The 42,521-nt window shown below is 74.3% G+C and carries 43 protein-coding genes; 16 read left to right on the top strand and 27 right to left on the bottom strand.

Annotated elements, in window-relative coordinates; genetic code table 11:
• Nucleotides 1–1,996: glycosyl hydrolase family 28-related protein (locus ACFV2S_RS02435; protein ID WP_385553473.1), on the top strand; the 1,996-nt coding region annotated here is incomplete at its 5' end.
• A gap of 39 nt (nt 1,997–2,035) precedes the next feature.
• Here ACFV2S_RS02435 and ACFV2S_RS02430 read toward each other — a convergent pair.
• Both ACFV2S_RS02430 and ACFV2S_RS02425 read right to left on the bottom strand, forming a co-directional pair.
• On the bottom strand, nt 2,036–2,287 hold the full coding sequence (locus ACFV2S_RS02430) for an EF-hand domain-containing protein (protein WP_329852811.1): 252 nt from the start codon (nt 2,285–2,287) through the stop codon (nt 2,036–2,038).
• A 45-nt stretch (nt 2,288–2,332) separates the two neighbouring features.
• Nucleotides 2,333–2,770 carry a winged helix-turn-helix transcriptional regulator gene (locus ACFV2S_RS02425; protein ID WP_383801883.1) on the bottom strand — a complete coding sequence of 146 codons (438 nt, stop codon included), beginning with the start codon at nt 2,768–2,770 and terminating at the stop codon, nt 2,333–2,335.
• 135 nt (nt 2,771–2,905) lie between these two features.
• Between ACFV2S_RS02425 and ACFV2S_RS02420 the strand changes: the two genes are divergently transcribed.
• Nucleotides 2,906–3,439: an SRPBCC domain-containing protein gene (locus ACFV2S_RS02420; protein ID WP_385553470.1), complete on the top strand. Its 534-nt coding sequence runs from the start codon at nt 2,906–2,908 to the stop codon at nt 3,437–3,439.
• On the opposite strand, the gene ACFV2S_RS02415 is transcribed toward ACFV2S_RS02420, so the two are convergent.
• Both ACFV2S_RS02415 and ACFV2S_RS02410 read right to left on the bottom strand, forming a co-directional pair.
• Nucleotides 3,429–4,001, bottom strand: a complete 573-nt coding sequence (locus ACFV2S_RS02415) for an antibiotic biosynthesis monooxygenase (RefSeq protein WP_385553468.1) — start codon at nt 3,999–4,001, stop codon at nt 3,429–3,431. The genes ACFV2S_RS02420 and ACFV2S_RS02415 overlap by 11 nt on opposite strands.
• A gap of 97 nt (nt 4,002–4,098) precedes the next feature.
• The gene (locus ACFV2S_RS02410; protein WP_385553466.1) at nt 4,099–4,620 is read right to left on the bottom strand and encodes a hypothetical protein; all 522 of its coding nucleotides are present in this window, start codon (nt 4,618–4,620) and stop codon (nt 4,099–4,101) included.
• A 297-nt stretch (nt 4,621–4,917) separates the two neighbouring features.
• On the opposite strand from ACFV2S_RS02410, the gene ACFV2S_RS02405 reads away from it, so the two are divergent.
• Both ACFV2S_RS02405 and ACFV2S_RS02400 read left to right on the top strand, forming a co-directional pair.
• A complete protein-coding gene (locus ACFV2S_RS02405) occupies nt 4,918–5,283 on the top strand; it encodes an SAV_915 family protein (protein ID WP_385553464.1) in 366 nt (121 codons plus the stop codon).
• A 147-nt stretch (nt 5,284–5,430) separates the two neighbouring features.
• A complete protein-coding gene (locus ACFV2S_RS02400; protein ID WP_385553462.1) occupies nt 5,431–5,895 on the top strand; it encodes a VOC family protein in 465 nt (154 codons plus the stop codon).
• Between the two features lie 77 nt (nt 5,896–5,972).
• Here the strand turns inward: ACFV2S_RS02400 and ACFV2S_RS02395 are convergent, their stop codons facing one another.
• Nucleotides 5,973–7,361 carry an FAD-binding oxidoreductase gene (locus tag ACFV2S_RS02395; protein WP_385553460.1) on the bottom strand — a complete coding sequence of 463 codons (1,389 nt, stop codon included), beginning with the start codon at nt 7,359–7,361 and terminating at the stop codon, nt 5,973–5,975.
• A gap of 190 nt (nt 7,362–7,551) precedes the next feature.
• On the opposite strand from ACFV2S_RS02395, the gene ACFV2S_RS02390 reads away from it, so the two are divergent.
• Both ACFV2S_RS02390 and ACFV2S_RS02385 read left to right on the top strand, forming a co-directional pair.
• Nucleotides 7,552–7,998, top strand: coding sequence for an SRPBCC domain-containing protein (locus tag ACFV2S_RS02390; RefSeq protein WP_385553458.1), 447 nt, complete (start codon nt 7,552–7,554; stop codon nt 7,996–7,998).
• A gap of 11 nt (nt 7,999–8,009) precedes the next feature.
• Nucleotides 8,010–8,327 carry an ArsR/SmtB family transcription factor gene (locus ACFV2S_RS02385; protein WP_385553456.1) on the top strand — a complete coding sequence of 106 codons (318 nt, stop codon included), beginning with the start codon at nt 8,010–8,012 and terminating at the stop codon, nt 8,325–8,327.
• Between the two features lie 33 nt (nt 8,328–8,360).
• Here the strand turns inward: ACFV2S_RS02385 and ACFV2S_RS02380 are convergent, their stop codons facing one another.
• The 3 genes from ACFV2S_RS02380 to ACFV2S_RS02370 form a co-directional block, all read right to left on the bottom strand.
• Nucleotides 8,361–9,665: a multicopper oxidase family protein gene (locus tag ACFV2S_RS02380; protein ID WP_385553454.1), complete on the bottom strand. Its 1,305-nt coding sequence runs from the start codon at nt 9,663–9,665 to the stop codon at nt 8,361–8,363.
• Between the two features lie 712 nt (nt 9,666–10,377).
• Nucleotides 10,378–10,740 carry a DUF952 domain-containing protein gene (locus tag ACFV2S_RS02375; protein ID WP_385553452.1) on the bottom strand — a complete coding sequence of 121 codons (363 nt, stop codon included), beginning with the start codon at nt 10,738–10,740 and terminating at the stop codon, nt 10,378–10,380.
• 52 nt (nt 10,741–10,792) lie between these two features.
• Complete coding sequence (locus ACFV2S_RS02370) at nt 10,793–11,734, bottom strand: LysR family transcriptional regulator (protein WP_385553450.1); 942 nt, start codon at nt 11,732–11,734, stop codon at nt 10,793–10,795.
• Between the two features lie 172 nt (nt 11,735–11,906).
• On the opposite strand from ACFV2S_RS02370, the gene ACFV2S_RS02365 reads away from it, so the two are divergent.
• Entirely contained in the window at nt 11,907–12,752 is an 846-nt protein-coding gene (locus ACFV2S_RS02365) for a maleylpyruvate isomerase family mycothiol-dependent enzyme (protein ID WP_385553448.1), read from the top strand.
• A gap of 135 nt (nt 12,753–12,887) precedes the next feature.
• On the top strand, nt 12,888–13,187 hold the full coding sequence (locus ACFV2S_RS02360; protein ID WP_383800922.1) for a DUF1876 domain-containing protein: 300 nt from the start codon (nt 12,888–12,890) through the stop codon (nt 13,185–13,187).
• A gap of 160 nt (nt 13,188–13,347) precedes the next feature.
• On the opposite strand, the gene ACFV2S_RS02355 is transcribed toward ACFV2S_RS02360, so the two are convergent.
• Entirely contained in the window at nt 13,348–13,950 is a 603-nt protein-coding gene (locus ACFV2S_RS02355; protein WP_385553445.1) for a CBS domain-containing protein, read from the bottom strand.
• A 152-nt stretch (nt 13,951–14,102) separates the two neighbouring features.
• Between ACFV2S_RS02355 and ACFV2S_RS02350 the strand changes: the two genes are divergently transcribed.
• Nucleotides 14,103–15,353 (top strand): YncE family protein, encoded by a 1,251-nt coding sequence (locus ACFV2S_RS02350; RefSeq protein ID WP_385553443.1) that lies wholly within the window; start codon nt 14,103–14,105, stop codon nt 15,351–15,353.
• 116 nt (nt 15,354–15,469) lie between these two features.
• On the opposite strand, the gene ACFV2S_RS02345 is transcribed toward ACFV2S_RS02350, so the two are convergent.
• The 9 genes from ACFV2S_RS02345 to ACFV2S_RS02305 form a co-directional block, all read right to left on the bottom strand.
• Nucleotides 15,470–17,539 (bottom strand): discoidin domain-containing protein, encoded by a 2,070-nt coding sequence (locus ACFV2S_RS02345; RefSeq protein ID WP_385553441.1) that lies wholly within the window; start codon nt 17,537–17,539, stop codon nt 15,470–15,472.
• A gap of 119 nt (nt 17,540–17,658) precedes the next feature.
• Complete coding sequence (locus ACFV2S_RS02340) at nt 17,659–18,249, bottom strand: TetR/AcrR family transcriptional regulator (protein WP_385553439.1); 591 nt, start codon at nt 18,247–18,249, stop codon at nt 17,659–17,661.
• A 126-nt stretch (nt 18,250–18,375) separates the two neighbouring features.
• On the bottom strand, nt 18,376–19,206 hold the full coding sequence (locus tag ACFV2S_RS02335) for an ABC transporter ATP-binding protein (protein ID WP_385553438.1): 831 nt from the start codon (nt 19,204–19,206) through the stop codon (nt 18,376–18,378).
• The gene (locus tag ACFV2S_RS02330; protein ID WP_385553437.1) at nt 19,193–20,236 is read right to left on the bottom strand and encodes a glycine betaine ABC transporter substrate-binding protein; all 1,044 of its coding nucleotides are present in this window, start codon (nt 20,234–20,236) and stop codon (nt 19,193–19,195) included. Before ACFV2S_RS02330 ends, ACFV2S_RS02335 begins: the two co-directional genes overlap by 14 nt.
• A gap of 76 nt (nt 20,237–20,312) precedes the next feature.
• A complete protein-coding gene (locus ACFV2S_RS02325) occupies nt 20,313–21,098 on the bottom strand; it encodes an ABC transporter permease (protein ID WP_383796775.1) in 786 nt (261 codons plus the stop codon).
• A 173-nt stretch (nt 21,099–21,271) separates the two neighbouring features.
• Nucleotides 21,272–22,408: an LLM class flavin-dependent oxidoreductase gene (locus ACFV2S_RS02320; RefSeq protein WP_385553436.1), complete on the bottom strand. Its 1,137-nt coding sequence runs from the start codon at nt 22,406–22,408 to the stop codon at nt 21,272–21,274.
• Nucleotides 22,409–22,586: 178 nt separating this feature from the next.
• Nucleotides 22,587–22,715 carry a putative leader peptide gene (locus ACFV2S_RS02315; protein WP_385553435.1) on the bottom strand — a complete coding sequence of 43 codons (129 nt, stop codon included), beginning with the start codon at nt 22,713–22,715 and terminating at the stop codon, nt 22,587–22,589.
• A gap of 206 nt (nt 22,716–22,921) precedes the next feature.
• Nucleotides 22,922–23,596: a GntR family transcriptional regulator gene (locus tag ACFV2S_RS02310; protein WP_385553434.1), complete on the bottom strand. Its 675-nt coding sequence runs from the start codon at nt 23,594–23,596 to the stop codon at nt 22,922–22,924.
• 66 nt (nt 23,597–23,662) lie between these two features.
• Complete coding sequence (locus tag ACFV2S_RS02305) at nt 23,663–24,874, bottom strand: CaiB/BaiF CoA transferase family protein (protein WP_385553433.1); 1,212 nt, start codon at nt 24,872–24,874, stop codon at nt 23,663–23,665.
• A 198-nt stretch (nt 24,875–25,072) separates the two neighbouring features.
• Here ACFV2S_RS02305 and ACFV2S_RS02300 point away from each other — a divergent pair, with 198 nt between their 5' ends.
• A complete protein-coding gene (locus ACFV2S_RS02300) occupies nt 25,073–26,254 on the top strand; it encodes an acyl-CoA dehydrogenase family protein (protein WP_385553432.1) in 1,182 nt (393 codons plus the stop codon).
• A 10-nt stretch (nt 26,255–26,264) separates the two neighbouring features.
• Here the strand turns inward: ACFV2S_RS02300 and ACFV2S_RS02295 are convergent, their stop codons facing one another.
• The gene (locus ACFV2S_RS02295; RefSeq protein WP_385553430.1) at nt 26,265–26,768 is read right to left on the bottom strand and encodes an FBP domain-containing protein; all 504 of its coding nucleotides are present in this window, start codon (nt 26,766–26,768) and stop codon (nt 26,265–26,267) included.
• Between the two features lie 64 nt (nt 26,769–26,832).
• Complete coding sequence (locus ACFV2S_RS02290) at nt 26,833–28,302, bottom strand: PLP-dependent aminotransferase family protein (protein WP_385553428.1); 1,470 nt, start codon at nt 28,300–28,302, stop codon at nt 26,833–26,835.
• 100 nt (nt 28,303–28,402) lie between these two features.
• On the opposite strand from ACFV2S_RS02290, the gene ACFV2S_RS02285 reads away from it, so the two are divergent.
• Complete coding sequence (locus tag ACFV2S_RS02285) at nt 28,403–28,585, top strand: hypothetical protein (RefSeq protein ID WP_385553426.1); 183 nt, start codon at nt 28,403–28,405, stop codon at nt 28,583–28,585.
• Nucleotides 28,582–29,172 (top strand): universal stress protein, encoded by a 591-nt coding sequence (locus tag ACFV2S_RS02280; RefSeq protein ID WP_385553424.1) that lies wholly within the window; start codon nt 28,582–28,584, stop codon nt 29,170–29,172. The genes ACFV2S_RS02285 and ACFV2S_RS02280 overlap by 4 nt, the downstream gene beginning before the upstream one ends.
• A gap of 44 nt (nt 29,173–29,216) precedes the next feature.
• Here the strand turns inward: ACFV2S_RS02280 and ACFV2S_RS02275 are convergent, their stop codons facing one another.
• The gene (locus ACFV2S_RS02275) at nt 29,217–30,371 is read right to left on the bottom strand and encodes a DUF6777 domain-containing protein (protein ID WP_385553422.1); all 1,155 of its coding nucleotides are present in this window, start codon (nt 30,369–30,371) and stop codon (nt 29,217–29,219) included.
• 441 nt (nt 30,372–30,812) lie between these two features.
• On the opposite strand from ACFV2S_RS02275, the gene ACFV2S_RS02270 reads away from it, so the two are divergent.
• Entirely contained in the window at nt 30,813–32,147 is a 1,335-nt protein-coding gene (locus tag ACFV2S_RS02270; protein WP_385553420.1) for a streptophobe family protein, read from the top strand.
• Between the two features lie 43 nt (nt 32,148–32,190).
• Here ACFV2S_RS02270 and ACFV2S_RS02265 read toward each other — a convergent pair whose 3' ends face one another.
• The 3 genes from ACFV2S_RS02265 to ACFV2S_RS02255 are packed head-to-tail and all read right to left on the bottom strand — an operon-like array spanning nt 32,191 to nt 36,542.
• Nucleotides 32,191–33,177, bottom strand: a complete 987-nt coding sequence (locus ACFV2S_RS02265; protein ID WP_385553418.1) for a serine/threonine-protein kinase — start codon at nt 33,175–33,177, stop codon at nt 32,191–32,193.
• Nucleotides 33,174–33,827 (bottom strand): hypothetical protein, encoded by a 654-nt coding sequence (locus tag ACFV2S_RS02260; protein ID WP_385553415.1) that lies wholly within the window; start codon nt 33,825–33,827, stop codon nt 33,174–33,176. The genes ACFV2S_RS02265 and ACFV2S_RS02260 overlap by 4 nt, the downstream gene beginning before the upstream one ends.
• Nucleotides 33,828–33,872: 45 nt before the next feature.
• The gene (locus ACFV2S_RS02255; protein WP_385553413.1) at nt 33,873–36,542 is read right to left on the bottom strand and encodes an FHA domain-containing protein; all 2,670 of its coding nucleotides are present in this window, start codon (nt 36,540–36,542) and stop codon (nt 33,873–33,875) included.
• Nucleotides 36,543–36,643: 101 nt separating this feature from the next.
• On the opposite strand from ACFV2S_RS02255, the gene ACFV2S_RS02250 reads away from it, so the two are divergent.
• A complete protein-coding gene (locus tag ACFV2S_RS02250) occupies nt 36,644–37,306 on the top strand; it encodes a TetR/AcrR family transcriptional regulator (RefSeq protein WP_383796888.1) in 663 nt (220 codons plus the stop codon).
• Here the strand turns inward: ACFV2S_RS02250 and ACFV2S_RS02245 are convergent.
• Together ACFV2S_RS02245 and ACFV2S_RS02240 are read right to left on the bottom strand one after the other, a co-directional pair.
• The gene (locus tag ACFV2S_RS02245) at nt 37,270–38,076 is read right to left on the bottom strand and encodes a class II aldolase/adducin family protein (protein WP_383796887.1); all 807 of its coding nucleotides are present in this window, start codon (nt 38,074–38,076) and stop codon (nt 37,270–37,272) included. The genes ACFV2S_RS02250 and ACFV2S_RS02245 overlap by 37 nt on opposite strands.
• A 240-nt stretch (nt 38,077–38,316) precedes the next feature.
• The gene (locus tag ACFV2S_RS02240) at nt 38,317–39,132 is read right to left on the bottom strand and encodes a DUF3626 domain-containing protein (protein WP_385553411.1); all 816 of its coding nucleotides are present in this window, start codon (nt 39,130–39,132) and stop codon (nt 38,317–38,319) included.
• Between the two features lie 148 nt (nt 39,133–39,280).
• On the opposite strand from ACFV2S_RS02240, the gene ACFV2S_RS02235 reads away from it, so the two are divergent.
• Together ACFV2S_RS02235 and ACFV2S_RS02230 are read left to right on the top strand one after the other, a co-directional pair.
• A complete protein-coding gene (locus tag ACFV2S_RS02235; RefSeq protein ID WP_385553409.1) occupies nt 39,281–39,958 on the top strand; it encodes a ThuA domain-containing protein in 678 nt (225 codons plus the stop codon).
• 99 nt (nt 39,959–40,057) lie between these two features.
• Nucleotides 40,058–41,455, top strand: a complete 1,398-nt coding sequence (locus ACFV2S_RS02230) for an NADP-dependent succinic semialdehyde dehydrogenase (protein WP_385553407.1) — start codon at nt 40,058–40,060, stop codon at nt 41,453–41,455.
• 16 nt (nt 41,456–41,471) lie between these two features.
• Here the strand turns inward: ACFV2S_RS02230 and ACFV2S_RS02225 are convergent, their stop codons facing one another.
• Complete coding sequence (locus ACFV2S_RS02225) at nt 41,472–42,512, bottom strand: PHP domain-containing protein (protein ID WP_385553406.1); 1,041 nt, start codon at nt 42,510–42,512, stop codon at nt 41,472–41,474.
• Between the last annotated feature and the right edge of the window lie 9 nt (nt 42,513–42,521).

The raw sequence follows: 42,521 nt of genomic DNA, 5'->3' as shown, positions 1-42,521 counted from the left end.
GGCCCCCCAAACCCGCGGGGCGTGCCGCTCGCGCGCCGGTGCGGGGGGGGGGGGGCCCGCCCCCGCCCCGCCCGCCACCGGGACGACCGTCACCGGGCCCGTCGTCACCCGCGCCGGACTCGACCCGGCCCTGGTCACCGGGCGCGGCGCCACCGTCGCCTTCGACGAGCAGGAGGCGGAGAACGCCCGCACGAACGGCACCGTCATCGGCCCGGACCGCACCCCGTACACCCTCCCCTCGGAGGCGTCCGGCCGGAAGGCGGTCCGGCTCGTCCCGGGGCAGTACGTGGAGTTCGTCCTGCCCCGCGCGGCCAACGCCCTGACCGTCCGCTACAGCATCCCGGACGCGACCGGAGGCGGCGGCATCACCGCGCCCCTGGACGTCGGCGTCGACGGACGGCACCACCGCACGATGACACTGACGTCCCAGTACTCCTGGCTCTACAACCAGTACCCGTTCACGAACGACCCCGGCGCCGAGCCGCTCCACCCGGACTGGTGGCTCACCGAGTGCTCCTGCGTCCCCGCCGCCACCACGCCCGCGCCCACCTTCGGCAAGCCCTTCCGGCCCACCCGCTTCTACGACGAGCAGCGCCTCCTCCTCGGCGCCACCCACCGGGCGGGCGACCGGATCCGCCTCACCGTCCCGGCCGGCAGTCCCGCCGCCTGGACGGTCATCGACCTCCTCGACACCGAACTCGTCGCCGCCCCGCACGTGGAGCGCGGCGGCGTCGACGTGCGCCTCTTCGGCGCCGACCCCACCGGCCACCGCGACGCCGCCCCCGCCATCGAACGCGCCATCGCCCTCGCCCGCCGCACCGACCGGCCCGTCTACCTGCCCCCGGGGACCTTCCGGGTCGACCGGCACATCGTCGTCGACGACGTCACGATCGTCGGCGCGGGCCATTGGCACACCGTCCTCAAGGGCCGCCAGGTGGCCCTGGCCGAGCCCGCCCCCGACGGCTCCCGGCACACCGGCGTCGGCCTCTACGGCCGGCCGGCCTCCGAGGGGGGCAGCCGGAACGTGCACCTGTCCGGCTTCGCGATCGAGGGAGACGTCCGCGAGCGGATCGACACCGACCAGGTCAACGCGATCGGCGGGGCCCTCGACGACTCCACGATCGACGGCCTCCACCTGCACCACACCAAGGTCGGCCTCTGGTTCGACGGCCCCCTGCGGAACCTGAAGGTCACGAACAACGTGATCACCGACCAGATCGCCGACGCCCTCAACCTCCACACCGGCGTCACCGACTCGCTCGTCCGGAACAACTTCGTCCGCAACACCGGCGACGACGGCATCGCCCTCTGGTCGGAGAAGACCGCGGACGCCCGCAACACCGTCGCCCGCAACACCGTCCAGTCACCCACGCTCGCCAACGGCATCGCCGTCTACGGGGGAGCGGACACCACCGTCGCCGGCAACCTCGTCGCCGATCCCGTACGCGAGGGCAGCGGGCTCCACGCGGGCGCCCGGTTCGGCGCCGAACCGTTCACCGGCGCCCTCCGCTTCACCGACAACACCACGGTCCGCGCGGGCACCCTCGACCTCAACTGGAAGATCGGCCTCGGCGCCCTCTGGCTCTACGCCCTGGACGGCTCGATCGACGCGGACGTCCGGGTCACCGGGGACCACTACCTCGACTCCACCCACAACGCGATCATGCTGGTCAGCGAGTACGGGGTGAAGGACCGGTACGGCATCCCGTCCGTCCACTTCAAGGACGTCCGCGTCGACGGCACCGGCAACTCCGTGGTCAGCGCCCGCACCGCCGGCTCCGCCACCTTCGAGAACGTCGACGCCCGGAACGTCGGCGCCGTCGGCGTCAACAACTGCGGATCGTTCCACTTCCCCGCCACCGGCTCGGAGTTCACCCTCACCGACCTCGGCGGGAACGACGGCGGCTGGCTCGCCCCCTGGCTGCTGCCGAACACCCTCACCTGCGACGACCGTCCGCCGGTCGTCGCACCCCCGGCACCCGCGCCCTGGTCCTGACGCCGGGGCGCGGGGCCCCACGGGGACGGCCCGCTGTGGTCACCAGCCGAAGCGGCGGTCGACCACCGCGGCGAACTCCTCCGGGCTCAGGACGCGGTCGCCGTTCTGGTCGGCCGCGTCGAAGAGCGCCGCGGAGTCGTCGACGTCCCCGACGCCCCAGAAGGGGATCACGCCCCGCGCCGCCAGGGTGGGCCCCTTCTCCCGCAGGGCACGGATGACCTCGGTACGGGTCAGTGTGCCGTCCTGGTCGAGGTCGAGCGCGTCGAAGAGGATGCGGGCCTTGTCACTCATGGCGTGTCCTGTCGGATGGGGCCGGGCGAGGCTGCGCCCGGCACGTCATGTGAAGGAGGACGCACCGGCCGCCCCGCGGGTTGCCTCGTCGTCCGGCCCGTCGAACACCTCGCGGTTCCGGACGATCTCGCCCTGGTGCTCCCGCACCCACCCCACGACGTGGGCGACGGTGCCGGTGAGCGAGCGGCCCAGCGGGGTGAGCGCGTACTCGACGCGCGGCGGCATCTCGGCGTACGCGGTCCGGGTGACCAGGCCGTCCCGGGCGAGCGCGCGCAGGGTCCGGCTCAGCATCCGCTGGGAGATCCCCTCGATCCGGTCGTGGAGCGCCTTGAAGCGCAGCGGTCCGTCGGCGAGCGCGGTGACGACCAGGACGGTCCACCGGTCCCCGACGCGGGCGAGCACGTCGCGCACGAGCGTGATCGTCGCCGCGCACTCCGGGGAGGGCCCGGCGGCCGGGGGACCGGACCGGGGCGGGGAGTCCAAGGTGCCGTTCCCTTCCTGTGCGTTGCTGACTTCGAAGTGCGTATCGGCGGGCTCTTGATCGAGGCCCGCGCACCCCGTTGCATACGGAGTGCAACCACGGGGCCAGCCCCGATACTCCCATCGCACGAGGTGAACATGTCCGTCCCCGGATCCCCCGCGTCGGCCCCGCCGGAGGCGCGGCACGAGACGTTCACGGTCGAGTCCCGGCAGGCCGCCTCCCCGGGCGCGGTGTTCGGGGCGTTCGCCGACGACGCGGTCCGGCGCCGGTGGTTCCGGATGCCGGGACGCCGCGCCGCGTACCGGCACGACTTCACCGTGGGCGGCGGCGAGGTCGCCTCCAGCGAGTTCCCCGTGCCGGACGCGGAGCCGGAGCGACTCGCCTACGCCTCCACGTACCTCGCCATCACGCCGGACGCCAGGATCGTCTTCGCGTACACCTCCACGGTGGACGACGTGCCGCGGTGGTCGTCGCTCGTGACCGTCGAGCTGCACCCGGAGGGCGACGGCACCCGGCTGCGGTGGACCGAGCAGGCGGTCTTCCTGACCCCTTCCGCCGAACCGGCCCACGACCTGCCGCATCTGCGCGGCGCCACCCGCCTGCGGCTGAACGGCCTCCCCGCGGCCCTGGCGGCGGCGGCGGGGGCACCTCCGGGCGCCGCTACGGGGTGAGCCAGCCGCGCAGGAGCCTGCTCACGGCCGGCATGGCCACGTACGTCATCAGGACGTTGAAGACGCAGGCGACGACGGCGCTGCTGAGCAGTACGGGAAGGGCGGTGAGGTGGGGGACGAGGAAGAGGGTGCCGAGCACCGAGATCGGGTAGATCGCGAGCGTCGCGCTGATCGCCATCTTCCAGCGGGGCGGCGCCGGTCGGGTCGAACCCGGCTTGGCGAACCAGGTCTCCATCCCGGTGAGCTTGCGCCGCGCGATCTCCGTGTGGTGGTGCCCCCGGCAGTCGGCGAACCAGGCGGCCCGCTCGGGGGACTCCTGCCAGGCGCGACAGGCCTCCGCGTTCCGGAAGCGGTGCACGAGGAACCAGGGGGCGTCGCCGCCGGAGGACCGGAAGAGCCCGTACCCGAGGTGGCCGGGGAAGGCGGCCGCGGTGTCGAGGATGCCCTTGGCCCACCGCTCGAAGGTGTCCTCGTGGCCGGGCTCCACCCGGCGGGCAATCAGCAGCGTCACCTCGCCGGTGTCGGCGGGGACGGTGGTGTGCTCAAGGCTGACCGCGGTCACTGATACTCCTCGTGATCACGTCGCGCCCGCGCCCACTGTACGCGGCTCGTGGCCGACCGGGGCCGCGCCGGCCCCCCGCCGGCCGCCCGGCGGGGTGTCAGGCGGCGCGGCAGAGCGCGGCGGGGTCGGCCGGGGACGGGGCGCGGGACACGGTCGCCGGCAGGGGGCGGGCGGCGCGGGCGACAGCGGTCCGCGAGCGGGTCCGTGCGAAGACGACGAGACGCAGCACCGCGAAGCGCGCGGCCCCGGTGAGCGCGGAGGCCGAGAGGTACACCACCTGCTCCAGGACCGCACCGGGCTCCGCCACCAGCAGGCGCAGCGCGAGCATCGCCAGACAGGTCACCGCGTACCCGGCCGCCGCGGATCCGGCCGACTGCGTGTGCTGGCGCCAGGTCGCGCGCCCGCCCGCGCCGAAGGTGAAGCGGGCGTGCAGCTCGGTGGCGAGGAGCGTCGAGACCACGGTGACCAGGGCGTTGGCGAGGGCCCAGGGGATCAGGCCGGCCAGTGCCGTGACGGCGAAGCTCGACGCGATGCCGACGCCCCCGCCGCAGAGCGCGAAGCGGGCGAAGGCGGTGAGGGCGCCGGGCGCCGCCCGGTCCGGTTTCCGCGCCGTGTCCATGATCTGTCCGCCCCCGTCGACGACTCGTGCCGTGAAGGGCGCCCCCGGCCGATGAAGCCATGCGTGCGCCGCTTGTGGTGCCATCATGGCGCATGAATGGCGCCACCGCGACCCCTTTGCGGTGTCACCCTTGCCGGCGGGCCGCGTCAGGGGTCCGCAAGGAGCGCGCCGCTCCTCGTCAAGGTCGCGTCAGGGGAGGCCGGACGGGCCCAGGACGGGGCATAGCTTCGGTGCCGCCCCCGGATCGCCTCCCCGCTTCCGGGGGCCGACCGCCTTCCCCGCACCGAGGAGCACCCCATGTGCCTGTTCCGCTACGACGACGATCCCGAGCCCGAGGAACGGGACCCGGCCGGACCCCTGTACGTCCCGGTCCGGCCGGGCGCACCCGCCGTGACGGTACGGCTGTTCCGCACCCCGCTGGGTGCCCGTACCGCCGTCGGCTTCACCGCCAGGGAACGGCTGACCGCCACCCTCGGAGCGGGACAACCGTGGGTCCGCCTGTCCGGGCCGGTCCTCCGCTCGCTGACCGAGCCGCTCGGAGTCGGGCTGCTGACGGTCGATCCGACCCTGACCGCGCCCCCGGTGACCGCGCCCCCGCCCGCCGCACGCCGGACCGGGCCGCCGGTGACGCGGCGGGCCGGGCTCGCCCCGCGCGCGGGCTGACCGGACCGGGCGGCGCCCGCACCCTCCGTCAGGGCGATTCGGCCCCGGGCCGCCGCGCGGCGCCGGATCGCCGCCCGGGGCTCGGGATATCAGTGGTCGCACACGGCGGTCGGCGTCGGCCGCCTCTGTCCGGAAGGCGGAAGACCGGTGACCGTCCCACCCATCCCCGAGGGATATCCGCGCGTCACGCCGTACCTCTGCGTCGACGGGGCCGCGGCCGCGATCGACTTCTACGTCGCCGTGCTCGGCGCGACCGAGCGCATGAGGATGCCCGCGCCCGACGGCACCATCGGCCATGCGGAACTGGAGCTCGGGAACTCCCTCGTCATGCTCGCGGACGAGTTCCCGGACATGAACTTCCGCTCCCCGAAGGCCGTGGGCGGCACGCCCGTCACCCTGCACGTGTACGTCGACGACGTCGACGCGGTCTTCGCCGACGCCCTCGCCCGGGGCGCCAAGGAGCTGTCACCGGTGAAGAACGAGTTCTACGGCGACCGCACCGGACAGTTCGAGGACCCGTTCGGCCACCGCTGGAACCTCTCCACGCACGTCGAGGACGTCACCCCCGAGGAGATGGAGCGGCGGGCCGCCGAGGCCATGGGGTCCGACTAGCCCGCCGCGCCGGCGCCGTCGGGGCGGGGCGGGCGGCGGAACCCGGTGGTCCCGTCGCGCGATCCGGACGGCAGGCTCTAACGCCCCGCCGGGGCGATGTTCTGGTTGTGGTGGAAGACGTTGTCCGGGTCGTACGCGCGCTTCACATCGGCCAGCCGGTCGTAGTGTCCGCGGTACGTGGCCCGGACCCGGTCCTGGGCCTCGTCCGCGCCCAGGAAGTTGACGTAGGCGCCGCCCATCGACTGCGGGTGCAGGGCCTGCCAGTAGTCCACGGCCCAGGTGCGGATCGCGTCCGCCTCGGACGGTTCGGGGCTGATGCCGCCGATCACGCCGGACCAGACCGCGTCCCGGTAGGCCCAGGCGGTGTCCGCGGGGCCCACCCGGTGGGCCGCGGCGTCGACGGGGTAGAGGTGCATCGTCGACAGGTCGGTCGGGAGGTTCTCCAGGAACCTGCCGTGCACGTCGATCGCGTCGTCCGTGATCCGGTCGAAGAAGTCCCCGCGCCAGTACCACTGGAGGCCCTTCGGGATCAGCTCGTCGAACAGCGACTGGAGGGCCGGGTAGGGGATCGGCGTCGCGAAGTGGAAGGCGGGCGGGGCGGGATCGGCGACGGAGGCGAACGTCCTCGCGAGGCCCTCCTCGTCCGTCGCGCCCGTGGAGCACCACACCACGCCGCACATCTTCCGGCCGTGGATCTCCTCCGGGAAGGGCGGTCCGGGCGCGACCGTCAGGACGGCGAAGAAGCCGTTCAGGTCCTCCGGGGCCGCCGGCAGGAACTCGCGGTACCAGCGCAGCACCGCCCCGATGTGCTCCGGCTCCCACAGGGTGACGCCCAGGCCGACGGTGTCCACCGGGTGCAGGGCGTACGTGAACGTGGTCGCCACGCCGAAGTTGCCGCCGCCGCCCCGCAACGCCCAGAAGAGATCGGGGTGTTCGTCCGCGGAGGCGGTGACGGCCGAGCCGTCCGCGAGCACCACGTCCGCCGCGAGGAGGTTGTCGACGGTGAGTCCGTACGCGCGGGTCAGGTGCCCGTGTCCGCCGCCGAGGGTCAGTCCGCCGACGCCGGTCGTCGACATGATCCCGGCGGGTGTCGCGAGCCCGAAGCCGTGCGCCTCGTGGTCCAGGTCCCCGAGCTGACTGCCGCCGCCGACGAGGGCCGTCCGCGCCTCGGGGTCCACCCGCACCCAGCGGACGCCGGACAGGTCGATCATCAGTGAGCCGTCGGCCAGGCACAGGCCGCCGCCGCTGTGCCCGCCGCCGCGGACCGTGAGGTCCATGCCGCTCTCGCGGGCGAACCGGACCGCGGTCCGGACGTCCGTGGTGTCGGCGCACCGCGCGATGACGGCCGGCCGACGGTCGATCATCGCGTTGTAGATCGTGCGGGCCTCGTCGTACCCGGGGTCCTCCGGGCCGATCACCTCGCCGTGCAGCGCTTCGCGCAGGGTCTCCACCGCCGTGCCGCCCATGACCACTCCTCCTGGGCACCCCTGCCTGCCGGCCGCGCTACCCCTTCAGTCTCCTCCCGCCCCACCGGCCCCGCGAGCCCATGACGCGCAACCTTCGGGTTGCTCCTCGTGGAGTGATGTGCAACTCTGGAGTTGCACGATTTCGCCGGCAACCGCCGGCGAGCTCACCCCACGCGGAGAGGATTCCCCCATGAGCGAGGACCGGATCGAACGCGAGATCCAGATCGACGCGCCCCTGGAGCGGGTGTGGACCCTGGTCGCCCAGCCCGGATTCTGGGTGGCCGAAGAAGCGAGCCTGGCCGGGACCGTGGCACGGGAGGGCGAGACCATGGTCGCGCGCAACCCGCAGTACGGAGACTTCCCCGTGCGGGTCGAGAAGGTCGCGCCGCCCACCTATCTCGCCTACCGCTGGGCCAGCGCCTTCCCCGGCGAGGACCTGACCGACGGCAACAGCACGCTCGTCGAGTTCACCCTCACCCCGGAGGGCCCCGGTACCCGCCTCAAGGTCGTCGAGAGCGGCTTCGCCGCGCTCGTCGGCCCGGAGGAGCTGCGGGCCAAGGCGGTGCGCGACAACTCGGTCGGCTGGCCGCAGGTGTTCGACGCCTTCAAGAAGCGCGCCGAGCAGTCGCCCGCGTGACGGAGGAACCCGTGAGCGACCCCGCCGACCGCGTCTTCGGGGCCCTCGCCGACCCGACCCGGCGCGCCCTGCTCGATCTGATCGCCGAGCAGGGCGAGGCCACCGCCACCTCCCTCGCGGCCCGGCTGCCCGTCTCGCGCCAGGCGATCGTCAAGCACCTCGCCGTGCTCGACACCGCGGGCCTGGTCACGGCGGCCCGGGTCGGCCGGGAGGTGCGGTACGCGGTCCGTCCGGCCGCTCTGGACGCGACGGCCCGCTGGATGTCGGCGCTCGCCTCCGACTGGGACCGCCGCCTGGCCGCCGTCAAGCGGATCGCCGAGGACGGCTGATCCGCCGCGTGCGCGGCCCGGCGGGGACGTCCCTCACCTGACCCGGAACGTGGCCATCATGCCCATGGCGGAGTGGTCGAGCATGTGGCAGTGGTACACGTAGTCGCCCCGGAAGCCGTCGAACGTCACGTGCAGCTTCACCGTCTCGCCCGGCATCACCCGGACCGTGTCCTTCAGACCCGCCTCGGCCGGGCCCGCGGGCCGTCCGCCGCGTTCCAGGACCCGGAACTGGACCAGGTGCAGATGGAAGTTGTGGGCGACGCGCTGGTTGGTGTTGGTGACGTTCCAGATCTCGGAGGACCCGAAGGCCACGGTCGTGTCGATGCGATCGGGGTCGTACAGCTGCCCGTTGATGAAGCCCCGGGGGTCCGGCCGCCCGTCCTCGTCCATGCTCAGCTCGATGCGGCGGGTGACCGCCGGGGCGGCCAGGGCGGAGGCGGGCGGCAGCGTGCGCAGCACCGGGGGCACACGGCTCGGGTCGTCGGCGGTGCGCACCACGTCGAAGCGGAGGACCTGGCCGACCTGCTCGGGCTTGCCGGGGCCGCTGTTCCTGAGGACCAGCCGGGTCCCGACGGGGTGGCGGGAGAAGTCGACGACCACGTCGGCCCGCTCACCGGGAGAGAGCGTGAGCACGGGCACCGCGACGGGGCGTTCGAGCAGTCCGCCGTCCGAGGCTATCTGCGTGAGCGGAGTGCCGTCGGACAGGCTCAGCGCGAAGATCCGCAGGTTGGAGCCGTTGAGCAGCCGGAAGCGGTACTTGCGGGCCGCGACCTCGAAGTACGGGGTGGGACTGCCGTTGGCGAGGAGGGTGGTGCGGTTCCGGTCGGACATCGTGTACGCCAGCTGCCCGTTCTCGTCGAAGCGGGCGTCGCGCAGCGTGATGGGCACGTCGTACTGCCCCTTGGGCAGCGGAAGGCCCTGTTCGAGGTCGTCGGTGAGCAGATAGGTGCCGGACAGGCCGCGGTAGACGTGCTCGGCCTCCATGTGGTGCGCGTGGTCGTGGAACCAGAGCGAGGCGTGCGGCTGCCGGTTGGTGTACGTGTAGGTCCGCGAGGTGCCCGGGGCGAAGACGTCCATCGGATTGCCGTCGGACGCGGGCGGGACCATCGCGCCGTGCAGGTGGACGGCGACGGGCATGTGGAGCCCGTTGCGGTGACGGACGAGGACCCGGCGCCCGGAGCGGGCGTGGATGACGGGGCCGGGGAAGTGCCCGTCGTAGGTCAGGACGTCGGTCGTGACGCCCGGGAGGATCTGGGCGGTGGCCTTGCGGATCGTCAGCTCGTAGCAGTCCACGTCGCCCGTCGAGGCGAGGGGGCGCAGGACGCGCGGGACGGGCATGGCCGTGGTGAACGCGGGAGGCACGGGCGCGCGGCGGGGGGGTGGCGGGGGGCCGGCCTGCCCCGCCAGGGCCGCCCCCCCCGCCGGGGTGCGCGGGGGGCCGGGGGGCGGGGGGGGGCGGGGGGGGGGGCGAATGGACGCCCCACCCACGGCGCGCGCGGGCGCGGGGGGGGGGGGGCGAGGGCGGGGGGGGCGCGGCCCCCGCGCGGCGGGGCCCCCCCCCCGGGCGGGCGGGCGGGGGGGGCGGCGCGGCAGGCCTGCGGCGGCGAGTGCCCCGCCGAGCACACTGCGACGGCTGATCATCGACTTCCTCCCGGGAGGTGGGCGGCAGGTGACGCCGGACGAGGGGCTTCCGGCGGGCCGGCCGACACCCTGTGATCCAGGTCTAGCCGAGAGCGGCGCGAACCGCACACGGCGACGGGGCCTCCGCGGGCCGCGGCACGTGGTCACGGGTCGGACCTCCGGCGCGGTTCCGGGTGCGGCGGCCCTCCGGTCCGGCGCCGCACCGGGTACTCCGTGCGGGGAGGCCCCACCGCCGGCAGGACGGCCCGTACCGCGTCCTCGGCCGATCGGGGGAGTGACGCCGCCATGGACCAGAAGGGGGGCGTCGAGTGGAACGGCCCCGCCCGCGGGGGCCGTCGGGGCCGTCCTCCGCCTCGGGCGGGACCCGCACGCCGGGCACGGGCCCGTCCGGGGAGGGGCTGACGGCCGGTCAGCCGGCCCGCACGAGACCGGTGGCCCGGCCGTCCCCGTCCCGTACGACCGTCAGGACCGTCTCCACGGCGGCACGGTCGATCGGCCCGAACACGTGCGGGAACAGGGTCTCCTCGGAGACCCCGGGCGGCGGGGTGGGCGCGGCCGCCTCCCACTCGGTCCTCGCCGTGAGCCGGCCCTCGTCGACCAGGAGCACCAGGAGCGGCCCGGCGGCGTCGGGGAAGAAGGCGTTGACGACGGCGAGCGTGGTCGCCTCGTCGGGGGAGCAGTGGACGAAACCGTCCTCCGCGAGGGAGGCCGGGACGTACGGCTCCTCCGGCCGGGCGGACCATGCGGCGGGCGTCACGACGTGGTAGATCATGTTCCGGTTATAGCAGGAGCTGTCGGCGCTCCCCCGGGGCCGGGCGCCCGGGTCACCAGGAGCGCCCCGCCTCGATCAGCAGGTCCCGCACGCGGATCACGTCGGGGTTGCCGGGGCGGCCCGGACGCTGGACGAGATAGGCGGTGTTGATCGGCGGGTCCTCCGGCTCGTGCAGGGCCACCAGGGCGCCCGAGGCCAGTTCGGCGGCGCAGAGATAGCGCGGCAGGACGCTGAACCCCGCCCCCGCGACGACCGCGGCGAGGACGCCGCGCAGATCGGGCACGGTCACGGCGGCGGGGCGGGACAGCCGCGCCCCGAACACGTGCCGCCAGTAGCGCCGCGCGATGGGCAGGTCCTCCGCGTACGCGACCAGGGGCACGGAGTGCAGCGCCGCCGGTCCCTCCCGGCCGAGCCGCTCCCCGACGCGGTCCGCCCACACGGGCGCGGCGACCAGGACGAACTCCTCGTCGGTGAGCGGTACGGCGGTGAGCGCCCGCCCGCGCGGCCGGAAGGTGGCGATCACCAGATCGTGCCGGCCCGCGCGCAGCTCGTCGAGGAGCGGCTCGGTCAGCCCCTGGCCGACCCGCAGCCGTACCCCCGCGGCGGTGAGGGGGGCGAGCGCGGGCAGGACCCGCGCGCAGAGCAGCTCGGCCGGGCCCGCCAGATGCACGGGAGCGGCCCGCTCGTGGGGTGCGGCCTCGTGCCCGGCCGCGGCGGCCAGCGCGTCGAGCGGACCGGCGACCCGCGCCGCCAGATCGTCCGCGACCGGCGTCGGCGCGACACCGCGCGGCAGCCGCTCGAACAGCTCACGGCCGGTCTGCCGCTCCAGCGCCCGGATCTGCGTGGTCACCGTCGGCTGCGACAGGCCGAGCAGTCCGGCCGCCGCGGTGAACGAACCGGAACGGTGGACGGCCAGGAAGGTCCGCAGCAGGTTCAGATCGGTCACCGGCCGCACGGGGCCACGCTCCACACCCTCGGATTCCTTGTGCCGCATGGGGCGAGCCTAGCGACAGGCCCAGGGGCGGGCGGCCTCTCCCCGGACGGCCCGGGGCCCGGGTCCGAGATCGCCCCGCCGCGACCGGTGCCGGCCGGGCTACTCGCTGGTACGGTCCCCTGACCTACCGGTGCTCCACGGGGAGCGGCCGGAGCCGGGGAGGGGTGGAACGATGACGCGGAGAACGGGCGAGGTGCGTCCAGGGGTGCTTCCCGCAGGACTCGCCGAGGAGATACGGGGGACCGCCGGCGACATCGCGGCGGTCCTGCGCGGCCCGGCCCCGGACGGCCGCCCGGCGGACACCGGCCGGCTTCCCGTGCCCCGCTCCACCTGGACGGTCGGCGAGGCCGCGGCGCACCTCGCGCAGGCGAACGCCCTCATGGCAGCCCTGGCCGCGGGCCACGACCGGCCGTACGGCGACGGCACTCCCGGCAGCCTGGCCGAGGCCAACGAGCGCGCCCTCGCCGGGTTCGGCGAGCGGGCGCCGGGACCGCTCGCGGAGATGATCACCGCCCAGGCCGACGGGTTCCTCGCCGCCGTCGAGGAACGCGACCCGGCCGAGCTCCTCTCCACGCCGCTCGGCCGCATGACCCCCGCCGTCCTCGGCTCGTACCTGCTGACCCACATGCTCGGGCACGGCTACGACCTCGCCGTCGCCCTGAACCGCCCCCACATGCTCGACGCCCGCCGGGTCGGGCTCACCCTGCCGTTCATGGTGGAGGCGATGCCCCGGGTCGCCGACCCGGCCGCCGTCGCGGGACTGACCGCGAGCTTCGCCGTACGCCTCCGGGGCGGGGGGCCGCGCTTCGGCGTCACCGTCACGGACGGCGCGGTCCGGACCGACCACGAGCCGCCCGCCCGCCCCGACTGCACGATCCTCACGGAGCCGGTCGCCTTCCTCCTCCTGGGCCTCGGACGGATCGACCCCTGGCCGGTGATCGCGCGGGGCAGGGCGCTCGGCTGGGGCCGCAAGCCCTGGCTCGCCCCCCGCTTCCCCCGCCTCTTCCGCGCGCCCTAGCGGGTGTCCCGTCGATCGGGCCGGGCTCCCGGAGGCGCCGTCCCCGCGCGTTCCCGCCGCCGCCGATGGATCCTGGAGGTATCGGAAGGGCCGCGCCTTGGTTCCGCGTGGCCCGGCGATGCGAGGAGGTGGACCATGACCCGCACGCTGGAGTGGAAGGTCGGCCTGGAACTGACCGAGGAGAGCGGCAGGACGAAGGCCGAGGCGCGGCTCAGCACCGGCACCTCGACCCTCACGGGCCACGGCTCCGCGCGGTGCAACCCGGCGGACGTGGACGTGCCGGCGATCGGCGACGAACTCGCCGCGAGCCGGGCGATGAAGGACCTGGCGGGCAAGCTCATGCGGGAGGCCAACCGGGAGATGGAGGCGGTCGGCGCGGGGACCGTGCCCCGGCGGACCGGCCCCGGATACGGCTGGCCGGAGGCGGTGTCCTGACGGAGCCGCCTCCCGCGCCGGGAGCCCGGCGGGCCGGCGACGCCCCGCCGGGCTCCCCGGGCGGGCGCGCGCCCGGACCGCCGCGCCGTCACGAGCGGCTCCTCGGTGATCCGTCCCGGACAGCGCCCCGGGGCCGGTCCCGGATCGCGGGGGACCGGCCCTAGACCGCGTCCTCGCCCTCCTCCGGCGTCATCCGGTCCACGACCTCCACGACCCCGTCCACCGTCTCGCACAGCCGGACCAGGATCGGTCCGAGGCCGGGGCGTTCGAGGGTGCCGCTCAGGGTCACCCGGCCCTCGTCGACGTCGATGTGCACGGCCGACGGCGACAGGCTCAGGATCCGGACGACGACGTCCTCGCGGATCTCCTCCTGGATCGAGCGGTCCCGCCGGAGGAACAGCTGGAGCAGGTCGCTGCGGCTGAGCACCCCGATGAGCCGGCCGTCGCCGTCGACGACCGGCAGCCGCTTCACCCGGTGCCGTTCCATCAGGCGGGCCGCCTCGACCGCCGTCCAGGAGGGCCGGGCCGTCACGGCCGGGCTCGACATCATGGCCTCCGCCGAGCTCGGCCCGTCCTTCGCCGTGTGCCTCCGCAGCAGGTCGGCCTCGGAGACGACGCCCACCGGCCGGTTCTCCTCGTCGACCACGGGGACCGCGGTGATGCCGTACTCGTCGAGGAGCCGCGCGATCTCCTTGAACGACGTCCCGCGCTGCACCGCGACCGCGGTGGGGGTCATCAGGTCCGCGACACTGCGGTGCCTCATCGTCCGATCCGTCCCTTCTGCGTTCCTGCGTCCATGATCCCGCACCGGGCGGGAGAGGAGACGCGGAGGGGTGCCCTCCAGGGTCTTGTGAGCTCGACCCGACCATGGTTACCTCCGGTAAGTCGTCGTCGTGCCACGGAAGAAGGACCCTCATGCCCTCTCCCCGAACGTCCCGGACCAGCCGCTTCCTCGGAGCCCTCGGCGCCGCCCTCGCGCTCGTCACCACGACGGGCGGCACCGGAGCCGCCGCGCCCGCCGGGCTCCAGGAGGTGATGTTCGTGGGCAACAACTGGGACGGCACCGCCGACGTCATCTCCTCCCGCGGCGACCTCCACCGGATCGGCCGCGTGAACGTGATCCCCGACAAGGAGGAGCGCCTCCGCGAGATCTACCTGAACCCCCTCAAGCTCGCCTTCTTCCTCGGCGTGCGCAGCGGACCGGGCGAGGGGCACGACCAGTTCGTCGACGACATGTACGCGACCCCCGACGGCTCCGCCATGGTCGTCTCGCGGCCCAGCTTCGCGGACGTCGTCTCCCTCGACCTGCGGACGGGACGCGTCAACTGGCGCTTCCCGGTGGCCGGACACCGCGCCGACCACATGGCGGTCTCGCCCGACGGCACCCGTGTCGCGGTCTCCGCCTCCACCGCGAACACCGTGCACTTCCTGGACATCGCCACGGGACGCCAGGTCGGCTCCTTCACGACCGGCGACAAGCCCCACGAGAACGTCTTCACCTCCGACGGCCTGCTCTGGAACATGTCCATCGGCGAGGTCACCACCGCCCTGGACGCCCCCTGGCTCGACTGGACCAAGGGCGACCGCAGGATCACCGTCGTCGACGCCCGCACCTTCGAGACCGTCCGTGTCGTCGACATGCGCTCCCGCCTCGACGCCTTCGGCCGCGGCGACCTCTCCGACGCCGTCCGCCCGCTCGTCTTCACCCCGGACGAGAAGAAGATCTACTTCCAGGTCTCCTTCTTCAACGGCTTCCTGGAGTACGACATCGAGTCGGACCGCATCACCCGCCTCAAGAACCTCCCCGGCAACCCGGCGACCGACCCCGACCGCACCACCTGGGTCAACGACTCGCGCCACCACGGTCTCTCGATCAGCCCGGACGGCTCCAAGCTGTGCGTCGCCGGGACGATGGACGACTACGCCACCGTGGTCGACCGCGACACCCTCCAGCAGGGCCCGCTCGTCCAGGCCTCCAAGCCGTACTGGGCGACGGTGAGCGGCGACGGCCGGTCCTGCGTCGTCTCCGAGAGCGGCGCCGACCGGGTCACCGCGATCGACTTCGCCACCGGGCGGCGGGTCGCCTCCGTCGACGTCGGCGACCACCCCCAGCGCGTACGGCTCGCCCGGGTCCCGGCCGACTGGACCGGCCCCACGGCCGGCTGACGCCCGGGACGTGACGCCCGGGACGTGACCCCCCGGGTCTTGACGCCCGGGATGTGGGACGCGGAAAGGGGCTGCCGGATCCGGACGCGGATCCGACAGCCCCTCTCCCGTGGTGCTCAGGACCTGTTGACGGCCACCTCGTAGAGCGAGTAGCCCCAGTCCGTGGCCCGCTTCACCCCGTGGACGCGCACGTAGCGGGCCGACTGCGAGTCGAACGTCGCCGTGTCGTAGCCGCCGTCACCGGAGTCCGTGGACCACACGTCCCGCCAGTTCGTGCCGTCCTCCGACAGCTCGATCCGGTACGCGCGCGCGTAGGCCCGCTCCCAGTCGAGCGTGACCCGGCCGACCCGGCGCACCGAGCCCAGGTCCACCTGGAGCCACTGGTCGTCCGACCACTCGCTGGCCCACCGGGTCCCCGTGTCGCCGTCGACGGTCAGCCCCGGCGAGAAGTTCACGAACGGGTTCCACCACTGGGTGGTGGAGGCCGACGCCGGCCGCCCCGCCGCCAGGTTCACACCCGGCTCGTGGTCCTCCGTCTTCTTCCACGTCGTCAGGTACGACTCCGCTCCGTGCGACAGCTCGTCGACGACGCTCTGGCCGCCGGGGGTGAGCCGGATCTGCTCGACCCAGTCCGGCACCAGACCGTTGTGCGCGGCGCCGTCCGTGTTCAGGTCCCAGGTGCGCTCACCGGTGACCTGGCGGTCGATGACCGAGCCGCCGTCGAAGCTGCGGAACGGGTACTTCACGGCGTTCGGAGCGTCGGGCCCGACCGGGCCCGGCCAGCCGCCGACGCCGTTCATGTCCGTGCCGTAGCCGAACCCGACGCCGTACTTCTTCCGCAGCTCCGCCTTCTGCGCGGCCTCACCCACGAAGCCCTGGGCGCCGTGCATGTACGAGGCGGCGAAACCGCCGAGACGGTAGAGCCGCTCGGTCCAGTCCAGGTCCATCCAGCTGTGGCTGGACAGGACGCCCGGGTACTCCTCGGCCTCCAGCATGTCGAGCGCGCGCCCGGCGGCCTTCACGCTCATGTGGTCGAGCTCCAGCATCATGCCGCGCTGGATCATGCCCTTGAGGGCGTGCTCCCCGAGCCGCGTGAGCCCGCGGGTGTTGCACTTGGCGTCGGAGGCGTACGACGGGACGCTCACCCCGGCCGGCAGCTTCTCGGCCATCGCGGCCGGCGCCGCGGCGAGCCCGATCGGGTTGTCGTGCTGCGGGCCCGCGCACTTCTCGGTGCTCCAGAACGTGCCCGTGGAGAGGAACTGGCCGATGTTGACGGCCACACCGGTCGTCCCGCTGTCGAAGCGGACGCCGCAGAGCGCGTTGTCGAACTTGTGGCACAGGAACATGCTGCGCACGCCCAGCGCGTACAGCTCGTCGAGGCCCTTGTCGATGTCCGCCTGGCTGCACTGGGCGACGTCGAGGATCTGCTTGCAGCCGAAGGGCTCCGAGGTCTCCACGCCGAGGACGACGGCGAGCTTGCCCTGCTGGATCACCGAGCGCGCCTGGTCGGCGCTGGTGACGATCCGGAACCAGCCCTTGCCGGGGCCGCCGTACATCCCGTCGACGTAGTCCTGCAGCTCGTACGTCTTGCGGGCCTCCAGGCGGATCGCGGTCATCTCGTCGCAGCTGCGGTCACGGGGCAGCAGCGAGCAGATGAGGCCGTTGGTCACCAGGTCGTTGACGAGGACCCGCTGGCCGCCGCGCCAGGCGCGCTCGACCCAGGCGTAGTAGTTCTGCTGGTGGCTGAGGGAGTTGTTGGCGGGCCAGTCCTTGAAGGTGGGCCAGCCGACCGGGTCGTGCTTCCCGTTGTCACCGCCCGTGAGGTGCTCGAAGAGCGCCCCCGAGCCGTCCGGGTAGTGCTCGGGACAGTCCTTGAGGGCGTCGGCGACACCCGCCTGCGAGAACGTCGAACCGCAGATCATCCGGCCGCCGAAGCCCTCGTTGGACATGAGGTGGTTGTGCGCGTCGACGAACCCGCGCACCTTGCCCTGCGCGTCCGTTCCCGTGAACGGCGCGCCCGTGACGTTGATCTGGGAGTCGGGGGCCGGACGGGACGTGGCCTCCCACCACGAACCGCCGGCGGCTGCGGGCACCGGCGCGGAGCCGAACAGCACCGCGGCCAGGGCCAGGAACAGCGCGAGGAGGGCGGATCTGCCGCCGCGTCCGCGCGAGAAGGGTCGAGTCATGGTGGGCGTGCCTCCGGGCGGTGGGGGTGTACCGGCGCCCCGAGGATCGCGTTACCGGAGGTACGAGTCAAGAGTCCGGGTCAAATGACCTGTTGAAGAATTCGGTACTCCCGCGCTGCTCAACCCTCGATCAGGGATACAAATTGATGAGCAGTCAGATCGAGGTGGTCGGCGGCCGCCTTCGGATCGCGCAGGACGAGGAACTGCAGGGTCAGCCCGTCGATCGCCGCCGCCAGATACCGCGCGAGCACCTCCACCGGCACGCGGGGCTCCCGGTCCCGCACCCCGACCTGTTCGAGCAGCGCGGTCGCCGACGCCACGTACTGCTCGTACTGGGCGCGCGCCAGATGCTCGAACCCCGGCTCCCGCAGGGCGTACTGCGTGAGGTCGTACGTCAGCATGTGCTCGCCCGGGTGGGCCGTGACATGGTCCCAGTACGTCTGCAGAGCGCCCCGGACCGTCTCGCGCAGCGTCGCCCCCTGCGCGACCGCGTTCCTCACGCGGTCCACGTAGTTGCCGGTGATCGACTCGATCGCGGCTTCGAGCAGCGCCTGCTTGGAGTCGAAGCAGTAGTGGAAGACGCTGAGCGAGACACCGGCCTCGGCGCAGATCGACCGGGTGGTGGTCCGGGCGACCCCGTCCCTGGTCATCGCCCTGATCGCCGCCTCGACCAGCTGCCTGCGTCGTTCGGCCGACGGCATCCGCGCCATGGTTCCTCCTCGCGTCCGGCGCACAGGGTAACCGCAGCCTCTGTGCACCGGGCGGGCCGTGATCCTCCCGCGCGCCGGGCTGGGAGCCGCCCGGCGCGCGGGAAGGCGCCACCGCCCCAGGAGCCGTCAGGCCGCCGCCGACTCCCGCGTCGCCGCCGCCAGGTCCGCCCGCAGGGCGGCGAAGGACGGGTCGCCGCGCAGCGACGCGACGTCCGTGGCCGGGTCGCGGGGGAGGGGCACCGGCACCTCGGCGACCACCCGGCCGGGGCCGGCCGCCATCACCAGGACCCGGGAGCCGAGCAGGACGGCCTCCTCGGCCGAGTGCGTGACGAAGAGGACCGTCGTTCCGGTCGTCGCCGCCAGCGCGCGCACCTCCTCCTGGAGGCGTTCCCGGGTCAGCGCGTCGAGCGCCGCGAACGGTTCGTCCATCAGCAGGATCGGGGGCTCCGCCGCCAGCGCCCGCGCGATCGCGACCCGCTGCTGCTGCCCGCCCGAGAGCTCCCAGGTCCGCCGGCCCGCCATGCCCGGGAGGCCGACCAGGGACAGCAGCTCCTCGATCCGGGCGCCCCGTCCCGCGCGGGCCACACCGTGCCTGGCCAGGGCGAAGGCGAGGTTCCCGCCCACCGTGCGCCACGGGAAGAGCCGCGGCTGCTGGAAGACCACACCGACCTTCCGGCGCACCGCCACGGTCCCCGTCGCGGGCCCCTCGAATCCGGCCACCAGCCGGAGCAGCGTCGTCTTGCCGCACCCCGAGGGGCCCACGAGCACCACGAACTCGCCGGGCTCCACCGAGAGGGACACCCCGGAGACCGCGACGACGGGCGCCCTGGCGGAGCCGTACCGGACCCCGACGTCCGCGAGCTCGATGTCGGCGACGCGCGCCCCGGGCCCGGCGGGTGACACGGGCTCGGCGCGCGCCCCGGGCCCGGCGTGAGGTGTGGGCTCAGCGCGCGACACGGGCGAGCTCCTTCACCGCGAGGGACTTCGCGAAGTCCGCCTGGTCGGGGACGGCGTCGATCGCCTTCTGCCCCTTGAGGAAGACGGCGGCGTCGTGGAGGTTCGAGGCGAGCGCGCCCGGTGCCTCCGGGGTGCCGAGGTACGCGGCGCCCTGCTGCTCCTTCGCGGTGAGCAGGACCAGCTCGGCGAGCTGCGCGCGGGCCTCGTCGGGCGTCAGGTTCAGCTCGGCGCCGATGGCGCCGGCCGCCTTCGCGGGGTCGCTCTTGGCCAGCTTCACGGCCTGGTCCTCGGCCTTCAGCCAGGCGTCGACGATCTCCGGGTGCTTCGCGGCGAACGCGTCGGTGACCACCCCCAGGTCGGCGGTCGGCCTGCCCCGCTCGGCGATCGCACGGCTGGTGACGAGCACCTTGCCGTCCTTCTTCAGCTCGGTCAGGCTCGGCGTCCACACGTACGCGGCGTCGATGTCGCCCCGCTGCCAGGCCGCGAGCGCGTCCTGCGGCTGGAGGTCGACGAGCGTCACGTCCGTGGCCTTCAGACCGGCCGACTCCAGCGCCACGAGCAGGGAGTAGTGGGAGGTGGACCCGAAGGGCGTGGCGATCTTGCGGCCCTTGAGGGCGGCGACGGAGCCGATGTCCTTCTTCGCGACGAGCGCCTCGTTGTCACCGATGAGGTCGTGGATCCACAGCACCTTGTACGGGATGTCCAGCGGCGCCGACAGGCCCTTGGTGACCGGGCTCGAACCGAGGAGCCCGAGGTCCACGGCCCCCGCGATGACGGCGGTGTTGACGTCGCCGCCCGAGTCGAACTTCACCCAGGACACGTCGGCGTCCGGCAGGGCCTTCTCCAGGAGCTTCTGGTTCTTCACCACCAGATCGGCGTTGGGGATCGCCTGGTAGGCGATGCGGACCCGGACCTTGCCGCCCTCGTCCCCGCCGGAGTCGCCGCCCGTGCCGCAGGCGGTGGTGGACAGGGCGAGCAGCAGGGCGGTGGCGGAGGCGGCGAGGACGGCGCCGCGACGGGACGAGGGCATGACGGTTCCTTCGGGGGAGAACGGAAGGGGGAACGGAAGGGGGTTCGGGGGGAAGCGTGCGGCGGAGCCGGACGGGTCAGACGCGTCCGCGCCACGGGACGGCGGCTCGCTCCAGACCCTTGAACAGCGCGTCGAGGACGATCCCGGAGAGGCCGATCGCGATGATCCCGGCGATGACGACGTCGGTCTGGTTGTAGCGCTGGGCGTCCCGGATCATGCCGCCGATGCCGGGGACGCCGTTGATGGTCTCGGCGGCGACGACCGAGGTGTACGCGATGCCGACGGCGATCCGCACGCCCGTGAGGATCTCCGGCAGCGCGGCGGGCAGCCGGATGGAGAGCAGCAGCGCCGCCGGGCCCGCGCCGAGGGCCCGCCCCGCCTCCACCAGGTCGGCGGGGACGCCCCGCACGGCGGCCGCCGTGGCGGCGGCGATCGGCGGGAGGGCGGCGATCAGCAGCAGCCAGATCTTCGGGGACTCGTCGATGCCGAACCAGATGACCAGCAGGGAGAGGTACGCCAGCGGGGGCAGCGTGCGCAGGAACGTGACGGCCGGCTCCAGGACCACGGCGAGCGGCTTCACCACGCCGATCAGCAGCCCCAGGGGGATGCCGACGAGGGCGGCGTAGCCCGTGCCGACGGCGATCCGGCGCAGGGAGACCGCCAGATGCTCGACGAGCAGATGGTCGCTGATGCCCCGCACCCCGTCGTGGACGGTCGACGCCCGGACGAAGGCCTCCCACACGTCGCCCGGGGAGGGGACGAGGACCCGGGGCCAGACGCCGGCGGCGACCACCGCCTGCCAGGCGCCGAGGAGCACCACGAGGGCGAGGAGCCGCAGCGCGGTCCAGCGCAGCGCGGCCACCCCGGCCCAGGGGCGACGGGCCGGGCGGGTGGAGGCGGGAGCGCCCGGGCCGGTCTTCCCGGCCGCGTGACCTGACCGTCCGTCCGGCGGGTCTCCGGCGGGGTGCGAGGTCTGTCCGCCCGGCGGGTCTCCGACGGGGTGCGAGGTCTGTCCGCCCGTGGTGTCGGCGACGGTCACGCCGCCACCTCCCCGGCGGTCGCCCCGGTGAGCGCCCCGGTGAGCGCCCGCAGCCGGGGCGCCACCTCCTCGCCGACGCGGTAGGCCTCTTCGAGGTGCGGGTAGCCGGAGAGGACGAACTCGTCGATGCCGGCCCGCCCGTACTCGAAGAGCCGCTGGGCGACCTCGTCGTGCGAGCCGACGAGGGCGGTTCCGGCGCCCTCGCGGACGAGGCCGATGCCGGCCCACAGGTTGGGCGCGACGGTCAGGCTCTCGGCGGAGCCGCCGTGCAGCGCGGTCATCCGGGCCTGCCCGGTGGAGTCCATCCGGGCGAAGCGTTCCTGCGAGGCGCGGACCGCCTCGGGGTCGAAGCCGGCGAGGATGCGGTCGGCCTCCTGCCAGGCCTCGGCCGAGGTGTCCCGGGCGATGACGTGGAGGCGGATGCCGAAGCGCAGGGAGCGCCCCGCCCGCGCTGCCCCGGCCCGTACCCGTGCGACGCGCTCGGCGACGGCGGCCGGGGGCTCGCCCCACAGCAGCTGCACCTCGGCGTGGTGCGCCGCGACCTCCTCGGCCTCGGCGGAGGCGCCGCCGAAGTAGAGGGGGACGGGGGTGCCGACGGAGGGCGCCGCGAGGCGGGCGTCCTCCACCCGCACGTGGCGGCCGTGCAGGGTGACGGCCGATCCGTCGAGCAACTCGCGGACGACCCGCATGAGTTCCCCGGTCCTGACGTAGCGTTCGTCCTTCGGGAGATGGTCGCCGTAGGCCCTCTGCTCGACCGGGTCGCCGCCCGTCACCACGTTGAGGGCGATGCGGTCGCCGAAGAGGCGCCGGAAGGTGTCCGCCTGCTGGGCGATGAGCGTGGGCTGGGCGAGCCCGGCGCGGAACGCGACGAGGAACCCGATCCGCTCCGTCACCGCGGCGACGGCGGAGGTCAGCACCCACGGATCCACGCACCCGAGGCCCACCGGCGTCAGCAGCCGTGCGAATCCGGCCTGTTCGGCCGCGCGGGCCACCTGGGCCAGATATCCCAGGTCGGCGCCCCGGCGGGTCGCGGCGGCCGAGCGGCCCTGGACGGCGGTGACCCCGCCGGGGTCGCGGCCGTCGCCGCCGGTGGGCAGGAACCAGTGGAGGACGGGTTCGGGGGAAGAGGGCATGCGGACGTACCTCGGGGAGGAGCGGGGCCCGGACGGGAGCGCGTGGCATCCCGTCGGGCGCGGGGAGCGTGAGAGGAGGCCCGGGAGTACGGGCCGGAAGGGATGTCACGGGCGGCGCGCACGGCCGGCGTCGGAGGACGGCCGGCGGTACGAGGAGGTGCGGGGAGCCGAAGGGGGCTCAGTGACCGTTCGCGTGACGGCACGCCGTGCGGCAACAGACCGCGTGACGACAGGACTCGGACCGACACAGCATCCCCGCGACACGCAGAAGATCCACGTGGCGGCGGGAGACGAGGGCGGGAGTCATGCGGGCATCCTGGTCCCGGCGGCGCCCGGCTCACAAGTCACGTCCGCGATACGGACGGTGTCGTCTCGATCACCGGGACGGCGTCCGGCCCGGCGCGTGTCTCCGCGCCCCGGCCCCGGCGGTCGTGCCCGCGCTCCTCCAGGTGGCGCGCCGGTTCCGGCGGGCCGGGCGCGGCGGGTGGGGCCGCTCCCGCACCGACGGGGCGGTCAGGTCCCTTCCGGGGTCTCCAGCACCTCGCGCAGCGCCGCCACCGCGTGGGCGCGGTGCTCGTCGAGGTGGCGGACGGTGGAGTCCTCGTCGCGCCGCCGGAGTGCGGCGATCACGGCCCGGTGCTCCCGCACGGCCTGCGCCCGGTGCGGGGAGTCGGTGTAGTAGAGCGAGCGGTACGCGTCGGTGGAGTCCCACAGGGTCGTGACGAGGCGGACCAGGCGCGGCATCCCCGAGGCCTCGATCAGGGTGAAGTGGAAGCGCCGGTTCGCCGCGGCCATCGCGGCCACGTCCCCGGCGTCGGCGGCCCGTTCCACCTCGTCCTGGATCTCTTCCAGCGTCCCGATCGCTCCCTCCGGCAGCCGTCGTACGGCCGTGCGGACCGCCTCGGTCTCCAGGAGCTCCCGGATCCGGTAGATCTCCTCCAGGTCGTCGAGCGAGAGCTCCGCGACGAAGTAGCCCCGGTGGACGTGGTGGACGACGAGGCCCTCGGCCTCCAGGGCCTTCAGGGCCTCCCGGAGCGGCACCCTGCTCACCTCGAACCGGGCCGCCAGGGCCTCCTGACGGATCGCCCCGCCGGGCCTGAGCTCCCCGCTGGTGATGGCGCGCCGCAGTTCCTCCAGGACGAACTGCTGGGCGGTCTGCGGCCGCCGCTTCTGCACCGCGCTGCTCATCGCCTGTGACCTTCCGTTCCCTCACGTCGCCGGTGGCGGACCCCGCCGCCGGTGCCGACCATCTTCCTACGCGCCGCCGTTCTCCGCGGACGCCCTGTGGACCGGTCGTCCCAGCTCGGACCGCACGCCGTCGGTGTGCTCGCCGAGGCGCGGGGGAGCCGTGCGATAGGAGGGCGGGGTGGCGCCGAGCCGGATCGGGTGGGCGACCTGACCGGGGCCGGCCGCGGACTCCGGGACGCGCGGGTCGAGCCCGAGCCGGTCGGCGAGGGCGAAGGCGGCCGCCAGGTCGTTGATGGGCCCGCAGGGCACGCCGGCCGCGGTGAGCTCCTCGAACCAGGCGTCGGCGGTACGGCCGCCGAGCGGGCCGGCGAGGGCCTCGACCAGCTCGTCCCGGTGGGCGACCCGGGCCGTGTTCGTCGCGAAGCGGGGGTCCCCGGCGAGCTCCGGTCGCCCGAGCCGCTCGCACAGGGTCCGGAACTGCCGGTCGTTGCCGACGGCGAGGACGAGCGGCCGGTCGTGCGCCTCGAACACCTCGTACGGCGCGATGCTCGGGTGCCGGTTGCCCATCGCGCGCGGCACGACCCCGGCCCCGAGGTGGGCGGCGGCCTGGTTGGTGAGCGCGGAGAGGAGCGAGGCGAGGAGGGAGACCTCGACCCGCTGGCCCTCGCCGGTGCGCTCCCGGTGCCGCAGCGCGGCGAGGATGCCGAGGCCCGCGTGGAGGCCGGTGATGACGTCGACCAGGGCGACGCCCGCCTTGGTGCCCTGCCCGTCCGGTTCGCCCGTCACGCTCATGAGGCCGCCCATGGCCTGGACGAGGAGGTCGTAGCCCGGCAGCCGGGCGCCCGCGGCGGTGCCGAATCCGGTCACGGAGCAGTAGACGAGGCCGGGATTGTCCGCCCGGACGTCCTCGTATCCCAGGCCGAGCTTCTCCATCGTGCCCGGGCGGAAGTTCTCGACGAGGACGTCCGCGCGGTCCACGATCGCACGGGCCGTCGCGAGGTCGTCGGGGTCCGTGAGGTCGAGGGACACGGAGCGTTTGTTCCGGTTCACGCCGAGGAAGTACGTGGCCTCGCCCGCGGCGAAGGGCGGGCCCCACGCGCGCGTGTCGTCCCCGGAGCCCGGGCGCTCGATCTTGATCACGTCCGCGCCCAGGTCGGCGAGGAGCATCGTCATGTACGGCCCGGCCAGCACCCGGCCGAAGTCGGCGACGACGATTCCCGACAGGGCGCCGTCGTCCGCCGGAGGCGTCCCCGGCGGGCCCGGCTGATCTGCGTGCATGCGGCGTTCCTCGCTCCCGCTGGGGATACCGGAGAGTGGCGACCGGATCCGGGGAGTGGCGACCGGATCCCGGCGTCCGGTGATTGGATCCCATCGGACCGTACGGCTCGGGTGTCGGGAATTCAATACTGGATCCAATATCCGATCTCCCGCTACGCTTCGGCTCGCCGAGTTGCCACAGTCGCCAGGAGGCCGTCCGTGAAGTCGCCGTCCACCCCCGTCCACCCCTTCGACCTGCTCGCCCTCGACGGACTCCTGACCGACGAGGAGCGGGAGATCCGGAACACCGTGCGCGCCGTCGCCGACCGCGAGCTGCGGCCGCACGTCGCCGGCTGGTTCGAGAAGGGCGAGATCCCCGCCCGCGAGCTCGCCCGCACCCTCGGCGGCGTCGGCGTGCTCGGCATGCACCTGGAGGGCTACGGCTGCGCGGGCACGAACTCCGTCGCGTACGGCCTCGCCTGTCTGGAGCTGGAGGCCGTCGACTCCGGACTGCGCTCCCTCGTCTCCGTGCAGGGCTCCCTCGCGATGTACGCGATCTGGAAGTACGGCTCCGAGGAGCAGAAGCAGCGCTGGCTGCCGAAGATGGCGGCCGGCGAGTACATCGGCTGCTTCGGCCTCACCGAGCCGGACGCCGGGTCGGACCCCGGCGCCATGCGGACCAACGCCAAGCGGGACGGCTCCGACTGGGTCCTCAACGGCACCAAGATGTGGATCACCAACGGTTCGGTGGCGGACGTGGCCGTCGTCTGGGCCCGGACCGAGGAGGGCGTCCGCGGCTTCCTCGTCCCGGCCGGCACCCCCGGCTTCAGCGCCCCCGAGATCAGGATGAAGCTCTCGCTGCGGGCGAGCGTCACCAGCGAACTGGTCCTGGAGGACGTGCGCCTCCCCGCCGACGCGATGCTCCCGGACGCCCGCGGCCTCTCCGGCCCGCTCGGCTGTCTCAACGAGGCCCGCTTCGGCATCGTCTTCGGCGCCCTCGGCGCCGCCCGCGACTGCCTGGAGACCGCGATCTCCTACGCCAGGGACCGGACCGTCTTCTCCCGCTCCCTCGCCTCCTACCAGCTGACCCAGCAGAAGCTCGCCGACATGTCCGTCGAGCTCGGCAAGGGCATGCTCCTCGCCCTCCACCTCGGCCGGCTCAAGGACGCGGGCGCCCTCACCCCCGAACAGGTCAGCGTGGGCAAGCTGAACAACGTGCGCGAGGCCATCGCCATCGCCCGCGAGTGCCGCACGATCCTGGGCGCCAACGGCATCACCCTGGAGTACCCGGTGCTGCGCCACGCCAACAACCTGGAGTCGGTGCTCACCTACGAGGGCACGAGCGAGGTCCACTCCCTGGTCATCGGCAAGGCGCTCACCGGCGAGCAGGCCTTCCGCTAGGCCGAGGGCGTCAGCCCGCCGTCACCCGGCCGACGAACGCGTCCAGGTTGCCCGTCAGACGGGCGACCTGCTCGTCGAGCGTCAGGGACTCCTCGTGGCGCCGGTGGCGCAGCTTCGGCTGGCGCCGGCCCCGGACGTAGAGCGAGCACGCGAGGTCCGCGCAGAGGTAGAGCCCGACCGTGTTCCCGTCGCGGCCGCGGCTGCCCGCCAGCGGCGCCACCAGGAGCGTGACGCCCGACGAGGCGTGCGCGGTCAGACAGACCTGGCACATGCTCGACTTCACGGCGCTGGTCCGGCCGGTGGCCGGCACCCGCAGGGAGACCCCGACCGGCCCGTCCTCGCGCGGCACGACCAGGTGCGCCCGCAGCGGCGCGCCCGGGTCGACCCAGCCGAGGAAGTCCAGGTCGTCCCAGGGGAGTTCGGCGAAGTCGAGGGGCAGCTTGAGGCGCGCCGCCTCGCCCTTGGTGCAGTTCACGAAGGACGAGCGGATCTCTTTGTCGGTCAGTGGTTCCACTCGGTGGACCGTACACGGACCACCGGGGGCCAGGCATCCGAATTCGGCCCCCGCGGTCCCCGGGTCAGGCCACCCAGTCCGGCAGGGCCGGGTCGGCGCAATGCCCCGGGGCGCCGTCCAGAGCCGCCGCGAGCCGCTCCGCCGCCGTCTCGTACACCTCCGCCGGGAGCGTGAACGGGATCCGCAGCCGGTGCTCGTGCGTGCCCGGGTCCACCCCGAACCGGGCCCCGCCCTCCACCCGCACCCCGTGCCGCAGCGCCCGGGCCGCCAGGGAGGAGGCGACCGGACGGCCCAGGTCGATCCAGAGGCACATCCCGCCCGGCGGCACCGCCCACCGCCACTCGGGCACATGGCGCGCCAGGGCGTCGGTCAGCGCGGAGCGGCGCAGCCGCAGCCCGTCGAGGCGCTCCGGCAGGATCACGTCGAGGCGGTCCATGAGGGCGACGGCCACCAGCTGGTCGAGCACGGAACCGGAGAGGTCGGCGGTGATCCGCACCCGGGCCAGCTCGGTCACCACCCGGGACGCCGCCCGCACCCAGCCGACCCGCAGCCCGCCCCAGCAGCTCTTGCTCAGCGAGCCCACGGACACGATCTGCTCGCCGTCGCCCCCGGCGGCCGCCGCCGCGAACGGCAGCGGCGCCGGCACGTCCAGGGCCATGTCCGTCAGCGTCTCGTCGACCACCAGCCAGGTCCCGGTGGCCCGCGCGGACCGGGCGAGCTCCCGGCGCTGCTCCGCCGGCATCAGCCGCCCGGTCGGATTGTGGAAGTCCGGGATCAGATAGGCCAGCCGCGGCGCGGTCTGCCGGAGCGCCGCGTCGACGAGCCCGGTGTCCCAGCCGGTCTCCGTCACCGGGACGGGCGTGATGCGGAGCATGCGCCCGCGCATCGCGTCGAGGGCGTTGGTGTACGAGGGGTTCTCGGCGAGCACCCGGTCGCCGGCCCGGCCGAGCAGCGTCAGGACCAGCGAGACGGCCTGCTGCGCGCCGGTCGTGACGAGGATCTGCTCCGGGAGCGTCGGCAGGCCCCGCGCCGTGTAGCGCGCGGCGATCGCGGAGCGCAGCGGGGGCAGCCCGTACGGGTGATAGCCCTGCGAGCCCGCGTAGCGCGGAAGCTCGGCCGCGGCCGCCGCCAGCGCGGCGGACAGCTCCTCCTCCGGTGCCGGCGGGGCGGCGAGGGCCAGGTCGACGGTCGCGCCGGCGTCGTCCTGGAACGCGCCGAGCACGGTCGGAGCCTGCCCGTCCGGCAGCGCGGTCCAGGTGCCGGCGCCGCGCCGGCTGTGCGCGTAGCCGCTTTCGCGCAGCAGGTCGTAGGCCCCCGTCACGGTGGTCCGGCTCACCAGGAGCACCGCGGCGAGCTCCCGCTCGGCCGGCAGCCGCAGGCGCAGCGCCACCCGGCCGTCGAGCAGCGCCTCCCGCACGGCCCGCGCGAGCTCCCGGTAGCCGAACCTCCCCTCCGGAGGAGGGGTGAGGAGCGACGCGAGCTGCCGGCCCGTCAGGGTCCGGTCCGCGGTGTGGACCACACGTGCCACTGCCATGCCAATCACTCCTCATTGGCTCTGCTGTCCGGGCCAATAAGAGTACAGAGTCCTTTCCAGTGGCCTGGTGGCCATGGTCCTCAGGGAAAGAAGACGACCGATGTCCGGACACTTCACCGACCGCGACGAGCGGATGTGGCAGCAGCGCGCCGAGGAGCGGGCGGCCCGCCCCCTGCCGATCGGGGCCTGGCTCCGCGCCCTGCGCGCCAGGACGGCCCGCACCCCTTCGGGACGCCGCGCCGCGACGCCCGTCCCGCGCGCCCACGCCTGCGAACCGGCATGACCGGACCGTTCCCTCGGGACGGCCGCCGGATCGTCGTCGGCGTGACCGGCTCGCTCGCCTCGCTCGCCGCCCTGCGGCACGCGGCCTCCCTCGCCCGCCGCGAGGGCGCCCCGCTCCTGGCGGTGCTGGCCTGGGAACCCCCCGAGGGCGAAGGCCTCTTCGCCAAGGCCCCCGACCGGGCCTGGGCGCGGCTGTGGGGCGAGGACGCCCGGCGGCGCCTGGAGGACGCGCTCCTCGACGGGCTCGGCGGCGTCCCCGAGGGCCTCGACTTCGAGGGCAGGGTGGTCCGGGGCGCCCCGGCGCCCGCGCTGTGCGCGGTCGCCGACCGCCCGGGGGACCTGCTGGTCCTCGGCTCGGCACCGGACCGCGGCCGGCTCGCCCGGCTGCGCCCCCGGCCGGTGCTGCGCGCCGTGCTGCGCCGCGCGACCGGGCCGGTCCTGGCCGTGCCGGGCCCGCTGCTCCTCCCGGGCGAGGCCCGCGTCCTGCGGCGGAACGCCCGTACCTCCGTACCGGAAGGACGGGTCGGCACGGAGGTACGGGACGGGCGTGGCACCGGACCGGCCGGGCCGGGGTGCCGCACGCCCTAGGGGTGTCGTGCCGACCGGGCCGGGCTCGATCGACAGGACGCCCGCTAGACCACGGGCGCGGAACCGGGCCCGGGCGCCAGGGCCGAGGGCGAACCGGTGGTCCTGCCCGGGGCCGGCGGAGTGAGGGAGGCCATCGGGGAGACGGCCGCCGCCGACCGGTCCGCCTGCGGCGACTGGCTCGTGAGCTCCGCCGGGCTCTCCGGCGCCTGCGAGGACGGACCCGACGAGTCGGCCGGGGGCGACGAGGAGGAGGACGACGAGTCCGGCGGGCTCGAGGAGTCCGAGGGCGATTCCGGCGAGGACGTCGACGCCGAGGGGGAGAGCGTCGAGGGGCACGGCGACGGGGTGATCCCACCGCTCGGCGTCGGGGTCTCCGTGCCGGTCACCGTCACGCACGGCACCGGCGACGACGGCGGCGGGCTGGACGCGGACGACGAGGGGGACGTCGACGGGGAGACCGTGGGCGGCCGGGTCGGCGGCGGGGCCGGCCGGTCGTGCTCGCCGGTGTCGCCGTGCCGCCGCGCGAACCAGCCGTCGTCCTGGGGGTCGTAGACCACGAAGACGTTCACGACCGTCACCGAGGGCGCCACCACGACGACCTGCTGGGAGCTGTAGCCCTGCCACGGCGTGCCCGTCGTGCGCGGGGCCTTCTGCGGCACCGCGACGGACAGCGGATTGCCGCAGGCGCAGCGCACCCGGGGCACCCCGTGCCCGTCGACCATGACCGCCGTGCCCGCCTGGAGCACCGCCTGGTACGTGGTCGCGGCGCCGTCACGGAAACCGTGGTTCGTCACCCGGGTGTCGACCCGGAGCTGAAGCGGGGTCAGGGACCGGAGATAGCCCGGCACGTCGGAGGGCGGGATCCCGATCACGGAGGCGAAGGCCGCGTTCTTCGCGGGTTGGCCGGACAGGTAGCGGACCTGCTGCTCGACGTCGCAGCTGGAGACCGACTTCGTGCCGCCGTAGAGACCGGGGGTCGACCCCGACACCTCGGGAACGGCCGAGGCGGTGCGGGGAGGCAGCGTGGCCGGCGGGGCGGAGCCGCCCTCGGTGCGCGCCGTCGAGGGGGTGAACGGGTCGGGGCCCGTCGCGGAGGCGTTCTGCAGGAAGACCTCGCCGCCGGATCCCGTGGCGTCGTGGCCGGTGCCGCCGGAGCGGTTGGTGAGGACGACGCCCAGCGCCGCGGCCGCGACGAGCACGGCGGTGACCGCGGCGACCTTCGGGACGGACCGCCACCAGGGGCCTCCGCCCCCCTTGCCGGGGCCGCCCGTACCGCCGCCCGCGCCCGATCCGCCGTTCCCGGAGCCGCCTCCGCCTCCGGAGCCGCCGGAGGACCCGCCTCCGGAACCGCCGGAGGAACCGCCGCCGGAACCGCCGGAGGAACCGCCGCCGCCCGGACCTGGCGGCGGTCCGGGCGGCGGAGGGGGACCGGCGCTTCCCGGGCGTGTGCTCGGACCCGAGAGGGGGCCCGAGGGGGGACCTGTGGGGGGAACCGACGGGGGGCCGGACGGCGGGTGGGAAGTCACGTTTTTCCCTTTCTTCCGTTCCGCGCCCATTGTGTGCGCCGAACGACGCCCCTCCGCAAGCGGAGGTGTTCCGTCCGCAAGCGGACCTCCGGTACCGGTACTAGCGTGGGCAGGGTGACGAGCAGTCGGCTCCCCACCTCCACGCGGTCGTCCGCGACCCCGGCCGGGCCCTACGCCCGCGTCGTCCTCCAGGCCCTGGCCGCCGTGGTCGCCGGGTTCGCCGCGATGGGCGTCGTCGCCGCGCTCGGCCTCTGGGCCGCCGGCGCCGCCGACCTGCCCGGCGGCTTCGTCTCCGTCCTCGCCGCGGTCGTCGTCATGGCCTCGGGCGGCAAGGTCGAACTCTCCGGCGACGCGGGCGCCCTCGCCGGCACCCAGGCCGAACTGACCGCCATGCCGCTCACCGTCACCCTGGTGGGCGCACTGGTCACCGGCTTCTGCTTCCTGCGCCCGCTGCGCCACCACGCGGTGACCAGCACCCGTGAACTCCTGCTCCGCGCGGCGAGCGTCGTCGTGCTCTGGCTGGCGGCCCTCGCGGGGATCTCGGCCCTCGCCCGCCACGACTTCCCCCTCACCCTGGGCGGAGGCACGTCCGACAACGCCCTCATGGACCTCTTCGGCGACCTCCTGGACGCCGCGAACCCCACCGTCGGCTTCCGCACCGACGTCGGACCCACGCTCTTCTACGGACTCCTGTGGATCCTCGGCGTGCTCGCCGTCGCCCTCCTGGTCTCCCGGCGGACCCCGCTGCCGCCCCGGCTCGTCCGCTACCACGAACCCGTCCGCCCCGCCGCGTTCGCGATGCTCCTCCTGCTCCTCGCGTACGTGGTCGTCGGCCTCGTCATCGGGATCGTCGTCGCGGCGACCCGGGGCCACGCCGCGGAGACCCTCGCCGTCCTCCTCCTGGGCCTCCCCAACATCACCTGGCTCGCCCTCGGCGTGGGCATCGGCGGCTCCTGGCAGGGCAAGGCGGAAGGCCCCTTCGGCCTGCCCATGCCACAGGTCCTGGACGCTGTCCTGCGCGGCAACGGCGACAGCCCCGACCTCTCGACCGTCGACCTCTCCTCGCTCGCCGCACAGGACGCGCGCGCGTGGTGGCTGCTGCCCGTCGCCGCCGTCCTGGTGCTCGCCGCCGCCTTCTTCGCCGCCGTCCGCTCCCCGGCCCGGATGTCGCTCTGGCAGCACTCCCTGCACCTGGGCATCGCCTTCGCGCTCACGATGCTGGTCGCCGCACCGGTCACCCTGGTCGAGGCCCGCTTCGGTCTCTCGGTCCTCGGCATCGGCGACCTCGCCTCCCTCGGCGGCGAGGTGGTGCTCCGTCCGGACGTCTGGAAGACCGCCGGCTTGGCCCTGCTGTGGGGCCTGGCGTGCGGTCTCCTCGGCGGTCTCCTCGCCACCCGGGTCCACCGCAGGGGCGAGGTCGACAGCGGCGACAGCGGCAAGGGCCGGTAGGACGAACGGCCTCACCCGCCCATCTCCTGAAGACCCCGTCACCTCACCCGCCCAGCTCCCGGAACACCGGGCGCGCCCACGCGGGCGGGTCGGGCGGAGCACCCGGCTCCCGAGGCCCCCGGGCCACCACCGGGCCGCCCGGGTCCGCGCCGGACAGGGCGCCGCGCAGCGCGGCGACGAACTCCAGGCACGTCCCGTACCGCTCCTCGGGCGTCTTCGCCAGCGCCCTGGCGAACACCGCGTCCGCCGCCTCCGGCAGCCCCGGCCGCAGCTCGGAGAGCGGCGGCGGCGGATCGTACTGCTGCGCCCACAGCACCGCCCAGTCGGACTCGCGGCGGAACGGCGGCATCCCCACGAGGGTCTCGAAGACCACGCACGCCAGGCCGTAGACGTCGCACCGGCCGTCCACCGGTTTCCCGGAGATCTGCTCGGGCGCCACGTAGTCCAGCGTCCCGACGAACTCGCCCACCGTCGTGAAACCGGTGAGCGACAGCGACTTCTTCGTCAGTCCGAAGTCGGTCAGGTAGACGTGCTCCGGGTGGTCGCCGTCGGTGCCCTCGGCGACCAGGATGTTGCCGGGCTTCACGTCCCGGTGCACCAGGTCGTGCGCGTGCGCCGCGTCCAGGGCCGAGGCCACCTGCGCCGCGATCCGGCCCGCCTTCACCGGCGGCAGCGGCCCCTCGCGGCGGAGCAGGGCCGCCAGGTCCTGCCCCGCCACGTAACGCATCGCGATGTACAGCACGCCCTCCGTCTCGCCGGCCTCGAACACCGGCACGATGTGCGGGTGGTCGATCGAGGCGGCGACCCGCGACTCGTGCGCGAACCGCCTGCGGAAGGTGTCGTTGCGGGCCAGCTCGGGCGCCAGCAGCTTCAGCGCCACCGTGCGGTCCAGACGCAGGTCCAGCGCCCGGTACACGACCGCCATCCCGCCGCGCCCGATCTCGCTCTCCACCCGGTAGCCCGCGATCTCCTTGCCGAGCAGCCCCGAGGGCCGGCCCGCCGGGATCTCCGGGTCCCCGCCCGCCGTCATCGCTCCTCACCCGCCGGACCGGTCGGCCCCACGACCCGCGTGGGCGGCGGCCCGGCCGCCGCCGGATCCACCTGCGGCACCACCTGGGTCGGCTCATGGCCGGGCGGCGCCGCGGCGGGCTCCTCGGCCACCGGTACGGGCTCGGCCGGGGGAGCGGCGGACGTCGCGTACGTACGGAGCGTGACCCCGTCGCCGTACACCCAGCGTTCGTGCTCCGCGTCGTACAGCCACACCGACTCCCCGTCCACGACCATCCCGACCCGCAGGCCGCGGGTCCGCAGCCGGAAGCCCTCGCCGTCCAGGCGTCCCGCGCCCAGCTCCTCCGCCGCCCGTCGGTAGCGGCCGAGCGCGTCCTCCGCGCGGGCGATGAGCGGCCGGGGATCGGCCGTCCTGGTCAGGGGGCCGCCCGCCGCCGGAGGATCGTCCGGCACGGACACCAGGAGGCGGGCGTCGACCCACGCGGTCCAGCCGTTGGAGCACAGCACCCGGCCCCAGTCACCGGTCCGCTCCTCGAGCCGCACCGGCAGGAAGGCGTCGAGCGGTGTCGTGGGCAGCCCCGGATCGGGCGCCTCCCAGGCGGAGAGCCCGGAGCGCGGCACCACGTGCGTGGGCCGGAAGTCCGGTACGTCATCGGGTACGGGCACGCTCACGGTCTCACCTCCGCCACGGGGCCTCTGCGGGCCGGGTCCACGGGCCTACTTCCGCATGACGACCGGCTCGTGGCGGCGCAGCAGCCGGGACACGGCCAGACCGAGGGCGAGACACAGCACCACCATCATTCCCATGTCGAACAGCCAGGCCTCCGCCGTGTGCCGCATCAGCGGATCGGCGGTCTTCTCGCTCGGCGCGATCTTCCCGATGTCGATCGTCGCGCCCATCGCCGCGAACGCCCACCGCGAGGGCACCAGCCAGGCCAGCTGTTCGAGGACGGGCGTCCCCCGCACCTTCAGGAGCGCCCCGCAGAACACCACCTGCACGATCGCGAGGAGGACGAGCAGCGGCATCGTCACCTCCTCCTTGCGGACCAGCGCGGAGACCAGCAGGCCGAGCATCATCGCCGTGAAGGCGAGGAGTGCCACCGCGAGGGTGATCTCGATCAGCGGGGGCATCAGGACGCCCTTGCCGCCGGGCACGTTCAGCGGCACGCCGATCAGCGCCACCAGCGTCAGGACCACCGCCTGCACGACGGTGATCACGCCGAGGACCACCACCTTCGAGGCCAGGTAGGCGGAGCGGGACAGGCCGACGGCTCTCTCGCGCCGGTAGATGGTGCGCTCCTTGACCAGCTCGCGCACGGCGTTCGCCGCACCGGTGAGGACCCCGCCCACACAGAGGATGAGCAGGACGTTCAGCGTCGACTCGGGGTTGAGGCTGCCCTCGGACAGGGCCCTGGCCATCGCGCCCATCACGAACGGCAGGGCGATCATGATGGCGAGGAAGGTCCGGTCCGCGGACAGCGCGGCCGCGTAGCGGCGGACGAGTGTCCTCAGCTGGGAGCCCCAGCTCTGCGCCTTCGGCGGCGGCGCCGGTTCCCCGCCCGCCCGGCCGCCCGCGGGCACCGGGACGTCGGGGCGGGCCGTCGCGTCCGTGATGTACCGGCGGTGGAAACGGGACGAGCGGTACTGTCCGGCCCAGTCGCGGGCGCGGTCGTTCTCGAAGGCCTCGAAGGCCTCCGGCCACTGCTCGAAGCCGAAGAAGCCCAGGGTGTCGCCGGGCGGCCCGTAGTACGCGACCCGCCCGCCCGGCGCGAGCACCAGGAGACGGTCGCACACGTCGAGGCTGAGCACGCTGTGCGTGACCACGACGACCGTGCGGCCGTCGTCCGCGAGCCCGCGCAGCATGTGCATCACCGAGCGGTCCATGCCCGGGTCGAGACCGGAGGTCGGCTCGTCCAGGAAGAGCAGCGAGGGCTTGGTGAGCAGTTCGAGGGCGACGCTCACCCGCTTGCGCTGGCCGCCGGAGAGGCTGTGGATCGGCTGCTCGGCGCGCTCCACGAGCCCGAGCTCCCGGATCACCTCGTCGACCCGGGCCCGCCGTTCGGCCGCCACGGTGTCCTCCGGGAAGCGGAGCTCGGCGGCGTACCCGAGGGCCCGGCGGACGGTGAGCTGGAGGTGCAGGATGTCGTCCTGGGGGACGAGACCGATGCGCTGGCGCAGCTCCGCGTAGTCCTTGTACAGGTCACGGCCGTCGTACAGGACCGTGCCCCGGTCGGCCGGTCTCTGACCGGTGAGCGCGCCGAGCAGGGTCGACTTCCCCGCGCCGGACGGACCGACGACCGCCAGCAGGCACTTCTGGCCCACCGGGAACGACACCTCGTCGAGGAGGGTCTTGTGCCCGTGGTCGACGGTCACCGCGAGCGAGCGGACGTCCAGGGAGACCTCGCCGGTGTCGGCGAACTCGACGAGCTGCCCGCCGATCAGACAGAAGGCGGACCGGCCGATGCCGACGATGTCCTCGGCCGTGACCCGGGCGTCCACGACGGGGGCGCCGTTGAGGAAGGTGCCGTTGTGGCTGCCGAGGTCATGGATCCGGTAGGTGCCGTCGGGCTGCGCGCGCAGCTCGGCGTGCCGGCGCGAGACGACCAGGTCGGCGACGACCACGTCGTTGTCGGGGGCACGCCCGATCCGGATGGTGCGGGCCGGCAGGGGCCGCACGGAGGTCGGCTGCCGGAAGGTGCCGGTCGCGGCGGGATGCGCGACGGAGGGCGGCGGGAGGACCGCGGGGCGCGGAGCCCCGGGACCCGAGGCCTCCGGCCCGGGCTCGGCGGGGGGCGCGGGTTCTGGTGCCGGGGGCTCGGGTGAGGGTGGTTCGGGCGCCGGGGGCTCGGAGACAGGGGGCTCGGGCGCCGGGGGCTCTGGTGCAGGTGGTTCCGGCGGTTCCGGTTCGGGCCAGGGCGTCTCCGGCAGCGGGGCCTTCGGCAGGTGTACGGCGGCGGGGACGACACCGGCGTCGGGTGGCGCCGCGGCGGGATCCGGCCCGGCGGCGAGACCAGCCCCCGCGGACGGATCCGGCCCCGCGGGGGGCGCGGCGGCCGGGGGAGCGTCGCTGGTCGAGAGCACCGCGCGCGGCCCCTCGGCCGGATGCCCGAACCGTACGACCGTCCCGGGTCCGACCTCCCGCGGCCGGGCGACCCGCAGACCGTCCGCGAACGTCCCGTTCGTACTGTTCTCGTCGACCAGGGTCCAGTGGCCTCCGGCGGCGCTCAGCACCGCGTGGTGCCAGGACGCCCGGGCGTCCGAGAGCACGATGTCGCTGGTGGGGTCGCGCCCGATGCGATAGACGCGGCGCGGGTCGATGAGCGTCGCGTCCCCGTCGATCTCGAGGACCAGACCGGGCGCCGCGGGCGCGACGGGCCGCTCTGTCATGCGTTGAATTTTATCCGCCGGTGCTGATCGCCGCCCGGGAAGAGGGCGCCGGTAGGGTGGGCGTCCGCCGCGCGAGCGGCCCGAACGAGGAGGACCCACCCGTGCCGAAAGGTGTCACCAGGCGTCGGCCCCGCACCCGCGCGGCGCTCCTGAAGGCGGCCCTGGAGACCTTCGCCGAGCACGGCTTCCACGCGACGACCATCGAGCAGATCTGCGAGCGCGCCGGCTACACGCGGGGCGCGTACTACTCGAACTTCGCGAGCAAGGAAGAGCTCTTCCTCGCCCTCTTCGACGAGCACAGCGAGCGGACGGTCCGGCGCCTCGCCGACGCCATCGACGCACTGAGCCCCGAGGAGTACACCCTGACCCGGCTCGCGGAGCTGGCCGCCCGCGTCGAACCGGACGAGCGGGACTGGTACCTCGTCACCACCGAGTTCACCCTGCACGCCATCCGCGACCGGCAGGCCGCCTGGGTTCTGGCGCGCCACGACGAGCGGCTGCGGGCCGAGATCGCCCGCGGGCTCACGCTCGTCCTGCGCCGGGCCGGACGCGAACTCACCGTGGAGCCCGACCGGTTCGCCCGCCTCCTCATCGCCCTGCGCGAGGGCGGCCTCGCGCAGAGCTACGTGGAGCCGGCCGAGCTGCCGCCGGGGACGCTGGAGCGGCAGTTCCTCGCTCCGCTCCTGGAGGCGACGACGCGGGAGATCACCGGCCGGGAGGCCCCGGATCAGCCGAAGAGGTCCGGGTCGGACGCGGCGATCTGATCCCACAGCGGGCGCGCCTGGAACCAGCCGGCCAGGTGCCCGCCGATCTGCCCCCGGGTGAGCAGGGCCGTCTCGCGGTCGATGAGCTGCGGCGTGCCCGCCGCCATGGCGAGCAGCTGCGCCTGACAGGAGCGCTCCATGGTGACGAACCACCACACGGCCTCGGCGACGGAGTGCCCGACGGTGAGCAGCCCGTGGTTCTTCAGGATGACGGCCTTGTGGTCGCCGAGGGCCTTGGCGACCCGCTCGCCCTCGTCGGTCTCGTTCACCACGCCCCGGTAGTCGTCGTAGATCCCGTGGTCCTCGAAGAACGCGCAGGCGTCCTGGGTGATCGGGTCGAGCGGGATGCCGAGGCTGGAGAAGGCCTTGCCGTGCAGGGAGTGCGAGTGCGCGGCGGCGACCGCGTCGGGGCGGGCGGCGTGGACCCGGGAGTGGATGACGAACGCGGCCCGGTTCACCGGCCGACGGCCTTCGAGGACGGTGCCCTCGTGGTCCACGAGGATCAGGTCAGAGGCCTTGATCTGCGTGAAGCTCATGCCGAACGGGTTGACCCAGAAGGCGTTCGGGTCGCCGGGGTCGCGCACGGTGATGTGCCCGGCGACGCCCTCCGAGAAGCCGAACCTCCCGAAGATCCGGAACCCGGCCGCGAGCTGCTCCTTGCGGTAGCGGCGCTCCTCCTCGACGGAGTCGAAGGTGGGCGGCAGCGGCACGATCGCACCTTCGGGCAGCGGCCCGACGGCGGCGGCGAGTGCGGGCGGCACGGTGCTCATGGCGGCTCCTCGGTGTGCGGGGTGCGCGGGCGGGACGCACGGCGCGCCAAAAGATACAGAGATGTATCCGATACGACAACGGATCGGGCCTGGGCCGGTCTTCGTGCGTGTACGGATCAGGCTGGGACGGTCTCGTACGACAACGGATCGGGCCGGGGCGGTCTCGTACGTGTACGGATCGGGCACGGACAGTCCCGTACGACAACGGATCGGGCCCGGGTGGCCTCCTCCGGCAACGGATCAGGCGCCGGGCGCCCCGAAGCGGGCCAGGTAGTGCCAGACCTTCTTCACGTCCTGCGGGTCGTACCGTCCGCAAGCGCCCGCCTCCTGCACGATCCGGGGGTCGAGCCGCCCGTCGACGGCGATCCGGGCCGCGAGCGCCACGTACGCGGGCCCCCGGAATCCGGGGTGCCGCCGCAGCTCGTCGACGGAGACGCGGAACCCCCCGTGCCACTCCACGCGGCACGGCAGCCGCCGCGCGGCCTCCTCCACCTCCGTGCCCCGGTGGCTCGGGTCCAGGACCAGCGCCTCCACGTCTCGCCCGATCACGACCGGGCCGTGGACCTGTGCCTCGACGTAGTCGTCGAGCGGATCCCTCGCGTCGGCCTCGGCGAGGGCCGTCAGGCCCATCCGGGAGGCGACACCGAAGTCGTCCGGCTCCACGTGGCTGTCCGGGTAGCAGAAGGTCGCCCGGTCCAGGGCGGCGGCCGTGAGCCGCAGATGGGCGGAGCCGAAGCGGGCGGCCGCTCCGTGGGGGCGGCGGCGGAGGTCGAGCGCGCCGTAGACCGGGCGCGTCTCCGCCGGGGCCTCGTCGTAGGCCCCGCCGAACATGCGGCTCTCCCAGCGCCACCGGTCCCCGCCGGGGTGGGCGGTGAGGCCTCCGTTGCTCGTGCCGGTGACGAACTGGGAGCGGTACACCCCCTCGTCCGCGAGCCGGTGGAGGAACGTCGGGTGGAAGTTGAGGGTGATCCGCAGGGCCGGGTCGAGCGACGCGCCGGTGGAGCGGTCGGCCACATGGGCGATCGCCCGCCGCCCGTGATCGTGGAGGGGTGTCATCGCGGCAGTCCGGCGGAGCGCCGGGGGTTGCGGCGCGGGGTTTTCGGCCGATACGGTCAACGCGGTGGAGAAAGCGCTTTCCCCCGTGATTCCCGGCTTTCTCCACCACTCGCCGTCCCCGTACCGCACCGCCCCCGGAGTCCCTCGCGTGCCCACCGCCGACGACGTCCTGATCTACACCCGTACATCGGGCTACCGCCACGACTCCATCCCCGCCGGCGCCGCCGCCCTCAGCGAGCTCGCCCGGGGGCTCGGGCGTGACGTCGAGGTCACCGAGGATCCGGGCGCCTTCAGCCCCGGGCGGCTCGGCCGCTGCGCCGCCGTCGTCCTCCTGTCCACGACCGGGAACGTCCTGACGCCCGAGGGACGCACCGCCTTCGAGGGGTACCTCCGGGGCGGCGGCGCGCTGCTCGCCGTGCACGCCGCGGCCAACGCCGAACCGGACTGGCCCTTCTACGGCGAGCTCCTCGGCACCCGGTTCGACGGCCACCCCGAGGTCCAGCCCGGCCGGGTCCTCGTCGACGCCCCCGACCACCCGGCGACCGCCCCGCTCCCGGAGCGCTGGGCCTGGACCGACGAGTGGTACAACTTCACGTCCCACCCGGGGGCCGGGGGCGCCCGGATCCTGGCCCGTGCCGACGAGTCCGCGTACCGCGGCGGCACCCACGGCGACGACCACCCGCTCGTCTGGTGCCGGGAGGTCGACCGGGGGCGGGTCTTCTTCACCGCCCTCGGGCACGCCTCCGAGGCCTACCTCGACCCGGCGTTCCGCGCCCACCTCTCCGGCGCCCTGGCCTGGCTCACCGGCCCGGTCCCGCCCTCCTGAGCCCGCCGCAGCGGTCACCCCACCGCCCCGCCCCTGTTGCGCCGACGCCCAGGGAGCGGAAGGTTGCAGACGGGGGCCGATGGCAGGAGGAGGAACGTCATGGGCATCGCCACCGTGAACCCCGCGACCGGCGAGACGCTGCGCACGTACGAGGCCCACGGGCCCGAGGAGGTCGAGCGGCGCGTCGCCGCCGCCCACGAGGCGTACCGCCAGTACCGCACGACCTCCTTCGCCGAACGCTCCCGGCTGCTGCGCGCCGCCGCCACCCTCCTCGACGAGGACAACGAGGACATCGCCCGCACCATGACCACCGAGATGGGCAAGCCCATCGCCGCGTCCCGCGCGGAGGCGGCCAAGTGTGCCAAGGCCATGCGCTGGTACGCCAAGAACGCCGAGGCGCTGCTCGCCGACGAGCACCCGGCCGAGAGCGACGTCCAGGACTCCGGCGCGGACACGGCCCGGGTCCACTACCGGCCCCTCGGCCCCGTCCTCGCCGTCATGCCGTGGAACTTCCCGCTCTGGCAGGTGATCCGCTTCGCCGCGCCCGCGCTCATGGCGGGCAACACCGGTCTCCTCAAGCACGCCTCCAACGTGCCGAGGACCGCCCTCTACCTGGGTGACCTCTTCCGCCGGGCCGGCTATCCCGACGGCTGCTTCCAGACCCTCCTCATCGGATCCCGCGAGGTCGAGGGCGTCCTCCGCGACCCCCGGGTGGTGGCCGCCACCCTCACCGGCAGCGAACCCGCGGGCCGGGCCGTGGCCGCCGTCGCGGGCGACGAGGTGAAGAAGACCGTCCTGGAGCTCGGCGGCAGCGACCCCTTCATCGTGATGCCCTCCGCCGACATCGTCGGGGCGGTGAAGACGGCCGTCACCGCGCGCGTGCAGAACAACGGCCAGTCCTGCATCGCCGCCAAGCGGTTCATCGTCCACCAGGACGTGTACGACGACTTCTCGGAGCGCTTCACCGCCGCCATGAACGCCCTCACCGTCGGCGACCCCCTCGACGAGTCGACCGACGTCGGCCCCCTCGCCACCGAGCAGGGCCGGGCCGATCTGGAGGCGCTCGTCGACGACGCCGTGGCACGCGGCGCCACCGCCCTCTGCGGCGGCCGGCGGCCCGAGGAGCCGGAACTGCGGAACGGCTGGTACTACCGGCCCACGGTCCTCGCCGGCATCACCCCGGAGATGCGGATCCACCAGGAGGAGGCCTTCGGGCCGGTCGCCACGGTCTACCCGGTCGGCGACATCGAGGAGGCCGTGGCCGTCGCCAACGACTCGCCGTTCGGCCTCAGCTCCAACGTGTGGACGCGCTCAGCGGACGACGTCGCGTTCTTCGTCCGCGACCTGGAGGCGGGCGGGGTCTTCGTCAACGGCATGACGGCCTCGCACCCGGCCCTGCCCTTCGGCGGCATCAAGCGCTCGGGGTACGGCCGCGAGCTGTCCGGTCACGGCATCCGCGAGTTCTGCAACGCGACCACGGTCTGGCAGCGCGCCTGACCTCCGCACGCGCCGGTCACGGCCCCCGCCGGCCCGTCGTCCACTCCGACAGGCGTTCCGCCGGCCAGGTGTTGATCACCCGGTCCGGCGGCACCCCGCACTCCTCCGCCCGCGCGCACCCCAGGATCTGCCACTCCAGCTGACCCGGCGCGTGGGCGTCCGTGTCGACGGCGACGTACGTGCCCGCCGCCACGGCCAGCCGCAGCAGCCGGCGCGGGGGATCGAGGCGCTCCGGGCGGCTGTTGATCTCCACGGCCGTACCGGACTCGGCACACGCGGCGAAGACGCGCTCCGCGTCGAACTCGGACTCCGGCCGCAGCCGCCCGCCCGCCACCAGCCGCCCGGTGCAGTGCCCGAGGACGTCCATCAGCGGGTCGCGCACGGCCCGTTCGAGGCGCCGGGTCATCGACCGGGCGTCCATCCGCAGCTTCGAGTGGACCGAGCCGACCACCAGATCGAGGCGCGCGAGCAGCTCCGGCTCCTGGTCGAGCGAACCGTCCTCCAGGATGTCGCACTCGATCCCGGTCAGGAGCCGGAAGGGCGCCCACTCCTCGTTGAGCCGTGCCACCACGTCCAGTTGCTCCCGCAGGCGCTCCGGCGACAGGCCCCGGGCCACGGTGAGCCGCGGCGAGTGGTCGGTGAGGACCGCCCACTCGTGCCCGAGGGCCGCCGCCGCACGGCCCATGTCCTCGATCGTGGCACCGCCGTCGGACCAGTCCGAGTGCAGATGGCAGTCGCCGCGCAGGGCCGCCCGCAGCGTCTCGCCGCCCCGGCCGTCGCCCTCCGACGGGACCAGCGAGGCCTCCAGCTCCTCCTCCAGGCGCGCCAGGTACTCGGGCACCCGGCCCTCCAGGGCCTCGCGCACCACCGCCGCCGTCTTCGGGCCCACGCCCTTCAGCGACTCCAGGGTGCCCGCCGCCGCGCGCCGGGCCGCCTCGCCCTCCGGCAGGGCGGCGACGGCGGCCGAGGCCGTGCGGAAGGCGCGCGCCCGGTAGCCGGGCGCCTGGGCGCGTTCGAGCAGGAACGCGATGCGGTTCAGCGCGGCCACGGGGTCCACGGCGACCTC

Source organism: Streptomyces sp. NPDC059695 (genome assembly GCF_042733785.1).
In the GTDB taxonomy this organism is placed as follows: Bacteria; Actinomycetota; Actinomycetes; order Streptomycetales; family Streptomycetaceae; genus Streptomyces.
The sequence above is the reverse complement of the archived record's forward strand: the minus strand, read 5'-3'. Positions and strand labels throughout refer to the sequence as shown.

Coding starts and splice junctions, on each gene's coding strand:
- ACFV2S_RS02290 (WP_385553428.1), bottom strand. CDS start 28,302: ATGGCAGTGGCACGTGTGGTCCACACCGCGGACCGGACCCTGACGGGC.
- ACFV2S_RS02365 (WP_385553448.1), top strand. CDS start 11,907: ATGACGCGGAGAACGGGCGAGGTGCGTCCAGGGGTGCTTCCCGCAGGA.
- ACFV2S_RS02330 (WP_385553437.1), bottom strand. CDS start 20,236: ATGCCCTCGTCCCGTCGCGGCGCCGTCCTCGCCGCCTCCGCCACCGCC.
- ACFV2S_RS02305 (WP_385553433.1), bottom strand. CDS start 24,874: ATGCACGCAGATCAGCCGGGCCCGCCGGGGACGCCTCCGGCGGACGAC.
- ACFV2S_RS02230 (WP_385553407.1), top strand. CDS start 40,058: ATGGGCATCGCCACCGTGAACCCCGCGACCGGCGAGACGCTGCGCACG.
- ACFV2S_RS02430 (WP_329852811.1), bottom strand. CDS start 2,287: ATGAGTGACAAGGCCCGCATCCTCTTCGACGCGCTCGACCTCGACCAG.
- ACFV2S_RS02310 (WP_385553434.1), bottom strand. CDS start 23,596: ATGAGCAGCGCGGTGCAGAAGCGGCGGCCGCAGACCGCCCAGCAGTTC.
- ACFV2S_RS02395 (WP_385553460.1), bottom strand. CDS start 7,361: ATGGGCGGCACGGCGGTGGAGACCCTGCGCGAAGCGCTGCACGGCGAG.
- ACFV2S_RS02255 (WP_385553413.1), bottom strand. CDS start 36,542: ATGACAGAGCGGCCCGTCGCGCCCGCGGCGCCCGGTCTGGTCCTCGAG.
- ACFV2S_RS02420 (WP_385553470.1), top strand. CDS start 2,906: ATGTCCGTCCCCGGATCCCCCGCGTCGGCCCCGCCGGAGGCGCGGCAC.
- ACFV2S_RS02240 (WP_385553411.1), bottom strand. CDS start 39,132: ATGACACCCCTCCACGATCACGGGCGGCGGGCGATCGCCCATGTGGCC.
- ACFV2S_RS02390 (WP_385553458.1), top strand. CDS start 7,552: ATGAGCGAGGACCGGATCGAACGCGAGATCCAGATCGACGCGCCCCTG.
- ACFV2S_RS02360 (WP_383800922.1), top strand. CDS start 12,888: ATGACCCGCACGCTGGAGTGGAAGGTCGGCCTGGAACTGACCGAGGAG.
- ACFV2S_RS02340 (WP_385553439.1), bottom strand. CDS start 18,249: ATGGCGCGGATGCCGTCGGCCGAACGACGCAGGCAGCTGGTCGAGGCG.
- ACFV2S_RS02350 (WP_385553443.1), top strand. CDS start 14,103: ATGCCCTCTCCCCGAACGTCCCGGACCAGCCGCTTCCTCGGAGCCCTC.
- ACFV2S_RS02320 (WP_385553436.1), bottom strand. CDS start 22,408: ATGCCCTCTTCCCCCGAACCCGTCCTCCACTGGTTCCTGCCCACCGGC.
- ACFV2S_RS02380 (WP_385553454.1), bottom strand. CDS start 9,665: ATGCCCGTCCCGCGCGTCCTGCGCCCCCTCGCCTCGACGGGCGACGTG.
- ACFV2S_RS02375 (WP_385553452.1), bottom strand. CDS start 10,740: ATGATCTACCACGTCGTGACGCCCGCCGCATGGTCCGCCCGGCCGGAG.
- ACFV2S_RS02245 (WP_383796887.1), bottom strand. CDS start 38,076: ATGAGCACCGTGCCGCCCGCACTCGCCGCCGCCGTCGGGCCGCTGCCC.
- ACFV2S_RS02355 (WP_385553445.1), bottom strand. CDS start 13,950: ATGAGGCACCGCAGTGTCGCGGACCTGATGACCCCCACCGCGGTCGCG.
- ACFV2S_RS02285 (WP_385553426.1), top strand. CDS start 28,403: ATGTCCGGACACTTCACCGACCGCGACGAGCGGATGTGGCAGCAGCGC.
- ACFV2S_RS02405 (WP_385553464.1), top strand. CDS start 4,918: ATGTGCCTGTTCCGCTACGACGACGATCCCGAGCCCGAGGAACGGGAC.
- ACFV2S_RS02370 (WP_385553450.1), bottom strand. CDS start 11,734: ATGCGGCACAAGGAATCCGAGGGTGTGGAGCGTGGCCCCGTGCGGCCG.
- ACFV2S_RS02410 (WP_385553466.1), bottom strand. CDS start 4,620: ATGGACACGGCGCGGAAACCGGACCGGGCGGCGCCCGGCGCCCTCACC.
- ACFV2S_RS02280 (WP_385553424.1), top strand. CDS start 28,582: ATGACCGGACCGTTCCCTCGGGACGGCCGCCGGATCGTCGTCGGCGTG.
- ACFV2S_RS02315 (WP_385553435.1), bottom strand. CDS start 22,715: ATGACTCCCGCCCTCGTCTCCCGCCGCCACGTGGATCTTCTGCGTGTC.
- ACFV2S_RS02265 (WP_385553418.1), bottom strand. CDS start 33,177: ATGACGGCGGGCGGGGACCCGGAGATCCCGGCGGGCCGGCCCTCGGGG.
- ACFV2S_RS02345 (WP_385553441.1), bottom strand. CDS start 17,539: ATGACTCGACCCTTCTCGCGCGGACGCGGCGGCAGATCCGCCCTCCTC.